Source organism: Geodermatophilus sp. SYSU D00814, assembly GCF_054050055.1.
In genome coordinates this window covers 1-57,162 of sequence record NZ_JBJGYP010000004.1, presented here as the reverse complement: position 1 = coordinate 57,162, position 57,162 = coordinate 1, and the positions used below count along the sequence as shown (strand labels likewise).

Annotated in this window: 57 protein-coding genes and 1 pseudogene (1 of these 58 only partly in view); 32 read left to right on the top strand and 26 right to left on the bottom strand. The window is 75.7% G+C overall.

The window, feature by feature from the left end; all coding sequences use genetic code 11:
* The 3 genes from ACI780_RS04150 to ACI780_RS04140 form a co-directional block, all read left to right on the top strand.
* A protein-coding gene (locus ACI780_RS04150; RefSeq protein WP_457000964.1) for an ATP-binding protein crosses the window boundary here: on the top strand, positions 1–1,316 show its 3' portion. The gene continues 139 nt to the left of window position 1, outside the view; only the last 1,316 of its 1,455 coding nucleotides appear in the window; its start codon lies off the left edge, out of view; it ends in the stop codon at positions 1,314–1,316.
* 74 nt (positions 1,317–1,390) lie between these two features.
* A complete protein-coding gene (locus ACI780_RS04145) occupies positions 1,391–1,663 on the top strand; it encodes a UBP-type zinc finger domain-containing protein (RefSeq protein WP_456871661.1) in 273 nt (90 codons plus the stop codon).
* A gap of 143 nt (positions 1,664–1,806) precedes the next feature.
* Positions 1,807–4,056 (top strand): putative bifunctional diguanylate cyclase/phosphodiesterase, encoded by a 2,250-nt coding sequence (locus tag ACI780_RS04140; protein WP_457000962.1) that lies wholly within the window; start codon positions 1,807–1,809, stop codon positions 4,054–4,056.
* Positions 4,057–4,113: 57 nt separating this feature from the next.
* On the opposite strand, the gene ACI780_RS04135 is transcribed toward ACI780_RS04140, so the two are convergent.
* Both ACI780_RS04135 and ACI780_RS04130 read right to left on the bottom strand, forming a co-directional pair.
* On the bottom strand, positions 4,114–4,680 hold the full coding sequence (locus ACI780_RS04135) for a hypothetical protein (RefSeq protein WP_457000960.1): 567 nt from the start codon (positions 4,678–4,680) through the stop codon (positions 4,114–4,116).
* A gap of 255 nt (positions 4,681–4,935) precedes the next feature.
* On the bottom strand, positions 4,936–5,739 hold the full coding sequence (locus tag ACI780_RS04130; protein WP_457000958.1) for an exodeoxyribonuclease III: 804 nt from the start codon (positions 5,737–5,739) through the stop codon (positions 4,936–4,938).
* Positions 5,740–5,996: 257 nt separating this feature from the next.
* On the opposite strand from ACI780_RS04130, the gene ACI780_RS04125 reads away from it, so the two are divergent.
* Complete coding sequence (locus tag ACI780_RS04125) at positions 5,997–7,577, top strand: LCP family protein (RefSeq protein ID WP_456871665.1); 1,581 nt, start codon at positions 5,997–5,999, stop codon at positions 7,575–7,577.
* A 105-nt stretch (positions 7,578–7,682) separates the two neighbouring features.
* Complete coding sequence (locus tag ACI780_RS04120) at positions 7,683–8,309, top strand: FMN-dependent NADH-azoreductase (protein ID WP_456871666.1); 627 nt, start codon at positions 7,683–7,685, stop codon at positions 8,307–8,309.
* 9 nt (positions 8,310–8,318) lie between these two features.
* Here the strand turns inward: ACI780_RS04120 and ACI780_RS04115 are convergent, their stop codons facing one another.
* The 3 genes from ACI780_RS04115 to ACI780_RS04105 are packed head-to-tail and all read right to left on the bottom strand — an operon-like array spanning position 8,319 to position 9,478.
* Complete coding sequence (locus ACI780_RS04115; protein ID WP_456871667.1) at positions 8,319–8,768, bottom strand: MarR family winged helix-turn-helix transcriptional regulator; 450 nt, start codon at positions 8,766–8,768, stop codon at positions 8,319–8,321.
* A gap of 36 nt (positions 8,769–8,804) precedes the next feature.
* Complete coding sequence (locus ACI780_RS04110; protein WP_456871668.1) at positions 8,805–9,197, bottom strand: VOC family protein; 393 nt, start codon at positions 9,195–9,197, stop codon at positions 8,805–8,807.
* Complete coding sequence (locus ACI780_RS04105) at positions 9,182–9,478, bottom strand: ArsR/SmtB family transcription factor (RefSeq protein ID WP_457000955.1); 297 nt, start codon at positions 9,476–9,478, stop codon at positions 9,182–9,184. The genes ACI780_RS04110 and ACI780_RS04105 overlap by 16 nt, the downstream gene beginning before the upstream one ends.
* Before the next feature lie 116 nt (positions 9,479–9,594).
* Here ACI780_RS04105 and ACI780_RS04100 point away from each other — a divergent pair, with 116 nt between their 5' ends.
* Both ACI780_RS04100 and ACI780_RS04095 read left to right on the top strand, forming a co-directional pair.
* On the top strand, positions 9,595–9,810 hold the full coding sequence (locus tag ACI780_RS04100; RefSeq protein WP_456871670.1) for a hypothetical protein: 216 nt from the start codon (positions 9,595–9,597) through the stop codon (positions 9,808–9,810).
* Positions 9,811–9,906: 96 nt separating this feature from the next.
* The gene (locus ACI780_RS04095) at positions 9,907–10,107 is read left to right on the top strand and encodes a hypothetical protein (protein ID WP_456871671.1); all 201 of its coding nucleotides are present in this window, start codon (positions 9,907–9,909) and stop codon (positions 10,105–10,107) included.
* Positions 10,108–10,162: 55 nt separating this feature from the next.
* Here ACI780_RS04095 and ACI780_RS04090 read toward each other — a convergent pair whose 3' ends face one another.
* The 7 genes from ACI780_RS04090 to ACI780_RS04060 all read right to left on the bottom strand — a co-directional run bounded on the left by ACI780_RS04090 (position 10,163) and on the right by ACI780_RS04060 (position 18,585).
* Positions 10,163–11,374: an acyl-CoA dehydrogenase family protein gene (locus ACI780_RS04090; protein WP_456871672.1), complete on the bottom strand. Its 1,212-nt coding sequence runs from the start codon at positions 11,372–11,374 to the stop codon at positions 10,163–10,165.
* Positions 11,375–11,498: 124 nt separating this feature from the next.
* Complete coding sequence (locus ACI780_RS04085; protein WP_457000952.1) at positions 11,499–11,948, bottom strand: DUF4383 domain-containing protein; 450 nt, start codon at positions 11,946–11,948, stop codon at positions 11,499–11,501.
* 208 nt (positions 11,949–12,156) lie between these two features.
* A complete protein-coding gene (locus tag ACI780_RS04080) occupies positions 12,157–13,815 on the bottom strand; it encodes a carbamoyltransferase family protein (RefSeq protein WP_456871674.1) in 1,659 nt (552 codons plus the stop codon).
* Positions 13,816–13,922: 107 nt separating this feature from the next.
* Entirely contained in the window at positions 13,923–15,314 is a 1,392-nt protein-coding gene (locus ACI780_RS04075; RefSeq protein WP_457000949.1) for an amidase, read from the bottom strand.
* Positions 15,315–15,318: 4 nt separating this feature from the next.
* Positions 15,319–15,519: a hypothetical protein gene (locus tag ACI780_RS04070; RefSeq protein WP_456871676.1), complete on the bottom strand. Its 201-nt coding sequence runs from the start codon at positions 15,517–15,519 to the stop codon at positions 15,319–15,321.
* A gap of 71 nt (positions 15,520–15,590) precedes the next feature.
* Entirely contained in the window at positions 15,591–17,303 is a 1,713-nt protein-coding gene (locus tag ACI780_RS04065; protein WP_457000947.1) for a RecQ family ATP-dependent DNA helicase, read from the bottom strand.
* Between the two features lie 73 nt (positions 17,304–17,376).
* Positions 17,377–18,585 (bottom strand): DUF2786 domain-containing protein, encoded by a 1,209-nt coding sequence (locus ACI780_RS04060; RefSeq protein ID WP_457000945.1) that lies wholly within the window; start codon positions 18,583–18,585, stop codon positions 17,377–17,379.
* A 119-nt stretch (positions 18,586–18,704) separates the two neighbouring features.
* Here ACI780_RS04060 and ACI780_RS04055 point away from each other — a divergent pair, with 119 nt between their 5' ends.
* The 8 genes and pseudogenes from ACI780_RS04055 (at position 18,705) to ACI780_RS04020 (ending at position 24,730) form a co-directional block, all read left to right on the top strand.
* Entirely contained in the window at positions 18,705–19,100 is a 396-nt protein-coding gene (locus tag ACI780_RS04055; RefSeq protein WP_456871679.1) for a TOBE domain-containing protein, read from the top strand.
* 146 nt (positions 19,101–19,246) lie between these two features.
* A complete protein-coding gene (modA, locus tag ACI780_RS04050) occupies positions 19,247–20,041 on the top strand; it encodes a molybdate ABC transporter substrate-binding protein (protein WP_457000942.1) in 795 nt (264 codons plus the stop codon).
* A complete protein-coding gene (locus ACI780_RS04045; RefSeq protein WP_456871681.1) occupies positions 20,038–20,832 on the top strand; it encodes an ABC transporter permease in 795 nt (264 codons plus the stop codon). Before modA ends, ACI780_RS04045 begins: the two co-directional genes overlap by 4 nt.
* A 29-nt stretch (positions 20,833–20,861) precedes the next feature.
* Positions 20,862–21,305, top strand: a pseudogene (locus tag ACI780_RS04040) (ATP-binding cassette domain-containing protein); the annotation flags it as partial.
* Positions 21,306–21,425: 120 nt separating this feature from the next.
* Positions 21,426–21,881, top strand: coding sequence for a TOBE domain-containing protein (locus ACI780_RS04035; protein ID WP_457001148.1), 456 nt, complete (start codon positions 21,426–21,428; stop codon positions 21,879–21,881).
* 116 nt (positions 21,882–21,997) lie between these two features.
* Positions 21,998–22,579 (top strand): nucleotidyltransferase family protein, encoded by a 582-nt coding sequence (locus ACI780_RS04030; protein ID WP_456871682.1) that lies wholly within the window; start codon positions 21,998–22,000, stop codon positions 22,577–22,579.
* Positions 22,576–23,001 carry a molybdenum cofactor biosynthesis protein MoaE gene (locus tag ACI780_RS04025; protein WP_456871683.1) on the top strand — a complete coding sequence of 142 codons (426 nt, stop codon included), beginning with the start codon at positions 22,576–22,578 and terminating at the stop codon, positions 22,999–23,001. The genes ACI780_RS04030 and ACI780_RS04025 overlap by 4 nt, the downstream gene beginning before the upstream one ends.
* 145 nt (positions 23,002–23,146) lie before the next feature.
* Positions 23,147–24,730: a SpoIIE family protein phosphatase gene (locus ACI780_RS04020; protein ID WP_457000939.1), complete on the top strand. Its 1,584-nt coding sequence runs from the start codon at positions 23,147–23,149 to the stop codon at positions 24,728–24,730.
* Between the two features lie 4 nt (positions 24,731–24,734).
* Here ACI780_RS04020 and ACI780_RS04015 read toward each other — a convergent pair whose 3' ends face one another.
* From ACI780_RS04015 to ACI780_RS03990, 6 genes are all read right to left on the bottom strand, one after another.
* A complete protein-coding gene (locus ACI780_RS04015) occupies positions 24,735–24,953 on the bottom strand; it encodes a hypothetical protein (RefSeq protein WP_456871685.1) in 219 nt (72 codons plus the stop codon).
* Positions 24,950–26,011, bottom strand: a complete 1,062-nt coding sequence (locus tag ACI780_RS04010) for a hemolysin family protein (RefSeq protein ID WP_456871686.1) — start codon at positions 26,009–26,011, stop codon at positions 24,950–24,952. Before ACI780_RS04010 ends, ACI780_RS04015 begins: the two co-directional genes overlap by 4 nt.
* Positions 26,004–27,389 (bottom strand): hemolysin family protein, encoded by a 1,386-nt coding sequence (locus tag ACI780_RS04005; RefSeq protein ID WP_456871687.1) that lies wholly within the window; start codon positions 27,387–27,389, stop codon positions 26,004–26,006. The genes ACI780_RS04010 and ACI780_RS04005 overlap by 8 nt, the downstream gene beginning before the upstream one ends.
* A 60-nt stretch (positions 27,390–27,449) precedes the next feature.
* Positions 27,450–27,695: a MoaD/ThiS family protein gene (locus ACI780_RS04000; RefSeq protein ID WP_456871688.1), complete on the bottom strand. Its 246-nt coding sequence runs from the start codon at positions 27,693–27,695 to the stop codon at positions 27,450–27,452.
* Between the two features lie 6 nt (positions 27,696–27,701).
* Complete coding sequence (moaA, locus tag ACI780_RS03995; RefSeq protein ID WP_457000936.1) at positions 27,702–28,766, bottom strand: GTP 3',8-cyclase MoaA; 1,065 nt, start codon at positions 28,764–28,766, stop codon at positions 27,702–27,704.
* A gap of 147 nt (positions 28,767–28,913) precedes the next feature.
* Positions 28,914–29,780 carry a hypothetical protein gene (locus ACI780_RS03990; protein WP_457000934.1) on the bottom strand — a complete coding sequence of 289 codons (867 nt, stop codon included), beginning with the start codon at positions 29,778–29,780 and terminating at the stop codon, positions 28,914–28,916.
* 191 nt (positions 29,781–29,971) lie between these two features.
* On the opposite strand from ACI780_RS03990, the gene ACI780_RS03985 reads away from it, so the two are divergent.
* From ACI780_RS03985 to ACI780_RS03975, 3 genes are all read left to right on the top strand, one after another.
* Entirely contained in the window at positions 29,972–31,207 is a 1,236-nt protein-coding gene (locus ACI780_RS03985) for an MFS transporter (protein WP_456871691.1), read from the top strand.
* Positions 31,204–32,385: a GNAT family N-acetyltransferase gene (locus ACI780_RS03980; protein WP_457000932.1), complete on the top strand. Its 1,182-nt coding sequence runs from the start codon at positions 31,204–31,206 to the stop codon at positions 32,383–32,385. Before ACI780_RS03985 ends, ACI780_RS03980 begins: the two co-directional genes overlap by 4 nt.
* A 111-nt stretch (positions 32,386–32,496) precedes the next feature.
* Positions 32,497–33,336: an aldo/keto reductase gene (locus tag ACI780_RS03975; RefSeq protein WP_456871694.1), complete on the top strand. Its 840-nt coding sequence runs from the start codon at positions 32,497–32,499 to the stop codon at positions 33,334–33,336.
* A gap of 84 nt (positions 33,337–33,420) precedes the next feature.
* On the opposite strand, the gene ACI780_RS03970 is transcribed toward ACI780_RS03975, so the two are convergent.
* Positions 33,421–34,230, bottom strand: a complete 810-nt coding sequence (locus tag ACI780_RS03970) for a DUF3097 domain-containing protein (protein ID WP_456872851.1) — start codon at positions 34,228–34,230, stop codon at positions 33,421–33,423.
* Between the two features lie 325 nt (positions 34,231–34,555).
* Here ACI780_RS03970 and ACI780_RS03965 point away from each other — a divergent pair, with 325 nt between their 5' ends.
* From ACI780_RS03965 to ACI780_RS03930, 8 genes are all read left to right on the top strand, one after another.
* Positions 34,556–35,566 carry a PRC and DUF2382 domain-containing protein gene (locus tag ACI780_RS03965; protein ID WP_457000929.1) on the top strand — a complete coding sequence of 337 codons (1,011 nt, stop codon included), beginning with the start codon at positions 34,556–34,558 and terminating at the stop codon, positions 35,564–35,566.
* A gap of 150 nt (positions 35,567–35,716) precedes the next feature.
* Positions 35,717–36,643 carry an AAA family ATPase gene (locus tag ACI780_RS03960; RefSeq protein ID WP_456872853.1) on the top strand — a complete coding sequence of 309 codons (927 nt, stop codon included), beginning with the start codon at positions 35,717–35,719 and terminating at the stop codon, positions 36,641–36,643.
* Positions 36,644–36,719: 76 nt separating this feature from the next.
* Positions 36,720–37,814, top strand: coding sequence for a vWA domain-containing protein (locus ACI780_RS03955; protein WP_456872854.1), 1,095 nt, complete (start codon positions 36,720–36,722; stop codon positions 37,812–37,814).
* A 14-nt stretch (positions 37,815–37,828) separates the two neighbouring features.
* The gene (locus ACI780_RS03950; RefSeq protein WP_456872855.1) at positions 37,829–38,950 is read left to right on the top strand and encodes an XdhC family protein; all 1,122 of its coding nucleotides are present in this window, start codon (positions 37,829–37,831) and stop codon (positions 38,948–38,950) included.
* Positions 38,947–39,606: an MOSC domain-containing protein gene (locus tag ACI780_RS03945; protein ID WP_456872856.1), complete on the top strand. Its 660-nt coding sequence runs from the start codon at positions 38,947–38,949 to the stop codon at positions 39,604–39,606. The genes ACI780_RS03950 and ACI780_RS03945 overlap by 4 nt, the downstream gene beginning before the upstream one ends.
* Before the next feature lie 117 nt (positions 39,607–39,723).
* Positions 39,724–40,863, top strand: coding sequence for an NDMA-dependent alcohol dehydrogenase (locus tag ACI780_RS03940; protein WP_456872857.1), 1,140 nt, complete (start codon positions 39,724–39,726; stop codon positions 40,861–40,863).
* Between the two features lie 79 nt (positions 40,864–40,942).
* Positions 40,943–42,817 (top strand): AAA family ATPase, encoded by a 1,875-nt coding sequence (locus ACI780_RS03935; RefSeq protein WP_456872858.1) that lies wholly within the window; start codon positions 40,943–40,945, stop codon positions 42,815–42,817.
* Positions 42,818–42,955: 138 nt separating this feature from the next.
* Positions 42,956–43,474, top strand: coding sequence for a hypothetical protein (locus ACI780_RS03930; RefSeq protein WP_456872859.1), 519 nt, complete (start codon positions 42,956–42,958; stop codon positions 43,472–43,474).
* Positions 43,475–43,583: 109 nt separating this feature from the next.
* On the opposite strand, the gene ACI780_RS03925 is transcribed toward ACI780_RS03930, so the two are convergent.
* On the bottom strand, positions 43,584–44,447 hold the full coding sequence (locus tag ACI780_RS03925) for a LuxR C-terminal-related transcriptional regulator (protein WP_456872860.1): 864 nt from the start codon (positions 44,445–44,447) through the stop codon (positions 43,584–43,586).
* 158 nt (positions 44,448–44,605) lie between these two features.
* Here ACI780_RS03925 and ACI780_RS03920 point away from each other — a divergent pair, with 158 nt between their 5' ends.
* The gene (locus ACI780_RS03920) at positions 44,606–46,306 is read left to right on the top strand and encodes an AMP-binding protein (protein WP_457000924.1); all 1,701 of its coding nucleotides are present in this window, start codon (positions 44,606–44,608) and stop codon (positions 46,304–46,306) included.
* Positions 46,307–46,354: 48 nt separating this feature from the next.
* On the opposite strand, the gene ACI780_RS03915 is transcribed toward ACI780_RS03920, so the two are convergent.
* From ACI780_RS03915 to ACI780_RS03905, 3 genes are all read right to left on the bottom strand, one after another.
* On the bottom strand, positions 46,355–47,482 hold the full coding sequence (locus ACI780_RS03915) for an NDMA-dependent alcohol dehydrogenase (RefSeq protein ID WP_456872862.1): 1,128 nt from the start codon (positions 47,480–47,482) through the stop codon (positions 46,355–46,357).
* A 117-nt stretch (positions 47,483–47,599) separates the two neighbouring features.
* Positions 47,600–47,764 (bottom strand): hypothetical protein, encoded by a 165-nt coding sequence (locus ACI780_RS03910; protein ID WP_089402836.1) that lies wholly within the window; start codon positions 47,762–47,764, stop codon positions 47,600–47,602.
* A gap of 6 nt (positions 47,765–47,770) precedes the next feature.
* Positions 47,771–48,562, bottom strand: a complete 792-nt coding sequence (locus ACI780_RS03905) for a class E sortase (RefSeq protein WP_457000921.1) — start codon at positions 48,560–48,562, stop codon at positions 47,771–47,773.
* Positions 48,563–48,618: 56 nt separating this feature from the next.
* Between ACI780_RS03905 and ACI780_RS03900 the strand changes: the two genes are divergently transcribed.
* The 5 genes from ACI780_RS03900 to ACI780_RS03880 all read left to right on the top strand — a co-directional run bounded on the left by ACI780_RS03900 (position 48,619) and on the right by ACI780_RS03880 (position 53,789).
* Entirely contained in the window at positions 48,619–50,067 is a 1,449-nt protein-coding gene (locus ACI780_RS03900; RefSeq protein ID WP_457000919.1) for a bifunctional 3-(3-hydroxy-phenyl)propionate/3-hydroxycinnamic acid hydroxylase, read from the top strand.
* A 33-nt stretch (positions 50,068–50,100) separates the two neighbouring features.
* A complete protein-coding gene (locus ACI780_RS03895) occupies positions 50,101–50,328 on the top strand; it encodes a hypothetical protein (protein WP_456872865.1) in 228 nt (75 codons plus the stop codon).
* 194 nt (positions 50,329–50,522) lie between these two features.
* Positions 50,523–51,767: an iron-containing alcohol dehydrogenase gene (locus tag ACI780_RS03890; RefSeq protein WP_456872866.1), complete on the top strand. Its 1,245-nt coding sequence runs from the start codon at positions 50,523–50,525 to the stop codon at positions 51,765–51,767.
* A gap of 29 nt (positions 51,768–51,796) precedes the next feature.
* Positions 51,797–53,140: a GAF domain-containing sensor histidine kinase gene (locus ACI780_RS03885; protein WP_456872867.1), complete on the top strand. Its 1,344-nt coding sequence runs from the start codon at positions 51,797–51,799 to the stop codon at positions 53,138–53,140.
* On the top strand, positions 53,133–53,789 hold the full coding sequence (locus ACI780_RS03880; RefSeq protein WP_456872868.1) for a MadR family response regulator transcription factor: 657 nt from the start codon (positions 53,133–53,135) through the stop codon (positions 53,787–53,789). Before ACI780_RS03885 ends, ACI780_RS03880 begins: the two co-directional genes overlap by 8 nt.
* Positions 53,790–53,845: 56 nt before the next feature.
* Here the strand turns inward: ACI780_RS03880 and ACI780_RS03875 are convergent, their stop codons facing one another.
* The 3 genes from ACI780_RS03875 to ACI780_RS03865 are packed head-to-tail and all read right to left on the bottom strand — an operon-like array spanning position 53,846 to position 57,114.
* On the bottom strand, positions 53,846–54,310 hold the full coding sequence (locus tag ACI780_RS03875) for an SRPBCC family protein (protein WP_456872869.1): 465 nt from the start codon (positions 54,308–54,310) through the stop codon (positions 53,846–53,848).
* A gap of 37 nt (positions 54,311–54,347) precedes the next feature.
* Positions 54,348–55,859: a VWA domain-containing protein gene (locus ACI780_RS03870; RefSeq protein ID WP_457000915.1), complete on the bottom strand. Its 1,512-nt coding sequence runs from the start codon at positions 55,857–55,859 to the stop codon at positions 54,348–54,350.
* A 1-nt stretch (position 55,860) separates the two neighbouring features.
* Entirely contained in the window at positions 55,861–57,114 is a 1,254-nt protein-coding gene (locus tag ACI780_RS03865) for an AAA family ATPase (protein WP_457000913.1), read from the bottom strand.
* Positions 57,115–57,162 lie beyond the last annotated feature (48 nt).

Genomic DNA, 57,162 nt, shown 5'->3' with positions numbered 1-57,162 from the left:
CCGGCAGCGAGGTCTCGGTCGAGGGCCGGCCCGCCGAGTGCTTCTTCGTGCTGCTGTCGGGGACGCTGAGCATGGTCCGCCAGGTCGGCCGCGACGAGGTGGAGACCGTCCGCAGCGACTCCCCGGGCGTCTACAGCGGCGCGGTGCAGTTCTACCTCGGTGACCAGGTCGAGCAGGTCTACCCCGCGACGGTCCGCGCGGTCACCGACACCACGTTCCTGGCGCTGCCGGCCGCCGAGTTCGCCGCCGTGTTCCGCCGCTGGTACCCGATGGCCGTGCACCTGCTGCAGGGCCTGTTCCTCGGGATCCGCAACTCCGAGGAGCTCGTCGGCCAGCGCGAGCGGCTCCTGGCGCTGGGGAAGCTGTCGGCCGGGCTGACCCACGAGCTCAACAACCCCGCCGCCGCGGCGGCCCGGGCCACCGCGGCGCTGCGCGAGCGGGTGGCCGGCATGCGGCACAAGCTGGCGCTGCTGTCGGAGGGCACGATCGACGGCGAGCAGCTGCGCCGGCTCACCGACCTGCAGGAACGCTTCGTCGCGCGGATCGGCACCACCGGCGAGCTGTCGGCGCTGGAGCGGTCCGACCGCGAGGACGAGCTCACCGACTGGCTCGACGACCACGGCCTGGCCCGGCCCTGGGAGCTGGCCGCGGTGTTCGTGCCGGCGGGGCTCGACGTCGAGTGCCTGGACCTGGTCGCCGAGGCGGTGGACGAGGGGTTCCTCGAGCCGGCGCTGCGGTGGCTGTCCTACACCGTGGAGACCGAGATGCTCATCGGCGAGGTGCTGGAGAGCACCAGCCGCATCTCGCACCTGGTCTCGGCGGCCAAGCAGTACTCGCAGATGGACCGCTCGCCGCACCAGATGACCGACCTGCGCGAGGGACTTGACGCCACGCTGGTGGTGCTCAGCGCCAAGATCCCGCCCGGCGTCCGGGTGGTGAAGGACTACGCCCCGGACCTGCCGCCGGTGCCGGCCTACGCCGCCGAGCTCAACCAGGTGTGGACCAACCTCATCGACAACGCCCTCGACGCCATGGGCGGGTCCGGGACGCTGACCCTGAGCACCGCCGTCGAGGGCGACTCCGCCGTCGTCGTGGTCGGTGACACCGGCCCCGGCATCCCCGAGGAGGTGCGCCGGCGGGTGTTCGAGCCGTTCTTCACCACCAAGCCGGTCGGCCAGGGGACCGGGCTCGGGCTCGACGTCGCCTGGCGCATCGTCACCAACCGGCACGGCGGGGTGCTCAAGGTCCGGTCCTCCCCCGGCGACACCCGGTTCGTCGTGCGGCTGCCGCTGTCGGAGGTCGCCGCGACCGGGTGAGCGCCGGCCGGGCATGCGTCCCGGCGATCGCCAGGGGCATTGGACGGACGGCCCGCGGCGAGCAGACTGCTGGCATGGCCGCGTGCACGCACATCGACCAGGTCGACCCCGGCGTCTCCCCCGACAGCACCGAGGGCTGCACCGACTGCCTGCGGGAGGGCAGCTCCTGGGTGCACCTGCGCGAGTGCCTGTCCTGCGGGCACGTGGCCTGCTGCGACAGCTCGCCCCGCCGGCACGCCACCGCCCACTCCCGCAGCTCCGGGCACCCGATCGTGCGCTCCTTCGAGCCCGGCGAGTCGTGGTGGTGGTGCTACCAGGACCAGACGCTGGTCGAGCCGCGCGCCTGACGCGGGACGGGGGCGGGGAGGCACGTCCGCCCCCGAGGGGTGAGAGCGGTCCGCCCGGGCCTCCAGCCGCCCCGGAGCACGAGCCGACACCGGTCGGGACGGCACGCGGCACCTGCGCGGGCCGACGATCCCTGGAGGCTCCCGTGACCGCTCTGCTGCACGACGCGCTGGGCCGGGGTGGACCGAGCCTCGTCCGCCGGACCAGGGCGCTGTTCCTGCTGCTGGCGCTGACGTCGCTGGCCGTCGCGGTCGCCACCTCGCTGCCCGGCTCGTCCGCCCCGGCCGCCGGCCTGCTGCTCGCCTCGGCGGGCGTGATGGTCCTGGCCTGGGTCCACCGCTACCGCCACGGGGACGAGGTCACCCGGCTGTGCTGGCTGGAGTGCCTGGTCGCGGCGGGCTTCCTGCTCGCCTGCTCGAACCCGGTCACCGGTGTCGGCGTGCTCATGGCGCTGGTGTGGTTCCGGGCCCTGTTCGGCACCACGCTGCACGTCGCCTGCTACGGGATCGGCCTGTCGGCGGCCCTGGCCGTCGCGGTGCTGCTGTGGGACTCCGTGCCCTGGCACACCGGCGCGCTGCCGGCCGCGATGCTCGCCGCCGCGCTGCCCGGCGTGGTCCTGACCACCGTCGTGGCGCGGCACCTGGCGGTGGGCGTCGTCGAGCGCGACCGGGCCCACCGGTGCGGCACCCTGCTGGCCGAGCTGGCCGCCGACCTGCTGGCGGCCGACGACCTCGACCGCGTCGTCGACGCCGGGTGGCGGGCGCTCGGGGACCTCTGCCGCGTCGTGCCCGGTGGCCGGGCGGTCGCCGTCGGCACCGACGACCGCGTCGTCGGCTCGGTCGGGGAGTTCGCCGCCGTGCCGGACGTCCTCGCCGTCCCGGGCACCGCGGTGCTGAGCGGGTCCCCGGTCGAGGACCCCGCCGTGCTCGACGCGGTGGCCGGCACCCCGGCCCGGTGGTGGGCCTTCCCGCACCGCGGCCTGCCGGGTCGCTTCTACCTGGGGGCGCCCGGCGGGCTCCCCGACGACGTGGTCGCCGCCGCCGCCCGGCTGCGGGACAAGATGGCCCTGGCCATCAGCAGCGTCACCCGCCAGCAGGAGCTGGTCGTGCAGGCCTCCACCGACCCGCTGACCGGCCTGCCCAACCGCACGGCGTTCACCGCCGCGCTGGCCGAGACCGTCGCCGGCCTGCACCCCGACGGCGAGCCCGCGTGGATGCTGTTCGTCGACCTCGACGACTTCAAGACCGTCAACGACAACCGCGGGCACGGCACCGGCGACCGGCTGCTGCGGGCGATCGCCGGGCGGCTGTCGGCGTCCCTCCGCGACGGCGACCTGTTCGCGCGGCTGGGCGGCGACGAGTTCGCCGTGCTGCTGCCGCGGGCGAGCGAGCAGACCGCCGTCGACGTCGCCGAGCGCCTGGTCGAGCTCTCCGGCCTGCCGGTGGAGCTCGACGGGCGGCCGGCGCAGGTCGGCGCCAGCGTCGGGATCGCGTGCGCCCGCCCGGGCCTGACCGCCGAGCTGGTGGTGCAGCACGCCGACCTGGCGCTGTACGCCGCCAAGCGCCACGGCAAGGGCCGGGTGCACCGGTTCACCCCCGACCTGCTGGCCGCCGACGACGACGCCGCGCTCGCCGCGGAGCTGCGCGTCGCCCTCGCCGAGGGGCAGCTCGAGGTGCTGTACCAGCCGATCGTGGCCACCGCCGACGGCCGCTGCACCGCGGTGGAGGCGCTGGTCCGCTGGCGGCACCCCGAGCGGGGCCTGCTCTCGCCGGCCACCTTCCTCGGCGTCGCCGAGGCCCGCGGGCTGATCGTCCCGGTGGGCGCGCAGGTGCTCGCCCGGGCGTGCGCCGACGTCGCCTCCTGGTACGACGCCGGGCGGCCCGTCGCCGTGCACGTCAACGCCTCGGCCGCCCAGCTGTCCGCGCCGGGCGTGGTCGCCGACGTCACCCGCAACCTCGTCGAGCAGGGGCTGGCCGCCGACCGGCTGGTCATCGAGGTCACCGAGTCCTCCGCCCTGGACACCCCCGCGGTGCGCGCCGCGCTGCAGGAGCTCGACGGCCTCGGCGTCGGGATCGCCATCGACGACTTCGGCACCGGGTACGCGGCGCTGACCGCGCTGCGCGAGCTGCCCGTCGACGTCGTCAAGATCGACAAGTCGTTCGTCACCGGCGCCGCCACCTCGGTCGCGGACGAGGCCGTCGTCTACGCGATCGTGGAGATGGCCCACCGGCTGGGCCTGGAGACCGTGGCCGAGGGCGTGGAGACCGCGGAGCAGGAGCACTTCGCCGGCGCCGTGGGGGCGACCAGCGTCCAGGGCTACCTGCACGGGCGGCCCATGACGGCGGCCGACCTCACCGCCTGGCTGGCCGCCCGCGCGCCGGTGCCGGTGGCGTAGCCGGCCGCGGCGGCGCCGTCCCGGGAGGACGACGCCGCCGCGGACGTCCCGGGCCGCTCAGTCGCCGGCGGGCCGCTCCGGTGCGGTGCCGTCCCGGCCGGGGCCGCGGTCGGGGACCGTGCTCTCCACCCGGTCGCTGACCCGCTGCTCCAGGTCGGCCAGCCGCTCGTCGGCCTCCTCCTGGGTCAGGCGCCCGTCGGTGACGGCCTGCGCGATCCGCTCCTGCTCGGCGACGACCAGCGCCTGCACCAGCGTGTCGAGGGCCACGCCCCGGTCCTCGGCGACCTGCGCGAGCGTCGCGCCGTCGGCCTCCAGCGCGGTGCGGAGGTCGTCCTCGCTCGTGCCGAGGGCCTCGGCGGCCGTCGCCAGGTCCGGGCCCCTCCCGGCGTGCCCTCCGCCGGGCCCCGGGTCCGCCTCGCCCAGCGTGGTGGCCACCTCGTCGGCCTGCTCCGAGGTGAGCGAGCCGTCCTCGACGAGGTCGGCCAGCGCGTCCCGGATGCGCTCCACCCGGGACGACGACGCGTCCCCTGTGTCGCCGGTGTCGGCCATGGCCGGCACGGCCACGGCCAGGCCGGTGAGGGTCAGCGCACCGGTGGTGGCGGCGATGACCAGCTTCTTGCGCACGTGTGCTCCTCGTCCCGGGTCGGCGTCTCCGACCGTCGCCCCACCGTGCGGGGACAGCCTGTCAACGCACTGGCAGCGGAGAGTGACGTCCCTGTGGACCGGGCGGCCGGCTCGACGACGACGGGGCGTCCCCGTCCGCGGGTGGGTAGGGCCGCCGGCATGCCGTTGCACCCGCAGACCGACGCCGAGCCCGCGCTGTCCGAGATCGCCGACGCGATCCGGCGAGCCCTGGCGACCGGCCCGGCGTGACGCCCCTCAGCCGGCCAGCTCGACCACCACGGGGGCGTGGTCGCTGGCGCCCTTGCCCTTGCGCTCCTCGCGGTCGATCAGCGCGCCGGTCACCCGGCCGGCCAGCGTCGGGGAGGCCAGCGTGAAGTCGATCCGCATGCCCTCGCGGCGGGGGAAGCGCAGCTGGGTGTAGTCCCAGTACGTGTAGACCCCGGGGCCCGGCGCCAGGGGCCGGACGACGTCGGCGTACCCGGCGTCGACCACGGCGCGGAACGCGGCCCGCTCCGGCTCGGACACGTGCGTGGAGTGCGCGAAGACGCTCGTGTCCCACACGTCGTCGTCCTGCGGGGCGATGTTCCAGTCGCCGACCAGGGCCACCTGCGCGGCGGGGTCGGCGGCCAGCCAGCCGCCGGCGGCGGTGCGCAGCGCGGCGAGCCACGCCAGCTTGTAGTCGTAGTGCGGGTCGCCCAGCTGCCGGCCGTTGGGGACGTACAGGCTCCACACCCGCACCCCGCCGCAGGTGGCGCCCAGGGCGCGCGCCTCCGCGGCGGGCTCGGCACCCTCCTTGGCCGCCCACGTCGGCATGCCGGGGAAGCCGACCTCGACGTCGGCCAGCCCGACCCGGGAGACGACGGCCACGCCGTTCCACTGCGAGTACCCGACGTGGGCGACCTCGTAGCCGAGCTCGCGGAAGCGCTCCTCGGGGAACTGGTCGTCGCGGCACTTGGTCTCCTGCAGCGCCAGGACGTCGACGTCGCGGCGCTGCAGCCAGGCGACCACCCGGTCGACCCGCGAGCGGATGGAGTTCACGTTCCACGTGGCGAGGCGCACGACCCCCGAGCCTAGGAGCGGGCGGTCCTCCCGGCTCCCGCGCCCGGGTCGCTGCTCACCCACCGCACACCTGCGACGACGCTCCGGACCGGCCCGGCTGCGGGGGAGACGCAGCTCACCCCGCGTCGGGTGGCTCCGGCCCCCACCGGGTACGAGAGGCCCGTGCGGACGTGTCGCGAGTGGGATCATGGGCGGATGACCGTGGCCCGGACGAGTGGAGCCGACGGGAGCGGGCCCGGCCCGTCCCGGGTGCGCCTGTGACCGACGACTCCGACCTCACCCGCCCCATCGGCGACAAGCCGGCGCTGCCTCCCGTGCCGCCCGGCAGCCGGGGGAGCAGCCGCCGGCACGAACGCGCGGGCTCGCGGTCGCTGGCCTCCGTCCTCGGCCTGACCGCGCTCAACGCCCTCGTCCCCGGTACCGCCTTCCTCGCCACGGGACGGCGCCGGATCGGTGCCCTCGTGCTCCTGGTCGCCGCGCTGCTCGTGGCCGGCGGTGTGTGGCTGGCCACGGGAGGCCGGCGCACCGCGGTGCGCCTGGCCGTCGACACCAACCAGCTGGCCTGGCTGGTCGGCGGCATCGCCGTGCTCGCCCTGGCCTGGATCGTGGTGATCGTGACCGGCTACCGGGCGCTGCTGCCCCGCCGCAGCAGCCGCCCCCGGCTCCTGGTGGGCGCGGTGCTGGTCGCCGCGCTGGTGGCGGCCGTGGCCTACCCGGCCTACCGGGTCGGCACGGTGGCCGTGGCCCAGCGCGGTCTGCTCGACGGCGTCTTCGCCAGCGACCGCCGGTCGGCCACCGTCATCGACACCCCCGACCCCTTCGGGGACAAGGAGCGGGTGAACGTCCTGCTGCTCGGCGGCGACGGCGGTGAGGGGCGCGAGGGCGTGCGCACCGACACCGTCATCGTGGCCAGCATCGAGACCGCGACCGGCGAGACGACGCTGTTCAGCCTCCCGCGCAACCTGGAGGACCTGCCCTTCCCGGCCGACAGCCCGCTGGCCGCCCTCTACCCCGACGGCTTCGAGTCCGGCAGCGAGAGCGAGAGCCTGCTCAACGCGGTGTACCGCAACGGCCCCACCGACCACCCCGACGTCCTCGGGCCGACCGACGACCCGGGGGCCGACTGGCTCAAGCTCGGCGTCGGGGAGGCCCTCGGCCTGCCCATCGACTACTTCGTGCTGGTCAACCTCGACGGGTTCAGCCGGCTGGTCGACGCCCTGGGCGGCATCACGGTCGACGTCAACTACTACGTGCCCATCAACGGCGAGCCGACGCTGGGCATCCTCCCCGACGGCTACATCGCCCCCGGCCCGGACCAGCACATGGACGGCGCGACGGCGCTGCACTTCGCGCGCGGCCGCTTCGGCCTGAGCGACTACGACCGCATGGCCCGGCAGCGCTGCACGATCGACGCGATCATCGAGGCGGCCGACCCGATCACCCTGCTCGAGCAGTACCAGGAGCTCGCGGCCACCACGCAGGACATCGTCAGCACCGACATCCCGCGCGCGGCCCTCGACGACTTCGTCGACCTCGCCTTCCTCGTCAAGGACGCCGAGGTGCGCAGCGTCGTCTTCGACACCAGCCTGATCGACCCGGCCTACCCCGACTACGACCGGATGCGGCAGATCGTCCAGGAGACGCTGACCGACACCCCGGCACCCGCGCCCGCCCCCGCGCCGGGGACGAACGCCGCGGGGGACGTGCCCGACGGGTCGCCGCCGCAGCCGCAGGAGGGTGCGCCGCCGGCCTCCGACGTCGCCGACGCCTGCGCCTACGACCCCGCGCAGGCGCAGGCCGCGCTCGCCGAGGGCGAGCCGCCGACCCGCGAGGGCTGACGCCGCCGGAGGGCCTGCAGCTACTACTGTGAGAGAACTCTTGTGCGTGCGCACGCATCTGGTTATGCTGTGTGCGCACGCACGCACCTGACCGAGAGGACCCCGATGTCCACCCTCCTGCACGTCTCCGCCTCGCCCCGCGGCGCCGCCTCCGAGTCCCGCGCCCTCGCCGCGACCTTCCTCGACGCCTTCGCCGAGACGCACCCCGACGTCCCGGTCGAGACCCTCGACCTCTGGGACGGCACGCTGCCCGCCTTCGGGCCCGCGGCCGTCGAGGCCAAGATGGCCGTCTTCGCCGGCCGGGAGCCGACGGGGGAGGGGGCGGCGGCCTGGCAGGCGGTCGAGGCGACCTTCCGGTGGTTCGACTCCGCCGACCGCTACCTGTTCAGCGTCCCCATGTGGAACGCCGGCGTGCCCTACGTCCTCAAGCAGTTCATCGACGTCGTCAGCCAGCCCGGCATGCTCTTCGGCTTCGACCCGGTGACCGGCTACCGCGGCCTGCTGACCGGCAAGCGGGCCGCCGTCGTCTACACCAGCGCCGTCTACGGGCCCGAGCGTGGACCGGCCTTCGGGTCGGACTTCCAGAGCACCTTCTTCGCCGACTGGCTGCGCTGGGCAGGGATCGAGGACGTCACCGAGATCCACCTGCGCCCCGACCTCGTCGCCGACGACGTCGACGTCCGGCGGGCGCTCGCCCACGCCCAGGCCCGCGACGCCGGCAAGGCGTTCTGAGCCCGCGGGTCAGGTGCGGGGCGGCTCCTCGGCCGCGAGCACCCGGCCCAGGGCGCGGGTCAGGACGGCGACCTCCTCGTCGTCGAGGTGGGCGGTGAAGTGCTCCTCGATGCCGGCGAGGTAGGCCGGGGCGGCGGCGCGCAGCCGCTCCCGGCCCTCGTCGGTGAGGACGGCGAACAGCGAGCGGCGGTCCTCCGGGTTGGGCTCCCGGTGGACCAGGCCCGCCCGCTGCAGCTCGTCGACGACCCGGCTGACCCGCTCCCGGCTGAGCACCACCCGGCTGCCCAGCTCGCTCATCCGCAGCCGCCGGCCGGGGGCCGCGTTGAGCTCGAGCAGCACGTCGTACCAGGCCAGCGGCAGCTGGTGGGCGGCCAGCGCCCGCTCCAGCCGGGGGAGGACGGCGGCGTGGACCCGCAGCAGCAGCGCCCACGGGAGCACGCGGTCCCCCGGCTCCGGCACGGGAGGACCCTAGGCCATGTCCGGCCCGGCGCCGGCTCAGCCGGCCGGGGCGCTCGCGATCTGCAGCAGGTTGCCGCAGGTGTCGTCGAAGACGGCGGTGGTCACCGGCCCCATCTCCAGGGGCTCCTGGGTGAACCGCACGCCGAGGGCCTTGAGCCGGGCGGTCTCGGCGTGCACGTCGGCCACGGTGAAGGACGTGTAGGGGATGCCGTCGGCCACGAGCGCCTCCTTCCACGGCCGCGCCGCCGGGTGGCCGTCGGGCTCGAGCACCAGCTCGACGCCGTCGGGCGCCTCGGGCGAGACGACGGTCAGCCAGCGGTGCTCGCCCATCGGGATCTCGGTCTTCTTCACGAAGCCGAGCACCTCGGTGTAGAAGCGCAGCGCCTCGTCCTGGTCGTCGACCAGCACGCTGGTCAGGGTGATCCGCACGGGCCCTCCTCCGTGTCCAGCCGCCACCGCTCGACGATGGCGCGCAGGGGCGAGGTGTCCAGGTGGTGGAACTTGTAGCGCCCCTCCCGACGGGTCCGCACCAGGCCCGCCTGCTCGAGGACCTCCAGGTGCTGGGAGACGGCCTGGCGTGACGAACCCACCCCGTGGCGCTGGACCAGCCGGGTGCACAGCTCGAACAACGTCTGGCCGTCCCGCTCCTGCAGCTCGTCGAGCAGAGCGCGCCGGGTCGGGTCGGCGAGGGCCCGGAACACGTCGCCCACGTCGGGACGATACGCAAGCTGGTGCTTGCCTGTCGAGTCCCGGCGCGCCGGCTGCGGGCGTCTGGTTGGCTCGACGGCAGGCCGCGGCGGGGCGCCGGGCCGGGAGCGGAGGCGAGATGGCAGGCGGTCCGGCACCACGGGACGACGACGGGCGGTCGCGGCGCCGGCGGCTGGTGGCGCTGCTCGTCCTCGGCGTCGGCGTCGTGCTGCTCGTGTCCGCGTCGACGTGGTTCGTCGGTCAGCGCGGCGGCGTCGGGGCGGCCCAGCTGTCCGTGGGCGTCCTCCTGCTCGCCGTGAGCGCGTTCCTGTTCGGGCGCTCCCGTCCCCGCTGAGGGCCGGATCCGCTGAGACCGCCGTCCGGTTGCCGCCCCGGGGTGAGGCGCACCACACTCCGGGAGGATCGGCGGTCCCCAGGACGGAGGAAGCGCGTGAAGCTGGACAAGCAGGAGCTGGTGCGGGTGCTGCGCACCGAGGGCGACAACGACACGGCCGACAAGGTCGAGGCGCAGCTGCCCGACCACATCGACACCGACCGGGACGGCGACGCGCTGGCCGGCGTGGGACTCGATCGCACGCAGCTGATGGCCAAGCTCGCCGGCGGGGGGTTCGGCTCGAGCCTCACGCCCTGACCCGGGCACGCGACGGGGCCGGCACCACGCGGTGCCGGCCCCGTCGTCGTCGTGCTCAGCCCACGTAGGGGCGCTCGCGGGCGAGCTCCTCCTTGGCCACCGACCGCAGGTGCACCGCGTCGGGCCCGTCGGCGATGCGCAGCGTGCGGGCCGCGGCGTAGAAGCGGGCCAGCGGGGTGTCGCCGCTGACGCCGGCGCCGCCGTGCACCTGGATGGACCGGTCGATGACGTCGCAGGCGACGTTGGGCGCGATCACCTTGATGGCGGCGATCTCGGTGCGGGCGCCCTTCGCCCCGTACTTGTCGATCAGGTCGGCGGTGCGCAGCACGAGCAGCCGGGCCTGGTCGATCTCCATCCGCGAGCGGGCGATGGTCTCCCGGACCGTGCCCTGCTCGGCCAGCGGGCGGCCGAAGGCGACCCGCTTCTGCGCGCGGTCGACCATGAGCGTCAGCGCCCGCTCGGCCATGCCGATCGCGCGCATGCAGTGGTGGATGCGACCGGGACCGAGCCGGGCCTGGGCGATCATGAAGCCGTCGCCCTCGCCGGCCAGCAGGTTCGACGCCGGGACGCGGACGTCGGTCAGCCGCAGCTCGGAGTGCCCGTGCTGGTCCTGGTACCCGAACACCGGCAGGTGGCGCAGGATCTCCAGTCCGGGGGTGTCCCGCGGCACGAGGATCATCGACTGCTGCCGGTGCGGAGCGCCCTCGGGGTCGGTCTTGCCCATGACGATGAAGATCTGGCAGCGCTCGTCGGCGGCCCCGCTGGTCCACCACTTGCGGCCGTTGATCACGTACTCGTCGCCGTCGCGCACGATCGAGGTCTGGATGTTGCGGGCGTCGGAGGAGGCGACGTCGGGCTCGGTCATGGCGAAGGCCGACCGGATCTCGCCCTCGAGCAGCGGCTCGAGCCAGCGCTGCTTCTGCTCGGGCGTCCCGAACATCATCAGCGTCTCCATGTTGCCGGTGTCCGGGGCGCCGCAGTTGGTCACCTCGGGCGCGATCACCGGCGACCAGCCCATGATCTCGGCGACCGAGGCGTACTCGAGGTTGGTCAGCCCCCCGAGCTCGTGGTGGAAGAGGTTCCACAGGCCCCGGGCGCGGGCCTCCTTCTTGAGGTCCTCGAGGACCGGCGGGTGGGCGTGGTCGTCGTGGCCGCGGGCGGCCCGCCACTCCTCGTAGACGGTCTCGGCGGGGAAGACCTGCTCACGCATGAAGTCCCACATCCGGCCGCAGACGTCCTCGGCTCGGGCGGAGAGGGCGAAGTCCATGTCCCGGAAGGTAGACCGCTGCGTGACCGGCGTCGCACCGGGGGGCGCAGGGAACGGCAGGAGCCGGGCCCCCGCCGAGGTGGCGGGGACCCGGCTCCGGGAGCGGTACCGGAACGGCCCTCGGTTACGCGCGGGCGGGGCGGGCGGTGCGGTCGTTGACCGGGCCCAGAGCCATCACCAGGCCGATGACGGCCGTGGCGACGTGCAACACGTTGTCCGCCGCGTTGATGTTGAGGAAGTCCCAGTCCTGGCCGATCGCGACCAGGCCGTAGACGAAGGCCGCGCCGTAGCCGATCGCGAGCAGCCAGCCGTACGTGCGGGCGCCGGCCAGCGTGCGCGACAGGGCGATCCCGGCCACGCCGATCACGATGTGCACGACGTTGTGCAGCGGGTTGATCATGAAGACGAGGAGCATGTCCTCGTTGCCGTCGGTGCGGTTGCTGGCGAAGCCGTCGAAGCCGGTGATGAAGAAACCGACGATGCCGACCAGGAGGTAGACCACCCCGAAGACGAGTGCGAGCGTCTGGGGCCAGGTCATCCCCTGCCGCGCGCCGGTGTTGCCAGTGGTAGCCATGGTGTCCGTCTCCTCGCGTGCGTCGCGCTCGCCGTCCTGGCGGGCGCTGGTCCGGCGGTACCCGGCGGGAACGGGCCGGCAACGACCACCCCCCCATCAGGGGAGGGTCGTTACCGGATCGTCACCGATCGGATCCCGTGCACCCGGTCTTCGCAGGGAGTGGCCGTCGCGGTTCGCCCCTCCCCCGGCCGGGGGAGGGGCGAGGCCGTCAGGGACGCGGTGTGGGACGCGGTGTGGGACGCGGCCGGCGGACGACGAAGGGCCCGATGGCGAGCAGGTCGACCGGCGCGGAGCCGAAGCACTCCAGGGCGTCGCGCGGGTCGTCGACCATCGGCCGCCCGGCGGTGTTCAGGCTGGTGTTGACCACCACCGGCAACCCGGTGCGCCGCTCGAAGGCCGCGATCATCCGGTGCACCAGCGGCTCGGTCTGCGGGTCGATGGTCTGGATGCGCGCGGTGCCGTCGACGTGGGTGACCGTGGGGATGCGGTCGCGCCACTCCTCGGCGACGTCGTGCACGAAGAGCATGTAGGGCGAGGGGATCGGGCCGCGGCCGAAGATCTCCGGCGCCCGCTCCAGCAGCACCATCGGCGCGACCGGGCGGAACTGCTCGCGGCCCTTGACGTCGTTCATCCGCTCGAGGTTCGCCTCGAAGCCGGGGTGCGCCAGCAGCGACCGGTGCCCGAGTGCGCGGGGGCCGTACTCGCTGCGGCCCTGGAACCAGGCGACGATGCCGTTGTCGGCGAGGACCTCAGCGACCGCCTCGGCGACGTCGTCGGGCCGCTCGTAGTCGATGGCCGCGGTCTGCAGCCACCGCTCGATCTCGTCGTCGTCCCAGCCGCGGCCCAGCGCCGCACCGGGCATGGGCTCGGTGCGCTCGCCCAGCTCGTGCGCGACGTGCAGGGCGCTGCCCAGCGCGGTGCCGGCGTCGCCGGCGGCCGGCTGCACCCAGACCTCCTCGAAGGGGGTCTCGGCCAGGATGCGGGTGTTGGCCACGCAGTTGAGCGCGACGCCGCCGGCCATGGTCAGCGTCTTCTCGCCGGTCTGCTCGTACACCCAGCGGGCGAGGTCGACGAGCACCTCCTCCAGCCGGGTCTGCACGCTGGCGGCGAGGTCGGCGTGCGCCTCGGTCCAGTCGTCGCCCTTGCCGAGGCGGGGCGCGAACTCGGTGAAGTCGATCCGCTCGGTGACGAACCCGCCGTCGCCGGTGGGCCGGATCAGCTCGGACAGCTCGCCGAGGAAGCGCGGCTTGCCGTAGGAGGCCATCGCCATGACCTTGAACTCGTCGGAGCTGCGCAGGAAGCCGAGGTGGTCGGTGAGCTCCTCGTACATGAGCCCGAGGGAGTGCGGCAGCGCCTGCCCGGCGAGGACCTCCAGCTGCCCGTCGACGTAGCGGCCGGCCAGGTGGCTGTGCGCCTCGCCGCGGCCGTCGAGCACCAGGACGGCGTTGTCCCGCTGAGGAGCGGCCTTGCCCGCGGAGGCCGCGTGCGCGACGTGGTGCTTGACGAAGCGGACCTTCGCCGGGTCGAGGCCGGGCAGCGCGTGCGCGAGGAAGTCCGGCGCCATCTCGGCGTACTTCTTGCGCATCGTGTCGCCGTCGTCGAACAGGCCGGAGTCCTCCGGGGTGCCCATGAGCGCGGGGTCGAAGGAGTAGGCGACGGCGTCGAGCTCCTCCGGGCGGATGCCGGCCTCCCGCAGGCACCACGCGGCCGACAGCTCGGGCAGCTCCCAGGCGCTCCAGGGCAGGGGGCGCTTGCCGTGCTTGCGCCGGCTGAAGCGCTCCTCCTCGGCCGCGGCCACGACCCGCCCGTCGACGACGAGCGCCGCGGCGGGGTCGTGGTAGATGGCGTTGATGCCGAGGACCTTCACGAGCGCACTCCTCCCGCCCGGGCGCCGCGCCCGGGTCCTCGGGTGATCATCGCCGCGGTGCGGCCGCCCCGCAGGGCGAGCACCCGACGGGGTGGCGGATCGCCGGGTCAGAGCGGCGGCCGCCGGCTGGTCCAGTCCGTCGCCGACTCGTACGCCTGGCCCACGCGCAGCACCCCGGGCTCGTCGAAGGGCCGGCCGATGACCTGCAGGCCGATCGGGAGCCCGGCGGAGGTGAACCCGCAGGGCACCGACAGCGCCGGCAGGCCGGTCACGTTGCCGGGGGCCGAGTGGCCGACCCAGGCGTCGATCACCGACTTCCGGGCGCCGCTGGGGAAGGTGAAGCCCTCCTGGCCCACCTGGGCCGCGGCGGTCGGCAGGGTGGGGCAGACCAGCGCGTCGAGGCCCTCGAAGGTGCGGCGGAACTCCTGCTGCACCAGCGTGCGCACGCGCAGGGCCTTGATGTACTGCGTGGCGAGCACCGTCTCCCCGGCCTCGAGGAGCACCCGCACGTCGGTGGTGTACCGCTCGCCGGACTCCCGGAGCATCTCCTGGTGGTAGGCGCTGGCCTCGGGGATGACGATGCCGAACTCGACGGCCATCATCTGGCCGGCGTAGGGGATCTCCACCTCCCGCAGCCGCGCGCCCTGGGCCTCGAGGACGGCGATCGCCTCCCGGACGGCCGCCTCCACCTCGGGGTCGACGTCGTCGAAGAAGTAGGTGGTCGGCACGCCGAGGGTCAGGCCGCCGACCCCGGCGTCGAGGTCGCGGGTGTAGTCGGGCACCGGCTCCTGGACCGACCCCGGGTCGCGGGCGTCGAAGCCGGCGACGGCCTGCAGGGCCAGGGCGGCGTCGCGCACGGTCCGCGTGAGGGGCCCGGCGTGGTCCAGCGACCAGCACAGCGACGTGATGCCGGCGCGGGAGACCCGGCCGAAGGTGGGCTTGAGGCCGACGGTGCCGCACACCGACGCCGGGATGCGGATCGACCCGCCCGTGTCGGTGCCCATCCCCAGCAGGCACTCCCCGGCGGCCACCGCGGCGCCGGACCCGCCGCTGGAGCCACCCGGCACGCACCCGGTGTCCCAGGGGTTGCGGGTCGTCGGGGTGAGCACGCCGTAGGCGAACTCGTGGGTGTGCGTCTTGCCGACCACGACCGCGCCGGCGTCGCGGAGCCGGGCCACGCAGGCGGAGTCCTCCGTCGGCTGGTGGTCGGCGCGGACCGCGGAGCTCGACGTCGTCGGCAGGCCCACGGCGTCGTAGAGGTCCTTGATGCCCACGGGGATGCCGTGCAGCGGCCCGCGGTACCCGCCGCCGGCGATCTCCCGCTCGGCCCGGCGGGCCGCCTCCAGCGCCTGCTCGGCGGTCACGACGACGAAGGCGCCCAGCCGGTCCTCGACCTGCTCGATGCGGTCGAGCGCGGACTGCACGAGCTCGACCGGGGACAGCCTCCGCTGCTCGATCTGCCGGGCGGCCTCGGCGATGCTCAGCTCGTGGGGCTGCACTCCCTCACCGCCACCGCGCGTCGAACGCCGAGGCCGGCGGGGTCTCCCCGACCGCGACGTCGTCGAGGCTGTCGTAGAGCCCCAGGACCATCGTCACGGCCGGACCGGCCGCGGCCCGCCGGTCGTCGGTGAGGTCCAGGCGGGCGTGGGCGAGCAGCTGGTCGAGGACCTCGTCGCCGAGCGGCGACCGTGGTGTCGAGGCCACGGGGCCACCTCCTCCGGTCGGGGTGTGTGGTGGCCCACAGCATGCCCGGGTCCCGGGCCGGCGGCTCCTCCTCAACCGCCGCGGACCCGCAGCAGGTCGTGGGCCTCGACCGCCCGGAGCGCGAGGGTCTTGTAGCCGACCTCCTCGAACAGCACGACGACGCGGTCGTCCTCCACCCGCATCACCACGCCGGGGCCCCACTCGGTGTGCTCCACCGGGGTCTCGGGCGCGAACGGGGTGTCGGCGTCGGCGCCGGAGGGCTGCTCGTGCGAGGTGCCCGCCGAGCAGGTGTCGCAGTTGCCGCACGGCTCCTCGAGCTGCTCGCCGAAGTAGCCGAGCAGGTACTGGCGGCGGCACCCGGTGGTCTCGGCGTAGCCGCGCATCATCTCCACGCGGCTCTGGTCCACCCGCTCGTGGTGCTCGGCCAGCTCGCGGGCCGCGGCGGCGGCCTGGCCGGGGGAGGGGGCGCCGTCGGCGGGGTGGGCCGCGCCCTCGTCGTCGAGGACGACGGCCGACACCTGCTCGAGCAGGTTGAGGTCGCGGGCCAGCGGCGTGGCGCCCCGGCCGGTCTCCTCGCGCAGCTGCCTGACGTCGACGCCGTCCTCGAGGCCGGCCGCCGGTGCGGCGGCGACCAGGCCGGCCACCTGCTGCAGCTCCTCCTCGGCGGGGGCGCCCGCGGCGAAGAACCGCCGCAGCCCGAGGTCCTCCTGCCGGTACACGAGGACGGCGAGCGCCGCCTGCCCGTCGCGGCCCGCACGGCCGATCTCCTGGTAGTAGCTGTCGATCGAGTCGGCCGGCTCGGCGTGCACGACGAACCGGGTGCCGGGCTTGTCGATGCCCATGCCGAAGGCGGTGGTGGCCACCACGACGTCGAGCTCGTCCTCCATCCACGCGCGCTGGGTGTCCTCGCGCTCGCTCTTCTTGAGGCCCGCGTGGTACGGCCGGGCGCGCAGGCCGCGCTCGACGAGGGCGTCGGCGAGGTCGGTGGTGCCCTTGCGGGTGGCGCTGTAGACGATGCCCGGGCCGCGGCCGGCCTCGACCTCCCCGGCGGCGCGGTCGAGCACGGCGGTGCGCTTGGCGTGCGCGTCGGCGTGGTGGTCGACCTCGAGGCGGATCTCGGGGCGGTCGAAGCCGGCGACGACGACCTCGGGGTCGCGCATCGCCAGGCGCTCGACGATCTCGGCGCGCACCGGCGGCGCGGCGGTCGCGGTCAGCGCGAGCACCGTGGGGTGGTCCAGCTGCTCGACGACCTGGCCCAGCCGCAGGTAGTCGGGCCGGAAGTCGTGCCCCCAGGCGGAGACGCAGTGCGCCTCGTCGACGACGAACAGCGCGGGGGAGGCCTCGCGGACCGCGTGCACGACCTCGGGCTTGGCGAGCTGCTCCGGGGCGAGGAACAGGTAGCGGACCGTTCCCTCCGCCAGCCCCTGCAGCGCCGCGTGCTGCTCGCCGGCCGACAGGCTGGAGTTGAGCTGGGCGGCCCGGCCGGCCTCCTCGCCGAGCTCGGCGAGCCGCTCGACCTGGTCGCGCTGCAGGGCGATGAGCGGGGAGACGATGACCACCGGGCCGTCGAGCAGCTGCCCGGCCACCTGGTAGACGGCGCTCTTGCCGGCGCCCGAGGGCAGCACCGCGAGCGTGTCGCGGCCGGCCAGCACGGCCTGCATGGCGCGCTCCTGGCCGGGGCGGAACTCGTCGTAGCCGAGGACGTCGCGGGCCGTCTCGCGCAGCCGGCGGGTGCGGACCGAGGCAGAGCCGCCGGCGGGGTTCTCGCGAGGGGTGCGTGACACCGGGTGCCGCTGCCCGGGCGCCGAGATCGGCAAACGGTGCGCAGGTGGCCGGGCGCGCTCCCGCCGGGGCACCTCACCGCAGGTGGGCGCGGCGCGAGCCGACGTCGGCGGAGTCCGCGGCCGCCCGCCCGGCCTGCCAGCCGGCGCCGTCGACGGACGAGCGGCCGCGGCTGCTGCGCACGCGGGGGAACATCTCGGTGAACGCGTCGTCGACGGCCTCCTGCCTCGATCGCAGGACCGGCCGCAGGTCCACGCCCTGCTCCTCCGCGGCCGCCCGCGTGGCCCGCTCGCGGGCGTCGGTCAGCCGCTCGCCGATCCGTCCGGCGTAGCCGAGCAGGAACGCCCGCCGGAAGGACCGGGACGCCGACCGCCGGCCCGCCGCGCGCTCGGCCGCGGTGAGCGCCTGACCCACCTGCAGCAGCAGCGAGGTGAACAGCAGCTCCACCGCGTCGAGGTCGGCGGCGATCCCGACCAGGGTGGCGATGCCCAGGTCCCGGTACCAGACCAGCCGGACCCCGTTGGCGTCGGCGACCGCGCCGAGCAGCTGCACCTTGGCCTGCACGTACGGGTCGTCGACGTGCACGCGGCGGGTGGTCACGTCGGAGCGGGCGGCGGGCCGGTCCGCCACGAGGACGGTGTCGACGGCGTGCCGGGTCATCAGCTCCTGCGCCTTCGCGGTCAGCGCCTCGGCCTCCTCCGAGTACTCCGTGGACTCCGCCTTCGCCAGCAGTGCGCGGATGCGGCGCAGCACCCGCGCGTCGTCCGGGCCGGACGCCGTCTCCCGCCGGGCGGCCGGTCCCCACCGCGAGGGCGGCGGGACGAGCACGTCGAGGAGCGCCGTGGACCGCAGCAGCCCGGCCAGCCGCAGCACGATCCGCCACGCGTCCGCGGGCGACCTGCTCTCGCGGCGCGCCCAGGCGCCCACGACCGCGGGGTCGCCCGCGGACGGCGTCCCGAGCTCGCGCAGCTGGTCGAGCCAGGTCTGCGGTGCGCGCGCCGCCGCGTCGGTGCGCCGCGCGTGCTCGGCGACGAGCGCCAGGACCAGCGGCACCGAGGCCGCCGTCACCTGCGCGCGGGCGGCGTGCACCACGTCGGCGGGCTGCCACCCGCGCTCCCACGTGTCGTCCAGGGCGGCGAGCAGCGCGCGCGTGGCGGTCCCGGTGCCGTCGACGTCCGGGTGGCGCGCGGCGAGGGTGGCCGCCAGCTCCGACGCCACGCCGGCGTCGGTGAGCAGGCCGCCGGAGGAGCGGAGGAGGTCGGTGAGCCAGGCGTCGTCGAGCACGGCCCGATGCTCTCCCGCCGCGACGGCGGGTACGCCGGACGCCTGTGGACGGCGGCGCCGCGTCCCCAGGCAGCCCGGAGCCGCCGGGACCGTCGTACCGGCGACTAGGGTCGCCCGGCGTGGGCGCGAGCTACCGGATCGCCGAGGCCGCGACGCTGCTCGGCGTCAGCGACGACACGGTCCGCCGGTGGATCGACAGCGGCCGCCTGCCGGCCTCGCGGGTGGGCAGCGGCCCGGCGCACGTCGACGGCGCCGACCTCGCCCGCCTGGCCACCGAGCTGCACGACGCGCCCGAGCCCGGGACGACCCGCGGCTCCTCGGCCCGCAACCGGCTGGCCGGCATCGTCACCCGCGTCGTCCGCGACACCGTGATGGCTCAGGTCGAGATCCAGGCGGGGCCCTTCCGCCTCGTGTCGCTGATGTCCCGCGAGGCGGCCGACGAGCTCGGCCTCGACGTCGGCGTGCGCGCCGTCGCCACCGTCAAGGCGACCCAGGTGAGCGTGGACGTGCCGTGAGACCCCCTGAGCTGCTCCCGGCCGGACCCGACGGCCCGGTTCCTCGGAGAACCTGCGCGTCCTCGCATCCGCACATCCGGATCAGACTCGGCTAGGGTCCCGCAGGCGCGGATCGATCATGGTCCGCCCGGTGGGGAGGAGACCCGATGCGCGTGCGGGGCACGGCGGTGCTGGTGGCGGCGGCCCTGGGGACGCTCACCGCCTGCGGCGGCGGGGACGACGGGGCCGCGGCCACGACGACGTCGGCCGCGGATGATCAGAGCCTCACCGGCACCCTCACCGTCTTCGCCGCCGCCTCGCTCACCGACGTCTTCACCGGCCTCGGGGAGCAGCTGGAGGGCGAGAACCCCGACCTGACCGTGCAGTTCAACTTCGCCGGCAGCTCCGCGCTGGCCACCCAGCTGACCCAGGGCGCCCCGGCCGACGTCTTCGCCTCGGCCAACCCCACGCAGATGGCGGTGGTCACCGACGCCGGCCTCGCCGACGGCGACCCGACCGTGTTCACCGCGAACGTCCTGGAGATCGCCGTCCCCCCGGGGAACCCGGCCGGGATCACCGGCCTGGCCGACTTCGGCCGCGAGGAGCTCGCCTTCGCCGTCTGCGCGCCCGAGGTGCCCTGCGGCGCGGCCGCCGAGGACGTGTTCGCCGCCGCCGGGGTCACGCCGCGCCCCGACACCCAGGAGGAGGACGTGCGCGCGGCGCTGACCAAGGTCGAGCTCGGCGAGGTCGACGCCGCCCTGGTCTACGCCACCGACGTCACCGCCGCCGGCGACGCCGTCGAGGGCATCGCCTTCCCGGAGGCCGAGGACGCGGTCAACGACTACCCGCTGGTCACCCTGGCGGAGGCGCCCAACGCCGACGCCGCGCAGGCCTTCGTCGACCTGGTGCTGTCCGACGAGGGGCAGCAGGCGCTCGAGGCGGCCGGCTTCCGCTCCCCGTGAGGCGGGACCGCACCCCGGCGCCGCTGCTGGTCCCCGCCGCCCTCGCCGTCGCCTTCCTCGTCCTGCCGCTGGCCGGGCTGCTGGTCCGCACGCCGTGGTCGCAGCTGGGCACGCTGCTCACCGCCCCCGGCGTCGGGCAGGCGCTGCGGCTGTCACTGGTCTCGGCCACGCTCGCCACGCTGGTCTCCGTCGTCCTCGGGGTGCCGCTGGCCTGGGTGCTCGCGCGCTCGCGGGCGCGCGGGCGGGCGGTGCTGCGCGCGCTCGTCACCGTGCCCCTGGTGCTGCCCCCGGTGGTCGGCGGTGTCGCGCTGTTCCTGGTGCTGGGCCGCCAGGGGATCGTCGGGCGCTGGCTGGCGGAGGCCACCGGGATCACCATCCCGTTCACCACCACGGCGGTGGTCATCGCCGAGACGTTCGTGGCGATGCCGTTCCTCGTCATCAGCGTCGAGGGCGCGCTGCGGGCCGCCGACGCCCGCTACGAGGACGCCGCCGCCACCCTCGGCGCGGACCGGTGGACCACCTTCCGCCGCGTGACGCTGCCGCTGGTGGCCCCGGGTGTTGCCGCCGGGGCGGTGCTGTGCTGGGCGCGGGCGCTGGGGGAGTTCGGCGCCACGATCACCTTCGCCGGCAACTTCCCCGGGACGACGCAGACGATGCCGCTCGCGGTCTACCTCGCCCTGCAGCGCGACCCGCAGGCGGCGATCGTGCTCTCGCTGGTCCTGCTCGTCGTCTCGGTGGCCACCCTGCTGCTGCTGCGCGACCGCTGGCTGGGCCGGGGCGCGGCCGCGTGACCCTGACCGCGCGGGTCGTCGTCGGCCGGGGTCCGCTCACCGTCGACGTCGCGCTCGACGTCGCCGACGGCGAGGTGCTCGCCGTCCTGGGGCCCAACGGCGCCGGCAAGTCCACGCTGCTGCGGGTCCTGGCCGGCCTGCTGCCGCCCGACGGCGGCCGGGTCGTCGTCGACGGCACGACCTGGGACGACGTCGCCGGCGGGGTGCAGCTGCCCGCCCACCGGCGCCCGCTGGGGATGGTGTTCCAGGACCACCTGCTGTTCCCCCACCTGTCGGTGCTCGACAACGTCGCCTTCGGCCCGCGCACCCGGGGTGCACCGAAGGCGGCCGCGCGCCGGGCGGCGGCGGCGTGGCTGGAGCGGGTCGGCATCGCCGGCCTCGGCGACCGGCGGCCCGGGCAGCTGTCCGGCGGGCAGGCGCAGCGCGCGGCGCTGGCCCGGGCGCTGGTCGGCGACCCGGCGCTGCTCCTGCTCGACGAGCCGCTGTCGGCGCTCGACGCGCGCACCCGCCTCGCCGTCCGCGCCGAGCTGCGCCGCCACCTGGCCGACTTCGCCGGCAGCACCGTGCTGGTCACCCACGACCCGGTCGACGCGATGGCGCTGGCCGACCGCGTGGTGGTGGTCGAGGACGGCGCGGTCGTGCAGGCCGGGGCGCCGGCGGACGTGGCCCGGCACCCGCGCACCGACTACGTCGCCCGCCTGGTCGGGCTCTCGCTGCTGCCCGGCACCGCCGGGGGCCTCACCGTGCGCCTCGACGGCGGGGGAGTGGTCACCGTCGCCGAGCCGGCGCAGGGCCCGGTGCTGGTCGCCGTGCGGCCGGAGTCGGTGGCGCTCTACCCGTCGCGGCCCGAGGGCAGCCCGCGCAACGCCTGGCCCGCGGTCCTGGCGGGCGCGACGCCGCACGGGTCCACGGTGCGCTGCGAGCTCGACGGCGAGGTGCCGCTGCTCGCCGACGTGACCGCGACCGCGTTCGCCGAGCTCGGGCTGGCCCCGGGCTCGCGCGTGTGGGCGGTGGTCAAGGCCTCCGAGATCGCCGTCTACGCCCGCTGAGGGGGGCGTCGATGATCAGGTGGGATCACCCTGCTGCGTCCTGGCTCACCCCCCACGGTGAGCCAGGACGCAGCACGATCAGGTCAACTGATCGTGCGGGGAGGGAGGCTGGGGGCATGAGCACGGTCGCGGGGCTGGTCCTCGCCGCGGGCGGAGGGCGCCGCTACGGCATGCCCAAGGCGCTGGTCGAGTACGGCGGCAGCCTGCTGGTCGAGCGGGCGGTGCGGACGGCGCGGGCGGCGTGCGACCCGGTGCTGGTCGTCCTCGGCGCGCGGGCGGTCGACGTCTGGCGCACCGCCGACCTCGACGGCGCGACCGTGCTGGCCAACCGCGACTGGGAGACCGGCATGGCCTCCAGCCTGCGCACCGGCCTCGACGGCCTGCGCGGCTGGCCGGGCAGGGTCGACGCCGCCCTCGTCACGCTGGTCGACATGCCCGGCATGACAGCAGAGGCGCTGCGCGCGGTGGCCGCGCACGCCGGACCGGCCGCGCTGGCGGTGGCCACCTACGACGGCGTCCGCGGCCACCCGGTGCTGCTGGGCCGGGAGCACTGGGCCGGCGTCGCTGCGACGGCGACCGGCGACGAGGGCGCCCGCCGCTACCTGGCCGCGCACGCCGTCACCGAGGTCGACTGCACCGGCCTGGCCGACCCGGTGGACCTCGACGTGCCACCCGGCGGGGTAGCTTCGGCGCCGTGATCGCCGGGCACCTGATCGCCAGAGTCGTCGACGAGCCGCTGTCGGTCGCCGAGCACGAGCAGGCGGTGGCCGATCCCGGTGCCGGCGCCGTCGTCTCCTTCTGCGGCGTCGTCCGCGACGTCGACGGCGGGCGGTCGGTCACCGAGCTCGAGTACGTCGGCCACCCGACGGCCGAGCAGGTGATCACCGAGCTGGCCCGGGAGTTCGCCGCCCGACCCGAGGTCCGCGCGGTCGCCGTCTCCCACCGCGTGGGGCTGCTGGGCATCGGCGACGTCGCCCTCGCCTGCGCGGTCAGCGCCGCCCACCGCGGCGAGGCGTTCCGCGCCTGCGCCGAGCTGGTCGACGAGGTCAAGAAGCGGCTGCCCATCTGGAAGCGGCAGGTCTTCGCCGACGGCGAGGAGGAGTGGGTCGCCTGCCCCTGAGGCGGCAGGTCACCACACGGTCGCGGCCCGGCCGGGTGTCTTGACCGGCGGCCGACCCCGTGGCACAACAGGCGCCGGGGCTCCAAGGGCGGGGCGCGGTCTCCCGGCGACCCCTCGACAGCGTGAGGACGGGAGCGGCGTTCCGGTGCACGCTCAGCGCGACCCCGTCCTCGAGGCGATGCCCCTGGGCTACGTCGCCGTCGACCGCGACTGGCGGATCACCTACGTCAACGGCGAGGGCGAGGCCGTCCTCGGCCGGACGTGGGACCAGCTGGTCGGCGCCTGCTACTGGCGGTCGTTCCCGTTCGCCGTCGACACCGAGTTCGGGCGCACCTACCGCGAGGTGGTGGCCACCGGCCGGGCCCGCACCGTCGAGGCGTTCTACCCCGAGCCGCTCGACCGCTGGTTCGAGGTGCGCGCCGTGCCGCGGACCGACGGGCTGGCCCTGTACTTCTCCGAGGTCACCGCACGCCGCACCGCGCAGGACCGGCTGTCGCTGCTGGCCCGGGTCGGGGCCGAGCTGACCGGCACGCTCGACCTCACCGAGGCGGTCCGCCGCATCCCCCGGCTGGTCGTGCCCGAGCTCGGCGAGGCCTGCCTGCTCACCGTCCTCGACGACGACGGCCGCCCCCGCGACCTCGGCTCCTGGCACGGCGACCCGGCCCGCCGCGACCTGCTGCACCGCTACGCCGCCGTCCGGCTGCCCGGCATGCCGTCGGCCGCGCCGGTGGTGCGGGCGCTGGGCGGGGAGACGGTGGAGGCCGACGGCGCCGACGTCCTCGCGGCCATCCACGACGACGAGGCCCGCGACCTCTACGCGCAGCTGGGCGCCCCGGCGGTGCTCGCTGTGCCGCTGCCCGGCCGCGACCGGGTCATCGGCGCGCTCACCTTCCTCTCCGGCGGGCGCAACGGCTCGCGCGTCGACCCGCTCACCGCCCGCGAGGTCGCCGGCCGGGCGGGGCTGGCCCTGGACAACGCCCGGCTGTTCGCCCGCCAGCGGCAGCTGGCCGAGGCGCTGCAGCGCAGCCTGCTCACGACCCCCCGCGGCTCCCGGCTGGGCCGGCTGGCGGTGCGCTACACCCCGGCGGCCGAGGCCGCCCGCGTGGGCGGGGACTGGTACGACGCCTTCGCCCAGCCGGCCGGGGCGACGACGCTGGTCATCGGCGACGTCGTCGGGCACGACACCGCGGCCGCCGCGGCGATGGGCCAACTGCGCTCGCTGCTGCGCGGCATCGCCGCCTACAGCGACGCGGGCCCGGCCGAGGTGCTGCGCGGGCTGGACCGCGCCATGGACACCCTCGCGGTCGACACCTATGCCACCGCCGCGGTGGCCCGCTTCGAGCAGACGCCGGAGGAGGCCGCGGCCGGCCGGACCCGGCTGTGCTGGTCCAGCGCCGGGCACCTGCCGCCGCTGGTCCTCGACCCCGCCGGGCGGCTGCTCGAGCTGCCCGCCGCGCCGGTCGACCTGCTCCTCGGCGTCGACCCCGCCAGCCCGCGGCACGAGAGCGGGCTGGTGCTGGAGCGGGGCAGCACGGTGCTGCTGCACACCGACGGCCTCGTCGAGCGCCGCGGCGTCGCCCTCGACACCGGGCTGGCCCGGCTGGCCGACGCGGTCTCGGACCTGGCCGGGCGGCCGCTCGGCGAGCTGTGCGACGAGGTGATCGAGCGGCTCGTGCACGGCCGCCCGGAGGACGACGTCGCCCTGGTGGCCCTGCGCCTCGGGGACTGAGCCGCTAGACCGGCGCCTGGCCGTCCTCGTCGGTGCGGCGGGGTCTGCCGTGCCCGTGCGCGGCCTCCTCGGCGCGCTCCTCCTCGAGCTCCGCCTCGCCCTCGAGCCGGTGCGCCTCGCCGGCCACCTGCGCCGCGGCGTCGCCGTGCGACTCGCCGTAGAGCTCCTCGGCCCGGCCCAGCAGTTCCTCGGCCTTGGCCTTCGCCTTGTCGATGAAGCTCATCGCGCTCCCGTCCTCCCCGGCTCCCGAGCGGGTGCCCTGTGTGCAGCATCGCGGATCTCGCCGACGAGCTCCTCGAGGATGTCCTCCAGGGCCACGACGCCGACCACCCGGCCGCCGTCGGCGACCGCGGCGAGCTGGGCCCGCCCGGTCTGCATGACCCCCAGCGTGCGCCGCAGGTCGTCGTCGGCGGCGACGCGGGGCAGCGGGCGGGTGATGTCGCGGACCCGCGGTTCCGGCGCGCCGTCGGCCACCAGCACGTCCTTGACGTGCACGTAGCCGAGCAGCTCCGCGCCGTCGGCCACCGGGAAGCGGGAGTACCCGGTGGCCGCCGCGGCCCGCTCGACGGCGGCGGTGTCGTCCCCGGGCGCGACGACGGTCAGCGCGGCGCGGGGGATGAGCACCGAGCGGGTGTCGCGCTCCTCCAGGCCCAGGGCGCCGGTGAGCAGCTCGAAGCCGCGCTGGTCGAGCAGCCCGCCGGCGCGGGACTCACCGATCAGCCCGGCCACCTCGTCGCGGGTGAACGCGCTGGTGACCTCGTCCTTGGGCCGCACGCCCAGCAGCCGCAGCGCCGCGTTGGCCAGCGCGTTGAGCGCCACGATCACCGGCTTGAGCACCGTGACGACGGCGGCCAGCGGCGGGGTGAGCACCAGCGCGGCGCGGTCGGGCCCGGCCAGCGCCAGGTTCTTGGGCACCATCTCGCCGATCACCACGTGCAGCGCGACGACGACGGTCAGCGCGATGACGAACGAGATCGGGTGCACCAGGCCCTCGGGCACCGACAGCAGCGCGAACAGCGGCTCGAGCAGGTGCGCCACCGCGGGCTCCCCGATCGCGCCCAGGCCCAGCGAGCAGACGGTGATGCCCAGCTGCGCGCCGGCCATCATCAGCGACACCCGCTCCATCGCCGCGAGCGTCGTGCGGGCCCGGCGGGAGCCGGCGTCGGCCAGCGGCTCGATCGACGAGCGGCGCGCGGAGATCAGCGCGAACTCGGCGCCGACGAAGAAGGCGTTGGCCAGCAGCAGCACCACGGCGACCAGCACGCCGCCCCAGTCACCCACGGCCGTCCTCCTCGTCCCCGCTCACCGCGGGCAGGGGGCCGACGACGGCCCGCTCCACCCGGGTGCCGTCGACGCGCTCGACCCGCACCCACACCCCCGCCGGCAGGCCCTCGGCCTCCGCGGCCAGCTCGGGCGGCAGGGTGGGCCGGGCCTCGATCCGGTCGCCGACCTCCGGGATGCGGCCGAGCAGGTGCAGCACCAGCCCGCCGACGCTCTCCCAGTGCCGGTCGGCGGGCACCGACAGCCCGGTGGTCGCGGCCACCTCGTCGGGCCGCAGCAGGCCCGACACCGACCAGGTGCCGTCGCCGCGGTCGACGACGTCGTCGCCGGCCTCCTCGTCGTGCTCGTCGGCCAGGTCGCCGACGAGCTCCTCCACGAGGTCCTCGACGGTCACCACCCCGTCGGTGCCGCCGTACTCGTCGACGACGACGGCCATCTGCAGCCCGCCGCGGCGCAGGTCGCCGAGCAGGTCGTCGAGCCGCCGCGAGGTGGGGACGAACAGCGGGGGCAGCATCACCGCCGACACGGGGGTGGCCGCCCGCCGGTCGCGGGGGACGGCGAGGGCGTGTTTCACGTGGACCATCCCGACGACGTCGTCGACACCGGCGGCGGAGACGACGGGGAAGCGGGAGTGCCCGGAGTCGCGGGCGACGGTGAGCACCTCGGCGACCGGCGCCTGCTCGGGCACCGTCGTCATGCGGGTGCGCGGGGTGGCGGCGTCGCTGGCGCGCAGCTCCCCGAAGGCCAGGCCGCGCTCGAGCAGCTCCGCGGTCTCCGTGGGCAGCGTGCCCTGCCGGCCCGACCGGCGGACCAGCGAGGTCAGCTCGTCGGGCGAGCGGGCGGAGGCGAGCTCCTCCTGCGGTTCGACACCGAACACCCGGCGCAGCGTCGCGTTGGCCCAGCCGTTGAGCAGGCGGATGACCAGCGACGTCGCCCGGGTGAAGCCGCGCTGGAAGCCCGACACCGCGCGGGCGGTGCGCAGCGGCTCGCTGATGGCCACGTTCTTGGGCACCAGCTCGCCGAACACCATGGTCAGCGCGGTGGCCAGCACCAGCGCGAGGGTGATCGACACCGAGCGGGCGGCGGCGCCGGACAGGCCCGCCGACTCCAGCGGGCCGCGCAGCAGCGCCGCGATCGAGGGCTCGGCCACGAAGCCGATCGCCAGGTTGGTGACGGTGATGCCCAGCTGGGCGCCCGACAGCTGGGTGGACAGCGTGCGCAGTGCGGCGAGGACGCCGGCCGACCCGCGCACGCCCGCGGCCGCCTCGCGCTCGACGGTGGGCCGGTCGACGGTCACCAGCGAGAACTCGAAGGCCACGAACGCGGCGCAGGCGAGGACCAGGACGACGCCGACGAGGACCAGCAGCCACTCGATCACGATCGGCCCCGGGGGAGCGGGGAGGGGTTCGGATGGTGAGGCCTGCTCACAGGGGGGCGGTCATCCTCCGGCGAAGGGGGGCAGCACGTCGACGGTCGCCCCGGGTCCCAGCTGCAACGCGCGGTTGCGCGTCTGCGTTCCGTCGACGAGGAACGAGCAGGCGGGGAGGACCTTCCCCAGGCGCTCGCCGTGGGCCTCGACGATCCGGTCGACCAGCTCCGCCAGGGTGCCGGCCGCGCAGGTCTCGGTGTCGACGCCGGCGGCCGCCCGGGCCCCGGCGAAGTAGCGCACGGTCACGGTGGCCACCGCCGGTCAGCCCCCGATGGCCGACATCGGCCGGGACGGCTGCAGGAAGCTCGGGTCGTCGATGCCGTGGCCGGGGAGCTTGGCCAGGGTGGCGATGCGCCAGCGGTCGGCGAGCTCGGCGTCGGTGGCGCCCTCGCGCAGCGCCGTCCGCAGGTCGGACTCCTCGCGGGCGAACAGGCAGTTGCGGATCTGCCCGTCGGCGGTGAGCCGGGTGCGGTCGCAGGTGCCGCAGAAGGAGCGGGTGACCGAGGCGATCACGCCGACGGTGGCCGGGCCGCCGTCGACCAGCCAGCGCTCGGCGGGCGCCGAGCCGCGCTCCTCGGTGTCGGGGGCGAGGTCGTGCGCGGCGGAGAGCCGGGCCAGGATGTCCTCCGCGGTGACCATCTCCCCGCGGGTCCAGGCGTGGTGGGCGTCCAGCGGCATCTGCTCGATGAAGCGCAGCTGGTAGCCGTGCTCGAGGCAGAAGTCCAGCAGCGGGACGGCGTCGTCCTCGTTGATGCCCCGCAGCAGCACGGCGTTGACCTTCACCGGGGTCAGCCCGGCGTCCTGCGCGGCGCGCAGGCCGGCGAGGACGTCGTCGAGCCGGTCGCGGTGGGTCAGCTGCCGGAACCGCTCGCGGTCGAGGGTGTCGAGGCTGACGTTGATGCGGTCGAGGCCGGCGGCGGCGAGCGCGGGGGCGACGCGGGTCAGCCCGATGGCGTTGGTGGTGAGGCTGACCTCGGGCCGCGGGTCGAGCGCGGTGGCGGCCGCGACGATGCCGACCAGGCCCGGGCGCAGCAGCGGCTCGCCGCCGGTGAAGCGGACCTCGCGGATGCCCAGCTGCTCGACGCCGATGCGCACCAGCCGCGCGACCTCGTCGTCGGTGAGCTGCTCGACCTTGGGCAGCCACTGCAGGCCCTCGGGTGGCATGCAGTAGGAGCAGCGCAGGTTGCAGCGGTCGGTGAGCGAGACCCGCAGGTCGGTGGCGACCCGGCCGTGCCGGTCGACCAGCCCGCCACGGCCGGGCAGCGCGCCCGGCAGGACGCCGTCGGCCGCGCGGGGCCGCGGGTCGGGGAGCGGGGTGGCACTCACGTCGCGAATGTATCCGCGGAACGGGATCGCGTCGCCCGTCCCGCCGCGTACGTCCCCACAGACGCCGCATCCGCGGTCGCGACCGGGGGTTCCGGGCCGCGACCGCGGATGCGGGGGTTGCACCGACGCTGCGACGCCGGGGGGAGGTCAGCCGATCGGGGTGGGGTCGGTCGGGTCCGGCGGGACCGGGACGGAGTCCTGGATGCGGTTGCGCGCCTGGCAGTCGGTGGTGCAGTTGGTGGCACCGGCCGAGAGCTCGATCGAGTCCTCGCCGAGCACGCCGCCCATCCGGCCGCCCGAGGCCACCGACCAGCGCGTCGTCGTCGCCGTCTGGGACAGCTTGGTGGCCACCTGCGGGCTGTCCTTGCCGAGCAGCATCTGGTGGGTGGCGTCGGCGGCCACGCCGTTGCCGAAGTTGATCTTCCCGGTGTACTCGTTGACGAAGTAGAAGAGGCCGGCGCCGAGGGTGTGCACGTACTCGACGGCGGTGCCGAACTCCTGCTCCATCTGGAAGATCCCGCCCTGCGGGGCGTCCTTCGACTGGATCTTGAACTTGCCGCCCGAGGCGGTGGTGAACGAGACCACCAGCACGTCGTCGCGCAGCCGCAGCTCGCTGATCCGCACGCCGCGGAGCTGGGCCGCGGAGAGCACGGGCACCTTGGACGCGAACACGACGGTCGGGGCGGTGACCATGCGCTGCGGGTCGGGGGCGCCGGTGAGCGCGTAGTCGTACACGCCGAGGGTCGCGGGGTCGATCGTGTAGGTCACGTGCCGGCCGCGGACGGCGATCGGCCCGGTCGGCGTCACGTCGCGCAGCCGGTACTCGCTGCCGGGGCCGGGGTTGGACGTGCGGCCGTTGACGGTGACGGCGAAGTCGCCGCCGCTGCTCGCGCCCTCGGTCCCGCCGTCGTCGCCCCCGGAGGCCGAGGCGGTGCCGGGGACCAGGAACGCGGCGAGCGCGAGCAGGAGGACGAGGACCGCGCGCAGGGGACGCGGCCGGGAGGTGGGGGCCACGGGGCTCCTCGGGTCGGGTGGACGGGCGCCGGTCAGGGTGCCGGTCCCGACCCCGGACTGTGAGTGATGACACGCGTACGTACCGAAACGGGGACGACGGACGGGTGCGCCGTTGTTACGGTCGCGTCGCCACCCGAGAGTCCGGCGGGCAGTCCCGCACTCGCCTGTGGCCAGGAAGCGCGAGAAGAGCCGTGTCACCCCGCACCGTCCTCCGTCCCCTGCTGGGCCCCTACGCCCGCCTGTTCACCGTCGTCCCCGGTGCCGCGTGGTTCTCCTTCGCCGGGTGGGTCGCCCGGCTGCCGCTGCCCATGCTCGGTCTCGGCGCGGTCCTGCTGGTCGAGGGCGAGTCCGGCAGCTACGCGCTGGCCGGCGCCGTCTCCGGCACCCTCGCCCTGGTCGCCTCCGTCGCCGGCCCGCAGTGGGCCCGGGCCATGGACCGCCGCGGCCAGGGCGCGGTCCTGCGCCTGGCGATGGTCGCGTACCTGGTCACCGGGCTGGCGTTCGTCGGCGTCGTGGTCACCGAGGCACCCACCTGGACCTGGTTCGCCCTCGCCGGGCTGACCGGCGCGAGCCTGCCCAACATCGGCGCCCTGGTGCGCGCCCGGTGGGCGGCCGCCCTGGCCGACGCCGAGCGGCGGCAGACCGCGTTCGCCTTCGAGTCCGTCGTCGACGAGGTGGTCTTCGTCGTGGGGCCCCCGCTGGTCACCGTGCTCGCCACCCTGATCGACCCGGCGGCGGGGTTCACGACCGGCGTCGTCCTCGGCACCGTCGGCGGGGTGTGGCTGTCCCGCCAGCGGGCCACCGAGCCGGTCGTGGCCGTGGCCCCGGTCGAGGGCGGGCGGCGGCGCCGGGCGGCCCTCGGGCCCGCGGTGCTCGTCGTCTGCGCCGCCTACCTCGGCGTCGGCACGGTCTTCGGCGCGATGGACGTGGTCGTCGTGGCGTTCGCCGAGGAGAGCGGGCGGCCCGCGCTGGCCGGCCTGGCGCTGGCGCTCTACGCCGGCGGCAGTCTGGTCGCCGGGCTGGCCTACGGCGTCGCCAGGCTGCCCGGCTCGCTGGCCGCGCGGTTCCTCGGCACCGCCGTCGCCTTCGGCGTGGCCGCCCAGGGCCTGTGGGCGGTGTCCTCGCTGCCGCTGCTGATCGGCGCCGGGTTCCTCGCCGGCCTCGCCGTCGCGCCGGTGCTGGTGTCGGGCGCCTCGCTGGTGGAGTCGCGGGTGCCGCGGTCGGCGCTCACCGAGGCGCTGTCGTGGACCAACACCGGGCTGACCGTCGGGGTCACGGCGGGTTCGGCGCTGGCCGGTGCCGCCGTCGACGCGTGGGGCGCGCAGGCGGCCTTCGCCGTCCCCGCACTCGCCGCGGCCGCGGCCGGGCTCATCGGGCTGGCCGGGGCGCCGCTGCTGCGCCAGACGCCCCAGCAGGTGCCGGCGTGACCGTGGTCGTCCGGCCGCTGGCCGACGACGACCTGTCCGCCGCGTGGGAGCTGGGCCGGCTGGCCTTCGGCGGGCCCGCCGAGGCGCCCGACCGGGCGCTGCGGCCGGTCGAGGGGGTGCTGCGCCTCGGCGCCTTCGACGCCCGCGGCCGGCTGGTCGGCAAGGCCACCGACACCGGCCACCGGCAGTGGTGGGGCGGCCGGGCGGTGGCGACGGCGGACGTCGGCGGCGTCGCCGTCCTCCCCGAGCACCGGGGCGGCGGGGTGGCCCGCGCGCTGCTCACCGACCTGCTGGCCCGCGGCCGGGAGCGGGGCGCGGCGGTCAGCGCCCTGTACCCGACGGTGTCGGCGGTGTACCGGCGGCTCGGGTGGGAGGTCGTCGGCGCGCTGCAGCGGGCTGACCTCGACACCGCCTCGCTGCCCTCGGCCCCGGTGCCCGGCGTCGACGTGCGCCCGGGGGAGCCGGCCGACCTGGCGGTCCTCGACGCGCTGTACGAGACCGTCGCCCGGCCGCGGGCGGGGCTGCTCACCCGCCGCGGCGGCGCGTTCGACCTGCCGCACGAGCGCCGCTGGCCCGACGGCGTCGACGGGCTCACGGTGGTCGAGCAGGACGGCGTCCCGACCGGCGCCCTGACCTACGAGCGCGGCAGCGGGTACGGCCCCGAGGCGCGGCTGACCGTCCACGACCTGGTCGCGGTCACCGCCGAGGCCGCGCGGGCGCTGGTGGCGGTCCTGGCCGGCTGGCGCAGCGTGACCCGCACCGTGCGGGTGCCGCTGCTGCCCGGCGACGCGGTGGCCGGCGCGCTGCCGCTGGAGCGCTCGCTCGCCGGCCCGGGCACGGCGTTCATGCACCGGCCGGTCGACGTCGTGCGCGCCGTGGCCGACCGCGGCTGGCCGGCGCACGTGCGCGGGCGGGTGGCGTTCACGCTGCTCGACCCCGCCGTGCCGGGGAACGCCGGCCCCTGGGAGCTCGAGCTCGCCGACGGCGCCGGTGACCTCCGCCGTCCCGCCTCCGAGCCCGGGCTGGTGCTCGACGTCCGGGGGTTCGCGCAGCTGTACGGCGGGGCGACCGGCGGCCGGGCGGCGGCGCTGGCCGGGCTGGTGACCGGGCCGGACGACCCGGCCGCGCTGGACCTGCTCGCCTGCGGGCCGCCGGCCGCGCTGCTCGACTACTTCTGAGGCGGGTTGAGCGCCCGGTCCCCGGGTAGGCGGTGGACCGGCAGGCCGCGCCCGGTGCGCGCGCGGCGGCCCATCCGTCGTCACCACCCGTCGTCAGCCAGAGGAGTGCCCGTGGCCACCGTGCCCACCATCCGCCTGAACAACGGCGTCGAGATCCCGCAGCTGGGCTTCGGCGTCTTCCAGATCGAGCCGGAGAACACCGTCGAGGCCGTGCGCAACGCGCTCGAGGTCGGCTACCGGCACATCGACACCGCCGAGATGTACGGCAACGAGAAGGAGGTCGGCCAGGCCGTCCGCGAGTCCGGCCTCGACCGGTCGGAGGTCTTCGTCACCAGCAAGCTGAACAACGGCTTCCACCGCCGCGACGACGCCCTGCGCGCCTTCGACCAGACGATGGACGACCTGGGCCTGGAGTACCTCGACCTGTTCCTCGTGCACTGGCCGCTGCCGACCATCGACGTCGACTACGTGGAGACGTGGAAGGCGATGGAGGAGATCTACGCCGGCGAGCGGTGCCGGGCGATCGGTGTCTCCAACTTCAACCCGCACCACCTGCGCCGGCTGTTCGCCGAGACGGAGGTGCGCCCGGCGGTCAACCAGATCGAGGTGCACCCCTACCTCGCCAACGACGAGGTCCGCGCGTTCGACGCCGACCACGAGATCGTCACCGAGGCCTGGTCGCCGATCGCCCAGGGCAAGGTCCTCGACGACCCGGTGGTCGTGGCCGTCGCCGAGAAGCTGGGGCGCACGCCGGCGCAGGTCGTGCTGCGCTGGCACGTGCAGCGCGGCGACGTCGTCTTCCCGAAGTCGGTGACCCGCTCGCGCATCGAGGAGAACTTCGCGCTGTTCGACTTCGAGCTCGACGGTCAGGACATGACCGCGATCACCGCGCTCGACCGCGGCGAGCGCACCGGGCCCGACCCGGACACCTTCGACTACGTCCCCGGCTGACCTGGGGCCGGACGTGCCGAGATCACGCGATCTCGGCACGTCCGGGGCGCGGAGCGGTCGGGATCGCGTGATCTCGACGGGGGTTCAGTCGGTGGTCACGAAGTCGATGAGCTCCTCGACGCGGCCGATCAGCGCGGGCTCGAGGTCGGTCCAGGTGCGCACGCGGGCGAGGATCCGCTGCGCCCACACGTAGCCGGTGTCGTCCTCCCAGCCCAGCCGGCGGCAGACGCCGGTCTTCCAGTCCTCGCCCCGGGGCACCTCCGGCCAGGCGCGGATGCCGACGACGGAGGGCTTGACCGCCTGCCAGATGTCGATGAACGGGTGGCCGACGACGAGCGCGTGCTGGCCGGTGACCTGCTCGGCGATCCGCGACTCCTTCGACCCGCGCACCAGGTGGTCGACCAGCACGCCCAGGCGCCGTCCCGACGACGGGCGGAACTCGCGCACGATCGCCGGCAGGTCGTCGACGCCGTGCAGCGGCTCGACGACGACGCCCTCGATGCGCAGGTCGTGGCCCCACACCTTCTCGACGAGCTCGGCGTCGTGCTTGCCCTCGACGTGGATGCGGCCCTCGCGCGCCACGCGGGCGCGGGCGCCGGCGACGTAGGTCGAGCCCGAGGCGCTGCGGGTCGGCGTCGCCGGTCCCCTCGGGGTCGGGCGCACCAGCACGACCGGCCGGCCGTCGACCCAGAAGCCCGGGCCCAGCGGGTAGGCGCGCACCTTCCCGAACCGGTCCTCGAGGTGGACGACGTCCTTCTCGCAGCGGACGACGGCGCCCACGAACCCGGAGCTGGGGTCCTCGACGACGAGGTCGCGTTCGGCGGCGACCTGCGGCGTCGGCTTCTTGACGGTGCGGGGGTGCACCAGGTCGTCGTAGGGGGAGCGGGGTGGCACCTCCCCAGGAGAGCCGATGACGGCGCGCGAGGCCTGCAGACGCGCCGGGAGGGAGCGGGCGCGACACGCCCGGGCGACACGCCGTTGACGCTGTGTGCTCGTCCGTCGCGGCTCGCCGGTCGGTCCCGGGGGCTCTCGTCGCGGCCGTCCACCCGGCGCTGACCTGCGGGAACGGGTCGTCCGGTGCCGCTCCGGAGAGGCGTCCGGGCCGGGCGGCCGGGGAGTGGGTACGAGGAAGATCGCGTCGGGTCGTTTCGGTCTCGCGAGCCCGGTCACCCATCTGTCGACCGGAACACCTGAGCTCAGATGGGAGCGCGAAACGACGATGATCGGCACCGACACCATCAGCCGTGTGATCGGGCAGGACGTCTACGACGACACGGGCGACAAGATCGGCTCGGTCTCGGAGGTCTACCTGGACGACGAGACCGGTCAGCCGGAGTGGGCCACGGTGCGGACCGGCCTGTTCGGCACCAAGGAGTCCTTCATCCCGCTGCGGGACGCCGACCTGACCAACGACGGCCTGCGTGTCCACGTGAGCAAGGCCAAGGTCAAGGACGCCCCGCGGATCGACACCGACGGCCACCTGTCCCCGCAGGAGGAGCAGGAGCTGTACCGGTACTACGACCTCGGCTCCGGCTCGGGCACCCAGACCACGCAGACGACGCAGACCACGGGCACGGTCCGCGACACCGGGACGGCCGGCACCTACAGCGCCGACCAGACCCGCACGCAGCAGGACCTCACCACCGGCGGTGCCGGGATGGGCACCACCGGCCGTGCCGACCGTGACGGGGACGGCGTCTACGACGACGTCCAGGGCCGCGCCGTCGGTCACGACACCTCCGGCCCGACCACCGACAGCGCGATGACCCGCTCCGAGGAGCACGTCAACGTGGGCACGCAGCGCGTCGAGGCCGGCCGCGCCCGCCTGCGCAAGTACGTCGTGACGGAGAACGTCAGCACCACCGTGCCGGTCTCCCACGAGGAGGTCCGCGTCGAGCGCGAGCCGATCACCGACGCCAACGTCGGCGCCGCGATGGACGGCCCGGCGATCTCCGAGGAGGAGCACGAGGTCGTCCTGCACGCCGAGCGCCCCGTGGTGGAGAAGGAGGCCGTGCCGGTCGAGCGCGTCCGCCTCGACACCGAGACGGTGACCGAGCAGCAGCGGGTCGACGAGCAGGTGCGCAAGGAGGAGATCGAGGTCGAGGGCGGCCAGTCCGGCGTCGCGGGCACCGGCACCACCACCGGCACCACCGGCCGGGACGAGCGCGGCTTCGTGCAGAAGGCCAAGGACGCGCTCGACCGCGACAACGACGGCAAGATCGGCCGCTGACGCACAGCACGACCCCGGGCCCGGGACCGACCGGGCGCACGAGACGGCGGTGGCCGGCCGGAGACCTCGACTCCCGGCCGGCCACCGTGCTGTCCGGGGCCGCCCGCTCCGGCGCGGCCCGCGGCGCGTGCGGGTGGGATGCTCGGCGGCGTGATCGAGACCACGGCCGCGGCGTCGCCGACCCCTCCCCGGACCGACGGGCTCCCGGCCGGTCCCGACGAGCTCACCGCCGCCCTCCGGGCGACCGGGTACCTCCCCGACGAGGGGCTGGCCACCGCGGCCTACCTGGCCCTGGTCATGCGCCGCCCGCTCTTCCTCGAGGGCGAGGCCGGCGTGGGCAAGACGGCGCTGGCCCGCGCGCTGGCGGAGGTCACCGGCCGCCCGCTGTACCGGCTGCAGTGCTACGAGGGCCTCGAGGCCAGCCAGGCGCTCTACGACTGGGACTTCGGCCGCCAGCTGCTGCACCTGCGGGCCGCCGAGGCCGCGCACGCCACGGGGGACACCGAGACGCTGGAGGCCTCGCTCTACGACCGGCGCTTCCTGCTCGCCCGCCCGCTGCTGCAGGCCCTCGAGGACTCCCCGAGCGTGCTGCTGGTCGACGAGGTCGACCGCGCCGACGACGAGTTCGAGGCCTTCCTGCTGGAGGTGCTGTCGGACTTCACCATCTCCATCCCCGAGCTCGGCACCGTGCGCGCCGAGGTCCCGCCGCTGGTCGTGCTGACCTCCAACCGCACCCGCGAGGTCCACGACGCGCTCAAGCGCCGCTGCCTGTACCACTGGCTGCAGCACCCCGACTTCGACCGCGAGGTCGCGATCCTGCGGACCCGGCTGCCCGAGGTCACCGAGCGGCTGGCCCGCGAGGTGGCCCGGGCGACGGCGAAGCTGCGCACGCTGGACCTGCTCAAGCCGCCGGGCGTGGCCGAGGCGATGGACTGGGCCAGCGCGCTGCACACCCTCGGCGCGCGCGACCTCGACCCCGACCTGGCCGCCCGCACGCTCGGCGCCGTCCTCAAGTACCGGGAGGACACCGACCGGGTGCACGCGCTGGCCCGGGGAGCGCTGTTCGGTGGCAGCTGACGAAGGACCCCGTCCCCCTCACGCCTCGCACGCTCGGCGCGAGCCTCCGGACGGGGCCGTTCCAGCACGTCGCGACGTGGTCGGCGTCGTCCTGGGGTTCGCCCGGACGCTGCGTGCCGCCGGGGTGGGCGCCTCGCCCGACCGGGTCGAGGCGATGCTCTCGGCGGTCGCGGCGCTCGACGTCCTCGACGCGACCGCCGTCTACTGGGCCGGCCGCCTGACGCTGTGCGCCGGTCCCGACGACCTCGACCGCTACGACGCCGCCTTCTCCGCCTACTTCGGCGGCGAGGCACCCCGCCGGTCGACGGCGACCGCGCAGACCCCGCCCCGGGTCGCGGCCACCGCGCCGCTGGAGCAGGGCGCCGGCGCCGGTGAGGAGGGCGAGGACCCCTCCGACCTCGCCGTCGCCGCGTCCGGGGACGAGGTGCTGCGGCACCGCGACGTCGCCGACCTGACCCCGGCCGAGCGCGAGCACCTGCGCCGGCTGTTCGCACTCGTGCGCCCGGCCGCGCCGATGCGCCGGGCCCGCCGGCGCCGGCCGGCCCCGCACGGGTCGGTGCACCCGGCGCGCACCGTCCGGCGGGCACTGCGCGACGGCGGCGAGGTGACCCGGCTGCTGCGCCGGCGGGCCCGGCCCCGGCCGCGGCGGGTGGTGCTGCTCGTCGACGTCTCGGGGTCGATGAGCCCCTACGCCGACGCGCTGCTGCGCTTCGCCCACGCCGCCGTGCGCTCCCGGCCGGCCTCGACCGAGGTCTTCACCATCGGCACCCGGCTGACCCGCGTCACCCGCGAGATGCGGCTGCGCGACCCCGACCGGGCGCTGGCCGCCAGCGGCGAGGCCATCCCCGACTGGTCCGGCGGCACCCGGCTCGGCGAGGTGCTCAAGGCCTTCCTCGACCGGTGGGGCCAGCGGGGGACCGCCCGCGGCGCCGTCGTCGTGGTGTGCAGCGACGGCTGGGAGCGGGGGAGCCCGGACCTGCTGCGCGAGCAGATGGCGCGGCTGCGCCGGCTGGCGCACGCCGTCGTCTGGGTCAACCCGCACAAGGGGCGCAGCGGCTACGAGCCACTCACCGGCGGGATGCAGGCGGCCCTGCCGTCGGTTGACGCGTTCGTGTCCGGCCACAGCCTGGCGGCGTTCGAGGAACTGTCCGGGGTCATCTCCCGTGCCTGAGAAGGAGGCCCGCGGTGCGTGACGTGTTGGAGGACCTGGTCGGCTGGTGGCAGGCCGGGGAGACGGTCGGGATGGGGACGGTGGTCGCCACCTGGCGATCCGCGCCCCGCCCCGCCGGCGCCTCGATGCTGGTCGGTCCCGACGGGACGGCGGTCGGCAGCGTGTCCGGCGGCTGCGTCGAGGGGGCGGTCTACGAGGAGGCCAAGGACGTCGTCGAGACCGGCGTCCCCACCCTCGAGCGGTACGGCGTCAGCGACGACGACGCGTTCGCCGTCGGCCTGACCTGCGGCGGGATCCTCGACGTGTTCGTCGAGCCGGTCTCGCGCGAGTCCTTCCCCGAACTGGGCGAGATCGCCGAGTCGGTGGCCCGGCACGAGCCGGTCGCCGTCGTCACCGTCGTCCGCGGTCCGGAGGACCGGATCGGCCGCCGGCTGGTGCTCTGGCCCGACCGCGCCTCCGGCACGCTGGGCCTGCAGCGCCTCGACGACGCCGTCGCCGACGACGCCCGCGGCATGCTCGCCGCCGGCCGCACCGGCACGCTGACCTACGGCCACGACGGCGAGCGCCGCGGCGACGAGCTGACGCTGTTCGTGTCCTCCTTCGCCCCGCCGGCGCGGATGGTCGTGTTCGGCGCCATCGACTTCGCCGCCGCCGTCGCGCGGGTCGGCGCGTTCCTCGGCTACCGCGTGACGGTGTGCGACGCCCGGCCGGTGTTCGCCACCGCCCGCCGCTTCCCCGACGCCCACGAGGTCGTCGTCGAGTGGCCGCACCGGTACCTGCAGGCCGAGGTCGACGCCGGGCGGATCGACGAGCGCACCGTCCTGTGCGTGCTGACCCACGACCCGAAGTTCGACGTCCCGCTGCTGGAGGTGGCGCTGCGGCTGCCGGTGGCCTACGTCGGCGCGATGGGCTCGCGGCGCACGCACGACGAGCGGCTCGACCGGCTGCGCGACGCTGGGCTGACCGACGACGAGCTGACCCGGCTGTCCTCGCCGATCGGGCTGGACCTCGGCGCGCGCACGCCCGAGGAGACGGCCGTCTCGATCGCCGCGGAGATCATCGCCGGGCGCTGGGGCGGCAGCGGCGAGCGGCTGACCGGTACGGAGGGCCCGATCCACCGCACTGCCGACCGATGACGAAGGACCACCCTGCCCCCCAGCACCCGCAGGCTCGCGGCGGGCCCCTGCAGGGCGGCCGCACGGCCGGGCACGTCAGTGGTGACCTCACGTTCCGCTACGACGTCGAGGTCGTGGGGCTGCTCGTCTCGCCGGTGCACCGCTACGACGGGCGGCCCGGCGGCGTCGTCCCGCCGCAGGACGGCGACCGGGTCGGGCGGATCGAGGTGCGCGCCGGGCACGGCGTCGTCGGCGACCGCTACGCCGGCCGGGCCGCGCACCGCGACGCCGCCGTCACCGTCCTGGCCGCCGAGTCGGTCGACACGCTGGCCGTCGAGCTGGGGACCGGCCCGCTGGACCCGCTGCTGGCCCGCCGCAACGTCGTCCTGCGCGGCGCCGAGGTGGAGGCGCTGCGCGGCGAGGTGTTCTCCCTCGACTGCGGCGAGGGCGTGGTGGTGCTGCGCGGCGGGCGGCCGGCCAACCCCTGCGCGTGGCTGGACACCGTCCTCGCGCCGGGCGCCCACCGCGGCCTGCGCGGCCGCGCCGGCATCCGCTGCGCGCCGCTCACCGACGGCGTGCTGCGGCTCGGGCCCGCCGTGCTGGCCAGCGCGGTCCCCCTCGACGCCGACCGCGCGGGACTGCCCCGCCGGGTGGCTCCCCGACCACGCACCGTCTGACCCCCCGCTGACGCGGCCTCCCCCCGTCCGGGGGTGCCCGCCGCCGCACCGCGCCCGGACGATGACCCGGCCGAGGACGTGCCGTCGAGCCGCGGCGGCCGAGCGACGGGAGTGTCGATGAGGACCAGGGCAGCCGTACTGCGCGACGTCGGGCAGCCGTTCGAGATCACCGAGCTGGAACTGGACGAGCCCAAGGCGGGGGAGGTGCTCATCCGCTACGTCGCCGCCGGGCTGTGCCACTCCGACGAGCACCTGCGGCACGGCGACATCGTCCCGCAGTTCCCCATCGTGGGCGGCCACGAGGGCGCCGGGATCATCGAGAAGGTCGGCCCGGGCGTCACCCGGCTGCAGCCCGGTGACCACGTCATCTGCTCGTTCCTGCCGGTGTGCGGACACTGCCGGTGGTGTTCGACGGGCAAGTCGAACCTCTGCGACATGGGCGCGTCGATCCTCGTCGGGAACCTCCCCGACGGCACCTACCGCTTCCACGACGACGACGGCAACGACTACGGCGGCATGTGCATGCTCGGCACGTTCTCCGAGCGCGCCGTCATCAGCGAGAACTCCGCGGTCAAGGTCGACCCCGACCTGCCGCTGGACAAGGTCGTGCTCATCGGCTGCGGCGTCCCGACCGGCTGGGGGTCGGCGGTGCACGCGGCGGCGACCGAGCCCGGCGACACGATCGTCATCTACGGCATCGGCGGCATCGGCATCAACAGCGTGCAGGGCGCGGCGCTGGCCGGCGCGCGCAACGTCATCGCCGTCGACCCGCTGCCCAACAAGCGGGAGGCCGCCGAGCAGCTGGGCGCCACCCACAGCGTGGAGACCGCGGAGGAGGCGCAGGAGCTGGTCCAGGAGCTGACCCGCGGCGTCGGCGCGGACAAGGCGATCATCACCGTCGGCGTCGTCGACGCGAAGGTGGTCACCGACGCCGTGAACACCATCCGCAAGGGCGGCACCGCCGTCATCACCGGCCTGGCCGACCCGACCAAGAACAACATCGAGCTCAGCAGCTCGCTGCTCACCCTGTTCGAGAAGACCGTCAAGGGCAGCCTGTTCGGCTCGGGCGACCCGTTCCACGACATCCCGAAGATGGTCGAGCTCTACCAGTCCGGTGACCTCAAGCTCGACGAGCTGATCACCAAGACCTACACCCTCGACCAGGTCAACGAGGGCTACGAGGACCTGGTCAACGGCAAGAACATCCGCGGCGTCATCAGGTTCGACACCCCACCGCTGGAGGGCGCGCCGGCCTGAGCGGTCCCCGGCGAGGCCTGCACACCGGCTCCCCCGGGGCCGGTGTGCAGGTCTGGCCCCCGTCCCCGAGAGGAGTCGCGTGGGCAACCCCACCGCGCCGCACCCGGTCATCGGGCTGCGCCGGGAGCGCGAGGTGCTCACCGTCGCGCTGCGCACCAACCGCCACGTCGTCCTGGAGGGGCCGCCGGGCACGGGCAAGTCCACGCTGCTGCGCTCCATCGCCGCTGACGTCGGCCAGGAGGTCGTCTTCGTCGAGGGCAACGCCGAGCTCACCCCGGCCCGGCTGATCGGCCAGTACGACCCCGCCGCCGTCCTCGCCGACGGGTACGTGCCCGGCAGCTTCACCGACGGGCCCCTGCTGACGGCGATGCGCGGGCACGGGCTGCTCTACCTCGAGGAGCTCAACCGCATCCCCGAGGAGACGCTCAACGTCCTCATCACCGTGCTGACCGAGGGCGAGATCACCGTGCCCCGGCTCGGGCACGTGAAGGCGGCCGCCGGCTTCCGGCTCATCGCGGCCATGAACCCCTTCGACGCGATCGGCACCGCCCGCGTCGGGCAGGCCATCGCCGACCGCATGTGCCGGGTCGTGCTGGGCTACCAGGACGCCGCCGCCGAGCGGTCCATCGTCGGGGCCGTCACCGGGGCACCCCCGGCGCTCATCGGGCTCGCCGTCCGGCTGGTGCGCGCGTCGCGGGAGCACCGCGACGTCCGGATGGGCTCGTCGGTGCGCGGCGCGATCGACCTGGTGCTGCTGCTCGGCGGCCTGCTCGACGTGCGCGGGCAGTCGGGCCTCGGGGCCGACGGCGCCCGCGAGACCGCCCGCGACGCCGCCTACGCCGCGCTGTCGGGGCGGATCCGCATCGCCGAGGGTGTCGAGCGCACCGCCGAGGCGGTCATCGACGAGATCCTCGACGGCGTCTGGCCGCCCGACGGGTCACCGCCGCCGGAGGACCCCTCCGACGCCGCGGACCCCGCGGGTGGTGGTGACGAGGGAAAAGGTGAGGGCCCGCCGGAGACGCCGGCGGGCACCGACTCGGGGTCCTCGCTGCGCCGCGACCGGCGCTCCGGCGGCGGGCGCCGGCAGACCAGCCGGCGGGAGATGGCGGCCCGGCACGAGGCCTTCGAGGAGGTCAGCCCGGAGGTCGGCGAGCTCGACGAGGAGGCCTTCGCGGCGCTGATGGCCGAGGACGCCGACGCCGCGGCCGCGCTGCTCACCGACCTCGCCGCCGCCACCGACCGCGACCTGCGCTCGGCGGCCCAGCGGCTGGCCGCGCGGGTGTTCGTGCAGGTCGGCCGGGTGGGCCGCACCCGCACCCGCGGTACCCGGCGGCTGGTGCCCGACCGGCGCGGCGACGGCGACCTGGACCTCGACCGCACCCTGGACCGCTGGGACGTCGGGACGCCGCTGACCACCGGCGACCTGGTCACCCGCACGTGGACCGGGAACCGGCGGGCGGTGTGCCTCGCCGTCGACACGTCGGGGTCGATGACGGGACTGGGCGTGGCCATCGCGGCGGTGGCGGCGGCCGGCGTCGTCCTCACCGGCGACGAGAAGCTGCGGACCAGCCTGATCACCTTCGGCCGCGAGGTCGACGTCGTCCAGCGCACCGGGCAGCGCCGCGCCGCCGAGGACGTCGTCACCCACCTGCTGGGGCTGCGCGGGCACGGGATGACCGACCTCGCCGCGGCGCTGCGGGCCGCCCGGCTGCAGCTGGCCGAGGAGGTGGCCGACGAGCGCGCCGTGGTGCTGCTGTCGGACTGCCTGCACACCACCGGTGACCCGCCGGAGACGGCGCTGGCCGGCATCGACCGGCTCGACGTGCTCTGCCCGCTCCCCACACCCGAGGCCGAGGAGGCCGCACGGGCGCTGGCCGCGCGCGGCGGCGGCAGCGCGCAGATGGTGCGCACCGTGCGCGACCTGGGGCCGGCGCTCACCCGCCTGCTCGGCTGATCACGAGGCGGGCGCTCGCGCGGGGTGTTGATCATCGGCTGCGTGCACGGCGGTGCGGCGTGTCGGCGGCAACAACCCCATGATCACGACCGGGTGAACGCGATCGTCGGGACGGTGCCCGCACCGCAGGATCACGGCGTGAACGCATGGCTGCTGCGTGCGTCGCGATGGGCGCTGACCCTGGTGATGGGGGTGCTGGTCGCACCGCTCCTGGTCCTGGGGCTGCGGTTCGTCGGGGACGCGAGCTGGAGCTCGGCGGTGGTGACCGGCGTCGTCGTGGCCGTGGTCTGCGCGCCGGTGCTCGCACTCCTCGTCGCCCGGAACACGCACGACGCGCTGGACGCCTTCGGGCCGCTTCCGCACGGGAACCGTGCGCTGGTCGAGCGGGCGGCCCGGCGCGGCCCCGTCCCCGAGGACGACGAGGTGCGCGGGGCCGCTCTGCGTGTCGTCGAGGGCCGGCTGGCGCTGCTGGCGCAGACCCGGACGCGGGCCCTGCTGACCACCGTCGTCCTGGTCCTCCTGTGTGCGGGGTTGGCGGTCACCGCGTCGCCGTGGTGGTGGGCGGGGCTCGTCGTCTGCGCGGGCCTGCTCGTCCTGGTGCTCGTCACCCCGGCGCGGCTGCGGCGCCGGGCCGACCTGCTCCGGCGGGCGCCCTGATCACGACGTCCGCTCGAGTTGATCATGGGGTCGTTGCCGCTCCCGGCGGCGTGTCCGCGCGTGTCGGCGGCAACAACTCCATGATCAACAGGCGTGAGCACCGCACGCGTTACGGCAGGAGCCCCAGCCGCCGGGCGTGGACCACGGCCTCCAGGCGGGTGTGCGCGTCCAGCTTGGTCATCGCCGAGCCGAGGTAGCTCTTCACCGTCTCCGGCCGCAGCGACAGCCGGGTGGCGGTCTCGCGGTTGCTGCAGCCCAGCGCCACCTGCGTGAGGACGTCGACCTCGCGGGCCGACAGGTGCACCGCCGGCGCCGCGGCGTCGGGCGCGGCCCCGAGCGCCGCCAGCCGCCCGCACGCCGACAGCAGCCGCTCGCGCAGGGCGGCGTCGTCGATGGCCTGCGCGGCCAGCCGCAGGTCGGCGTGCACCGCCCGCACCTCCTCCCAGCGGGCCGGGTCCTCGGCCGGTGCCGGACCGGTCGCGGCGGTGGCCATCAGCGCCAGCCGGCGGTCCACCTCGTCGCGGACGGCGAGCTCGGACCCCATGCGGGCGGCGGCGCGGGCGAGCGCGTCACGAACCCGGTCGCCGATCGACCCGCCCTCCCGGCTGGCCGCGTACAGCACCGCCCGCGCCCGGCCGCCGACCAGCACCGGGACGGCGGCCACCGTGCGCAGCCCCTCGGCGAGCACCGGCCCGTCGTACTCGTGGGTGATGTCCAGCGCCCGCTCGTAGTCCTCCACGCCCGCCGGGCGGCCCTCGCTGAGCACCCGCCCGCCCAGTCCCGCGCCGGTGCGGATCTCCAGCCCCCGCAGGTACCGGGTGCGCACGCCGACCAGCTCGTCGATGCGGGCCGACGGACCCTGCACCGGCCCGGCGGCGAAGACGACGCTCATCCCCGACCGCGCGTGCACCTCCCGGACGGCGGCGCGCAGCGCATCGCGGTCGTCGGGACGTGCCGTGGCGGGGAGGGACACCCGGGGGACCTCCTCGCGCGTCCGGACGACGGTGAGCCAGGTCACGTTAGCGCAGGTCGCGACGGCGGCGACGGCCCGGCGAGATCGGGGGTGGCGGCGCCCCGGACCCCCGGCCGACCATGCCCGGCACGCGACCGCACGACCCGAGGAGCGCACCCATGCCCGGCACCGCCACCACCGCCTACCGGGAGGCCCGCGACCAGCTGCTCGGGCTGCGCGGCGACCCCGTGAAGGCCGCCGCCGAGTTCCGCTGGCCGCGCATCGAGGGCCCGTTCAACTGGGCGGTGGACTGGTTCGACGAGATCGCCCGCGGCGTCGACCGGCCCGGGCTGCGCATCACCGGCGAGGACGGGCGCACGGCGAGCTGGTCGTTCGCCGAGCTCGCCCGCCGCTCCGACCAGGTGGCCGGCTGGCTGCGCGGGCGCGGCGTGCAGCGCGGCGACCGCGTCGTCCTCATGCTCGGCAACCAGGTCGAGCTGTGGGAGTCGATGCTCGCCGTCATGAAGCTCGGCGCGGTGATCGTGCCGACCACCACCGCGCTCGGCCCGGCCGACCTCGCCGACCGCATCGGCCGCGGCGGCGCCCGACACGTCGTCGTCAACGCCGCCGACGCCGGCAAGTTCGACGGCGTGCCCGGCGACTACGGGCGCATCGCCGTCGGGGACGCACCGGCCGGCTGGGCGCCCTACGACGACGCCGCCGGCGGGAGCGACGAGCCGCCCGGCCACCCCGGCACCGAGCCGGGTGACCCGCTGCTCCTGTACTTCACCAGCGGCACCACCAGCCGGCCCAAGCTGGTCGAGCACACCCAGGTCAGCTACCCCGTCGGGCACCTGTCGACGATGTACTGGCTGGGCCTGCAGCCCGGCGACGTCCACCTCAACATCAGCTCCCCGGGCTGGGCCAAGCACGCCTGGAGCTGCTTCTTCGCGCCGTGGGCGGCCGAGGCCACCGTCGACCTGTTCACCTACGTGCGCTTCGACGCCGCGCGGGTCCTCGGGCACGTCCGCGGCGCCGGCGTCACCACCTTCTGCGCCCCGCCGACGGTGTGGCGGATGCTCATCCAGGCCGACCTCTCCGGCGGCCCGGGCGCGCTGCGGGAGGTCGTGGCCGCCGGCGAGCCGCTCAACCCCGAGGTCATCGAGCAGGTGCGCCGGCACTGGGGGCTGACCCTGCGCGACGGCTACGGCCAGACCGAGACGACGGCGGCCGTGGGTAACCCGCCCGGCGCCGAGCTGCGGCCGGGCTCGATGGGCCGTCCGCTGCCGGGCGTCCCCGTGGTGCTCGTCGACCCGGTCACCGGGCAGCGGGGGGACGACGGCGAGATCTGCCTGGACCTCGCCCAGCGGCCGCTGAACCTCATGTCCGGTTACCAGGCCGACCCGGAGCGGGCGGCCGAGGCGATGTCCGGCGGGTACTACCACACCGGTGACGTCGCGACCCGCGACGCCGACGGCTACATCACCTACGTCGGGCGCACCGACGACGTCTTCAAGGCCAGCGACTACAAGATCAGCCCGTTCGAGCTGGAGAGCGTGCTCATCGAGCACCCGGCGGTGGTGGAGGCCGCCGTCGTCCCGGTGCCCGACCCGGTGCGGGCCGCCGTCCCCAAGGCCTACGTCACCCTGGCGCCGGGGTGGGAGCCGGGCCCGGAGACGGCGCTGGCGGTGCTGCGCCACGCGCGCGAGCGGCTGGCGCCCTACCTGCGGGTCCGCCGGATCGAGTTCGCGGAGCTGCCCAAGACGATCTCGGGCAAGATCCGCCGGGTCGAGCTGCGGCACCGCGAGGAGCAGGCCGCGCCCGCCGGCACCGGCACCGACTGGGCCGACACCGACTTCCCGGAGCTGCGGGGCGGCTGAGCCGCTCCCCGTGCCCGCCGGGAGCGCCGGCGGGCACGGGGGACGGCGTCAGCGGTCGGCGTCGGTGTAGACGATCATCCCGCGGATGTTCTTGCCGTCGCGCATGTCCTGGTAGCCCTGGTTGACGTCCTCGAGGGAGTACTTCGTGGTCGCCAGCTCGTCGAGCTTGAGCTGGCCCTCCTGGTAGAGGCTGAGCAGCTCGGGGATCGCCGCCCGCGGGGCCAGGCCGCCGAAGATGGCGCCCTGCAGGTCCTTCTGCAGCAGGGTCAGCTCGAAGAGGCTGAGCTTCACGTCGGTGTTGGCGTAGTTGCCCATGCCGGTGACGACCGCCCGGCCGCCCTTGCCGGTGAGGCTGAGCGCGGTCTGGATGTCCTCGCCCTGGATGTCGCCGACGGTGATGATCGTCTTGTCGGCCATCCGGCCCCAGGTCAGCTCGTTGACCTTCTCGGTCGCCTCCTCGGCGGACTCGAAGACGTGCGTGGCGCCGAGGTCCATCGCCCACTCGCGCTTGCGGGCCACCGGCTCGATGACCATGACCCGCTTCGCGCCGGCCGCGGCCGCGCCCTGGACGGCGTTCATGCCGACGCCGCCGGCGCCCATGACGACGACGTTCTCCCCCGGGCGGACGTCGGCGACCTTGGTGGCCGAGCCCCAGCCGGTGGTGACGCCGCAGCCGACCAGCGCCGCGATCTCCAGCGGCACGTCCGGCTCGATCTTGACCACCGACGCCTGGTGCACGGTGATGTAGGGCGAGAACGTGCCGAGCAGGCACATCGGGATGACGTCCTTGCCGCGGGCCTGCACCCGGTAGCTGCCGTCGGAGATCGACGTCCCGGCCAGCAGGTTCGCGCCGAGGTCGCAGAGGTTCTGCATCCCCTTCGAGCACGGCGGGCACTGCCCGCACGCCGGGATGAAGGCGGTGACGACGTGGTCGCCCTCCTGCAGCCCCGTGACGCCGGGGCCGACCTTGGTGACCACGCCGGCGCCCTCGTGCCCGCCGATGACCGGGTAGAAGGCCACGGGCGTGCCGCCGGTGACCAGGTGCTCGTCGCTGTGGCAGAGCCCCGAGGCGGCCAGCTGGACCTGGACCTCACCCGCCTTCGGGTCGCCGAGCTCGATCTCCTCGACCGACCACTCCTCGCCCACGCCCCACAGGATCGCGCCCTTGGTCTTCACCCGGTGTCCCTCCGTCAGTGCGGTCTCGCCGCCCGTCGCCGTCGACGGGCTGTGCGCCGGGCCACAGACTCCGTGTGACACCGGGTGCCGTCAAGCGGGGCGGCCGGTGCCGTTCCGTCAGCGGCCGGGGTCGACGGTGACCGAGCTGAACGGCAGGTGCGGCTCCACCACCGGGAACACGACGAACAGCAGCAGCGCGCAGACGGCGAGGGCGAGCAGCAGCGACAGCGCCGAGCGGCTCGCGGTGCCCCCGGGCAGGTGGTGCCAGATCCAGCGGTACACGGGTCCTCAGTCCTCGGTCAGGGCCGGCGGCCCGTCGGGTGAGTCCGCCCGGGCCACGCCGGGCCCGTCGAGGACGGCGTGCACGATCAGCCGCTGTCGGGCGGAGTAGCGCGGGTGGCAGGTGGTCAGCGTCAGGTAGGCGCCGGTGGGGGCGGCGTCGGCGGCGCCGCCGGGCGTCGGGGCGATCACGTCGACGTCCGCGGGCGTGACGATCTGCTGCCCGGGGATGCCGCTGGGGTCGGTGAAGTCCCCGGTGGCCTCGTCGCCGAGCACGCGGTAGGTGAACCAGCCGTCGGCCACCTCGACGACGATCGGGTCGCCGGGGCGAAGCGCGTCGAGGTCGAGGAACGGGGACCCGCGACCCACCCGGTGACCGGCGATCGCGAGGTTGCCCTGCTGCCCGGGCATCGCCGTCCCGACGTAGTGGCCCGGCCCCTGGGACAGCTGGTCCTCGGTGGTGCCCTCGAGCACCACCCGGGACCAGTCCTCGCCCAGCCGCGGGATGTGCAGCACCGCGAACGGCTCGCCCAGGCCGGGCTCGACGGGGGAGGTGGGCACGCCGACGACGGGGGCGTCGTCCCACCCGGTGCGCAGCTCGTCGGCGAGCCGGTCCTGCTCGCGCGCGGCGAACAGGTCGGTGACGTAGAGCTCGTAGACGACGAACAGGAGCAGCACGAGGCCGGCGGTGACGAGCGTCTGGCCGAGACCGCTGACCAGCGTGCGCCCCCGGTCGCGGCGGGGACGGCCGTAGCGGCGCCACTCGGTGGGCGGCGGTGCTGTCGCGGAGGGTGATGCCATGGCCACTCCACGATGCCAGTGCGGGAGCCGTGCGCCGGTCCGGGAGACTGGACGGCGTGTCGCAGCCGCCGGTGGTCGTCGTCGGCGCGGGGCCGGTGGGTGCCACGGCCGCGCTGCTGCTCGCCCGGCGGGGGCTGGCGGTCCTGCTGCTCGACCGGCAGCCCCGCCCGCCCGCCGTCCCGCGGGCGGTGCACCTCGACGACGAGGCGCTGCGCGCGCTGGCCGACGCCGGCGTGGCCGACGACTTCCTCGCGGTGAGCCGGCCGGCGGCGGGGCTGCGGCTGGTCGACGCCGCCCACCGGGTGCTCGCCGAGTTCGGTCGCGAGCCCGGCGCGGGGCGGCACGGCTGGCCGCAGGCGTCGATGTTCCACCAGCCCGACCTCGAGGCCGTGCTGCGCGCCGCCGTCGTCCGGACCCCGGGGATCACGCTGCGCACGGCGGCGGAGGCGGTGGGGCTCGCCGAGCGGGCGGACCGGTCCGTCACGGTGACGGTGGTCGACCGGCGCACCGGGGAGCGGGCCGACGTCCACGCGGCGGCGGTGCTCGGCTGCGACGGCGCGCACAGCACGGTGCGCCGGCTGCTCGGCGGGCGGATGCGCGACCTGGGCCGGCCCGACCGGTGGCTGGTGGCCGACCTGCGCGCGCCGTCGCCGCTGCCGGTGTGGCCGGGGGTGCACCAGGTCTGCGACCCGGCCCGCGCGGCCACGTTCATGCCGGTCAGCGGCGACCGCTACCGGTTCGAGGCGCGGCTGCTGCCGGGGGAGACGGTGGCGGGCCTGACCGGCGGGCTGCCCCGGCTCCTCGCGCCGTTCGGTGCCGCAGAGGCCGCGGTGGTCCGCGCCGCCGAGTACGTCTACCGGGCGCAGGTCACCGACCTGTGGCGCCGGGGACGGGTGCTGCTGGCCGGCGACGCCGCCCACCTGACCCCGCCGTTCGTCGGCCAGGGGCTGGGGCTGGGCCTGCGCGACGTGCACCAGGTCGCCTGGAAGCTGGCCGCCGTCGTCACTGGCGCCGCCGCCGAGGACCTGCTCGACACCCACGGGGCCGAGCGCGGGCCGCACGCCCGGGCGCTGGTCCGCCTCGCCGCGCTGGTCGGGCGGCTGATGACCGGCGGGGGAGCGGGCGCGGTCCCGGTCCGCCGGGCGGTGCTGGCCGCCGTCGCGAGCGTGCCGGCCCTGGCCGCCTACGCCGCCGACAGCCGGACGCCGCCGCTGCGCCCCGGCCCGCTGGTCGACCGGAGCGGCCGGGCCGGCCGCCGGCTGGCGGGCGCGCTGGTGCCGCGCGCGCGGGTTCGGGTGGACGGGCGGGAGTGCCGGCTCGACGACGTCCTCGGCGCCGGGACGGCGGTGGTCGCGACGGCCTCACCCGGCCGCGTCGCGGTGACCGCCGCGGGCCGGCGCACCGAGGTCGACGACGTCGACGGCGCGCTGAGCGCGTGGCTGGACACCGGGCGGGCGCGGTACGCCGTCGTCCGGCCCGACCGGGTCGTGCGCGCCGCGGGGTGAGTGCGCCGCCGGTCGGCGGGTACCGGGCGGCTCATGCAGATCGACAAGGCACAGATCCTCCAGCTGCTGCAGTCCCAGGGCGAGGACGCCAAGGCGCAGCAGGCCGACCAGGAACTGCCCGGCCAGGTGGACACCGAGCAGCACGCCGGCATCCTGCAGAAGCTCGGCCTCGACCCGATGGACCTCGTCAAGATGCTCGGCGGTGGCGGCGGTCAGGGCGGCGGCCTCGGCGGGGCGATCGGCGGCATCCTCGGCCGCTGACCCCCGGGTCCCTCCCGACCCTGCCGTGCGCGTCCGCGGAAGTGCCTCCGGGCACTTCCGCGGACGTGCGCGCCGTTCCGGATCGGCGGGGCGCAGTCGTGTGACGCGCATCACGACACCGGCTATCGTGGGCGGGCCGTCCGTGCCCCGGAGGTCGTCGTGCCCGCTCCCCACCTGCCGCCCCACCCGGCGCGGTGACCGCCGTCCCCCTGCGGCACGGGCCCCCGCCGGTCCGCCGCGCGCTCGACCGCCCGGTCCGGCCGGCTCCCTGCTCGTCCGCGGAGCCGACGTCCGGGTTCAGCAAGTACCTCGTCCCCGAGGTCGTGTTCGGCTGGGGCGCGCTGTCCGAGGCCGGGTTCGCCGCCCGCCGCCTCGGTGCCCGCCGGCCGTTCGTCGTCACCGACGCCGGCCTGGTCGAGGCCGGCTGGCTCGCCGAGCTCGCGGGCCACCTCGCCGACGCCGGCCTGCGGCCCACCGTGTGGACCGGGCTGACGCCCAACCCCAAGGACCACGAGGTCGCCGAGGGCGTGCAGCGGTACCGCGACAGCGGCTGCGACGTGGTGGTCGGCCTGGGCGGTGGGTCGGTCATCGACGCGGCCAAGGCGGTCGCCGTCGTGACCAGCAACGGCGGGTCGATCCTCGACTACGAGGGGGTCGACCGGGTCACCACCGCGATCCCCCCGACCGTCATGTGCCCGAGCACCGCGGGCACCGGCGCCGACGTGTCCCAGTTCGCCGTCGTCACCGACACCACCCGGCGGCTCAAGGCCACCCTCATCGGCCGGGCGCTGGTCCCCGACATCTCCCTCACCGACCCCCGGCTGCTCACCACGATGCCCGAGGACCTGGCCGCCGCCACCGGCCTCGACGCGCTCACCCACGGCATCGAGGCGTTCGTCTCCCGGGCGTCGGGCCCGCTCACCGACGTCCACGCGCTGCACGCCGTCGAGCTCATCTGCACCTCGCTGCGGCGCACGCTCACCGCGCCGGACGACACCGCCGCCACCACCCGCATGGCCCAGGCCAGCCTCGAGGCCGGGCTGGCCTTCACCAACGCCATCCTCGGCGCCACCCACGCGATGAGCCACCAGGTCGGCGGGCTGCTCGACGTGCCGCACGGCGTGGTCAACGGCGTGCTGCTGCCGCACGTCATCCGGTTCAACGCCCGCGCCGTCCCCGAGCGGTTCCTGCCGGTCGCCCGCGCCATGGGCGTCGACGTCACCGGCCTGAGCGGCGAGGAGGCCGCGGAGGAGGCCGCCGGCGTCGTCACCCGGCTGGCCGCCGAGCTGGGCTGCCCCAGCCGGCTCGGCCCGCTGGGCGTGCGGGAGTCCGACGTCGAGCGGCTGGCGACGACGACGCTGGGCGACGCCTGCCTGTCGACCAACCCCCGCGACGCCGACCGCGCCGAGATCGCCGCCCTGTTCCGGGCCGCGCTGTGACCGCCCGCCGGCGCTGACCCGGGGTGCCCGTGACCCCCCGCGCGCCCGTCCCCGGCATCCCCGAGCTCACCGGGCTGCGCTCGTCGAAGCCCAGCTGGTACGCCGAGTACCGGCAGACCGCCGAGGACCTCTCCCGGGCCATGGCGCAGCTCGAGCACGTCGCCCGGGTGCTGTCGGCCACCGGGCAGGGCGCCGACGCGCTCTGCCGCGTCGTCGTCGACGCGACCGCCGGGCAGCTCGCGGTCCCGTGGGTGGTGCTGGCCCTCGCCGAGGAGGCGCTGCCGCTGGCCCGGCCGCGGCTGGTCGGCCGCGGCCCGGGCGGCGCCCGGGTCGCCGAGCTCGCCGCGCTGCCGGCCGAGGTGGGCCGGCCGGTCGCCGCCGCGCTGGCCGCCGGGGAGGTCGAGCCCTGGCGGGCCGACGGCGGCGCCGTCGTCGTCCCTCTGGTGGTCGACGGCGACCCGGTCGGGGCTCTGGTCGCCTGCGGCGGGGCGCCGCGCAGCGCCGACCCGGCCGACCTGTCCATCCTGCGGATCGTGGCCAACCAGTCGGCGGTGGCGCTGCACGCCGACCACCTGCTGGCCCGCTCCGAGGCGCTGCGCCGGCAGACCGAGCGGCTCTACGCCGAGGCCGACCAGCGGGCCCGCGACCTCGCCGAGCGGCACGAGCAGCTCGCCGAGGCCGAGCACCGCCTCGACGTCGCCGCGCAGCGCGAGGCGGTCGACGCCGAGCGGCACCGCATCGCCCGGGAGCTGCACGACAGCGTGGCCCAGCACGTGCTCTCCGCCGGGATGACGATCGAGTGGTGCCGCCCGGAGGTGGCCCACCACACCGAGGTGCACGAGCGGCTCGGGCACGCGAAGGCGCTCACCCGGGAGGCGGTCGAGCGGTTGCGCGGCGCCATCCACGCGCTGTCGGAGCACGAGCACGGCGTGCCCGGGCCGGCGCTGCCCGGCCTGCTCGACCGGTTGCCGTCGGTGCCCGGGCTGGCCGTCGCGGTGCGGGTGGAGGGGCGGCCGCGGGTGCTGCCGCCGGAGGCCGAGCACCAGCTGTTCCGCATCGCCACGGAGTGCCTGTCCAACACCGCCCGGCACGCCGGTGCCACCCGGGCGACCGTCCGGCTGGGCTACCGGCCCGGGGAGGTGCGGCTGTCGGTGGCCGACGACGGCACCGGTGACCCCGAGACGCTGCGCCGCCTGCTGCGGGCCGCCGTCCGGCGCGGCGACGGCCACCACCGCGGGCTGCGCAACATCGAGTCGCGCTGCCGCGAGCTCGGCGCCGGCCTGCGCGTCGCCCGCGCCCGGATGGGCGGGGTGCGGGTGGAGGTCCGGCTGCCGCTCCCGTCCGATCCGCCCGCGGAGGGGACCGGTGACTGACCCGATCCGGCTGGTGATCGTCGACGACCACGCCATCGTCCGGCAGGGTCTGCGGTCGATCCTCGAGCGCGAGCCCGACATCGAGGTCGTGGGCGAGGCGGCCACCGCGGCGGCCGCGCTCGACCTGGTCGCCGCGGCCCGCCCGCACATCGTGCTGCTGGACCTGAAGCTGTCAGCGGGGTCCGACGTCGCCGGTCTGGCGCTGTGCGGCGAGCTGACCGCGCGGACCCCCGCGCCGGGCGTGCTGGTGGTGACCACGTTCCTCGACGAGCGGCTGGTCCTCGAGGCGATCCGGCACGGCGCGCGCGGCTACGTGCTCAAGGACGTCGACGCCGTCGCGCTGGTCGCCGCGATCCGGGCGGTGCGCCGCGGCGAGAGCGCCTTCGACAGCCACAGCGCGGCGATGGTGGTGCGCTCGCTGGCCGCGCCGTCGTCGTCCCCGTCGTCGCCGTCGTCCCCGGAGCTGACCGGCCGGGAGCGGCAGGTGCTGGCCCTGCTGGCCCGGGGGCTGTCCAACGAGGCGATCGGCCGCGAGCTCTACATCTCGGCGACGACGGCGAAGTTCCACGTCACCAACCTCATGCGCAAGCTCGCGGTGTCCCGGCGGGCCGAGGCCGTCTACGCGGGCTCGAAGCTCGGCCTGATCTGAGGACCGTGCACGGGCGCGGACCGGCACGGCCTCCGGCCGGGCCGGGACGGCGGGTGTCAGCCGGCCTCGGCGACGCGCTTGATCGCGGCCAGCGTCGCCGGGATGCCCTCGCGCGCGGCGCGGATGCGGACCTGCACCTGCTCCGGCGCGTCCTCGCCGTAGCGCTCCTCCATCAGCTCCAGCCCGCCGGGCAGGAACTCCCACGACTCGGTCAGCCGCGTGCCGCCCTCGACCGCCTCGAGGGTGTACCCCCAGCGCGCCCGCGTCCCGCCGACCAGCCAGGCGAACTCCCGGCCGCGGTCGGCGACCGCCACCACGCTGCGGGTCTCCCACGTGCGGTCGGGGGTGACGTTGCGGCCGGTGAACCAGTCGCCGACGGCGCCCGTCGCGCCCTCGTCCCACCAGCAGGCCACGCACACCGGGCTCCACTCGCCGGTGCGGGTCACGTCGCTGACCAGGTCGTACAGGGACTCCGGGGAGGCGGCGACGACGATCGAGCCGGAGTGGGTCAGGTCGCTCACGCCCGCAGTGTGCACGTCCGCGGACGTGTACACCCCGTCAGCGGGCCGAGGCGCGGGTGACGACGTCGGTGGCCCAGCTCTCCAGCCCGCTGTGGTCGCGGATGACCTCCACCCGGTCGCAGTGCTCGGCGTAGGCGGGCAGGTCACAGCCGCCCAGCGCCCAGGAGTACCGCGGCTCGGGGGTCAGCCAGATCGTCTCGCGCACGCGGCGGGTGAGGTCGGCGAAGACGTCCAGGCGCGGGGCGTTGCCGTTGCCGCGGCCGTCGCCGAGCACGAGCAGCGTGGAGCGGCGGGTGAACGCGCCGGAGTGGTCGGCGGCGAGCCGGGCGAACACGGTGCCGTAGTCGCTGGCGGCGTCCACGTCGACCACGTCGCCGCCGAACACCAGCCCCAGGGCGTGCTCCAGCGGGTGCTCGTCGAACAGGTCGGTGATCTCGACGACGTCGTCGACGAAGGCGAACGTGCGCACCTGCGCGAACAGGTCCTGCAGCGCGTGCACCACGTGCAGGCTGAACCGCGCCGTCGCCCGCACCGACAGGCTCACGTCGGCGACGACGACCAGCCGCGGCCGGTCCTCGGCCAGCCGGGTGGTCACCGGCCGGAACGGGACGCCGTCGTAGCGCATGTTGCTCCGCATGGTCCGGGCGACGTCGACCCGTCCGCGCGGCGACTGCCGCTTGCGGTGGGTCAGGCCGCCGTGCAGGGACGTGGCCAGCCGGCGCAGCGACTCCTCGATGCGCGCCCGCTCGGCCTCGGTGACCTTCTCGACCGGCGCGCGGGCGAGCTCGCGCTCCTCGACCGCCAGGTCGGCCATCTCGGCCAGCTTCTGCAGGTGGGCGGCCAGCAGCCCGGGCAGGTCCTCGATGACGCCGGCCAGCTGCCGGCGCAGTGCCTCGGCGACCTCGGGGTCCAGGTCGCCGACCGGGTCGGCCAGCCAGTCGCGCAGCGCCTGCTGCTGGGCGACCGTCAGCTGCACGTCCAGCGGCGTGCCGCCGGCGCGCACCAGCTCGCCGGGCAGGCCGGGGTCGTGCAGCCGCGACACCTCCAGCTGCACCTGCTGGGCGTCGTCGGCCGGACCGGCCGGGCTCTCCGACGACAGCACGATCTGCTGGGTCAGCGAGGCGAGGTCGATCTTGTTCGCCTCCTGGTGCAGGTTGTACTGCGCGGCGAGGTCCTCGGGCCGGAAGAAGTCGCGGATGTCGACCGGCCTGCCGTGGCTGTGCCCCTCCTGGACGTCGGTCGGCGGGTCGGCCGACCACGTCATCCGGGTCAGCTCCCCGGTGTCCTCGAGGTCGTCGTGGGCGTGCCCGTGCTCCTCGGCGTCGGGCACCACCGGCCGCAGCGTGAAGAACCGGTCGAAGGTGTCGGCGAAGACCTCGGCGTCGCGGCGGTCCTTGAGCAGGGCGGCGCCCAGGGCGGCCTCCAGCGCGGCGCGGTCGCTGACGCCGACGGCGGCCGCGGCCTCGGACGCGTCGAGGACCTCCGCCGTCGACACGCGCATGCCGCGCAGCCGCAGCAGCCGCACGAACCGGTGCAGCGCCCCCTCCACGTCAGACCGGCCGGCGCCGGGCGCCGCCGCGGTTGCCGGCGGGGAAGGAGCGCGACCCCTGGCCGGCGCCCACCTGCCGCTTCGGCGCGGGCGCCGCGTCGGGCGCCTCGGCCGCGGCCTGCTGGCCGTAGTAGTTGCGGTCGTGCCGGCCGGGGGTGTCCTTGGCGGCCCGTACGCGGCGGCCGTCGTCGTCCGGGTGGTCGTGCGCGTGGTCGTCCGGGTGGTCGTGCGGGTGGTCGTGGGTGTGCCCGCCGTGGGTGTGCGACCCGTGCGAGTGGGTGTGGCCGAGGGACTCCGGCACCGTCGCGTTCGGGTCGACCAGCCGCGGCAGCGCGTCGCGGGAGCGCTGCACGTCGCGCTCGTACTTGGCGACGACGGACACGGTGTCGGCCAGCACCTCGGCCGACAGCTCGCCGACACCGAGGACGGCGAGGGTGCGCGCCCAGTCGATGGTCTCGGAGATGCTGGGGGCCTTGCGCAGGTCCAGCCCGCGCAGCCCGCGCACGATCTCCACCAGCCGGCGCGCGGCGGCGTCGTCGAGGCCGGTGCGCTTGGACCGCAGGATCTCCAGCTCCCGCTCGGCGTCGGGGTACTCGAGGAACAGGTGCAGGCAGCGGCGCTTGAGGGCGGCGGAGAGGTCGCGGGTGTTGTTGGAGGTCAGGACGACGTAGGGCGGCTGCCGCGCGACGAAGGTGCCGATCTCGGGCACCGACACCTGGTACTCGGCGAGCATCTCCAGCAGCACCGCCTCCAGCGCCTCGTCGGCGCGGTCGACCTCGTCGACCAGCAGCACCACCGGCTCCTCCGAGCGCACCGCCTCCAGCAGCGGCCGGGCGGCGAGGAAGCGCTCGGTGAAGAAGGCGCTGTCGGCGTCGGCGATCCGCTGCACGGCGGCCTCGAGGGTGTCGGCGTCGCCGAGCAGTGCGGCGGTCTTCTCCCGCAGGATCTGGGTGTAGAGCAGCTGCTTGCCGTAGTCCCACTCGTAGAGGGCCTTGGTCTCGTCCTGGCCCTCGTAGCACTGCAGGCGCAGCAGCCGGCGGCCGGTGACGGCGGCCAGCGTCTTGGCCAGCTCGGTCTTGCCCACGCCGGCCGGCCCCTCCAGCAGGAGCGGCTTGGCCAGCCGGGACATGACGAACGTCGTCGTGGCCAGCCGCCGGTCGGTGACGTAGCCCTGCGCGGCGAAGGCGCGGGCGACGTCGTCGGGGTCGTCGAAGTCGCTCGGCGCGCGGTCGGCGGGGACGGGCTGGACGCTCAACGGGGCTCCTGAGGGCGGGCTGGGCGGGTGCGGTGACGGGAGGGGGCG

Coding starts and splice junctions, on each gene's coding strand:
- ACI780_RS04145 (WP_456871661.1), top strand. CDS start 1,391: ATGGCCGCGTGCACGCACATCGACCAGGTCGACCCCGGCGTCTCCCCC.
- ACI780_RS04120 (WP_456871666.1), top strand. CDS start 7,683: ATGTCCACCCTCCTGCACGTCTCCGCCTCGCCCCGCGGCGCCGCCTCC.
- ACI780_RS04100 (WP_456871670.1), top strand. CDS start 9,595: ATGGCAGGCGGTCCGGCACCACGGGACGACGACGGGCGGTCGCGGCGC.
- ACI780_RS04090 (WP_456871672.1), bottom strand. CDS start 11,374: ATGGACTTCGCCCTCTCCGCCCGAGCCGAGGACGTCTGCGGCCGGATG.
- ACI780_RS04085 (WP_457000952.1), bottom strand. CDS start 11,948: ATGGCTACCACTGGCAACACCGGCGCGCGGCAGGGGATGACCTGGCCC.
- modA (WP_457000942.1), top strand. CDS start 19,247: ATGCGCGTGCGGGGCACGGCGGTGCTGGTGGCGGCGGCCCTGGGGACG.
- ACI780_RS04035 (WP_457001148.1), top strand. CDS start 21,426: ATGGCGCTGGCCGACCGCGTGGTGGTGGTCGAGGACGGCGCGGTCGTG.
- ACI780_RS04030 (WP_456871682.1), top strand. CDS start 21,998: ATGAGCACGGTCGCGGGGCTGGTCCTCGCCGCGGGCGGAGGGCGCCGC.
- ACI780_RS04015 (WP_456871685.1), bottom strand. CDS start 24,953: ATGAGCTTCATCGACAAGGCGAAGGCCAAGGCCGAGGAACTGCTGGGC.
- ACI780_RS03965 (WP_457000929.1), top strand. CDS start 34,556: ATGATCGGCACCGACACCATCAGCCGTGTGATCGGGCAGGACGTCTAC.
- ACI780_RS03945 (WP_456872856.1), top strand. CDS start 38,947: ATGACGAAGGACCACCCTGCCCCCCAGCACCCGCAGGCTCGCGGCGGG.
- ACI780_RS03940 (WP_456872857.1), top strand. CDS start 39,724: ATGAGGACCAGGGCAGCCGTACTGCGCGACGTCGGGCAGCCGTTCGAG.
- ACI780_RS03920 (WP_457000924.1), top strand. CDS start 44,606: ATGCCCGGCACCGCCACCACCGCCTACCGGGAGGCCCGCGACCAGCTG.
- ACI780_RS03905 (WP_457000921.1), bottom strand. CDS start 48,562: ATGGCATCACCCTCCGCGACAGCACCGCCGCCCACCGAGTGGCGCCGC.
- ACI780_RS03895 (WP_456872865.1), top strand. CDS start 50,101: ATGCAGATCGACAAGGCACAGATCCTCCAGCTGCTGCAGTCCCAGGGC.